At 60.1% G+C, this 54,564-nt stretch carries 49 protein-coding genes (1 of these 49 only partly in view); 19 read left to right on the top strand and 30 right to left on the bottom strand.

Annotated elements, in window-relative coordinates; genetic code table 11:
• The first annotated feature begins 269 nt into the window (after positions 1 to 269).
• On the top strand, positions 270 to 1,379 hold the full coding sequence (locus P3T40_RS17670) for an OpgC domain-containing protein (RefSeq protein WP_429269012.1): 1,110 nt from the start codon (positions 270 to 272) through the stop codon (positions 1,377 to 1,379).
• Positions 1,380 to 1,454: 75 nt separating this feature from the next.
• Positions 1,455 to 2,291 (top strand): alpha/beta hydrolase, encoded by an 837-nt coding sequence (locus P3T40_RS17665; protein ID WP_429269021.1) that lies wholly within the window; start codon positions 1,455 to 1,457, stop codon positions 2,289 to 2,291.
• Between the two features lie 37 nt (positions 2,292 to 2,328).
• Here P3T40_RS17665 and P3T40_RS17660 read toward each other — a convergent pair whose 3' ends face one another.
• Positions 2,329 to 3,408, bottom strand: a complete 1,080-nt coding sequence (locus P3T40_RS17660; protein ID WP_429269011.1) for an AI-2E family transporter — start codon at positions 3,406 to 3,408, stop codon at positions 2,329 to 2,331.
• 348 nt (positions 3,409 to 3,756) lie between these two features.
• On the opposite strand from P3T40_RS17660, the gene P3T40_RS17655 reads away from it, so the two are divergent.
• Positions 3,757 to 4,059, top strand: coding sequence for a DUF3331 domain-containing protein (locus P3T40_RS17655; RefSeq protein WP_429269010.1), 303 nt, complete (start codon positions 3,757 to 3,759; stop codon positions 4,057 to 4,059).
• A gap of 13 nt (positions 4,060 to 4,072) precedes the next feature.
• Here P3T40_RS17655 and P3T40_RS17650 read toward each other — a convergent pair whose 3' ends face one another.
• From P3T40_RS17650 to P3T40_RS17630, 5 genes are all read right to left on the bottom strand, one after another.
• Positions 4,073 to 5,038, bottom strand: a complete 966-nt coding sequence (locus P3T40_RS17650; RefSeq protein ID WP_429269009.1) for an alpha/beta hydrolase — start codon at positions 5,036 to 5,038, stop codon at positions 4,073 to 4,075.
• A 40-nt stretch (positions 5,039 to 5,078) separates the two neighbouring features.
• Positions 5,079 to 5,570, bottom strand: coding sequence for a thioesterase family protein (locus P3T40_RS17645; RefSeq protein ID WP_429269008.1), 492 nt, complete (start codon positions 5,568 to 5,570; stop codon positions 5,079 to 5,081).
• A 48-nt stretch (positions 5,571 to 5,618) separates the two neighbouring features.
• Positions 5,619 to 6,584 (bottom strand): L-carnitine dehydrogenase, encoded by a 966-nt coding sequence (locus tag P3T40_RS17640; RefSeq protein ID WP_429269007.1) that lies wholly within the window; start codon positions 6,582 to 6,584, stop codon positions 5,619 to 5,621.
• A gap of 40 nt (positions 6,585 to 6,624) precedes the next feature.
• A complete protein-coding gene (locus tag P3T40_RS17635) occupies positions 6,625 to 7,554 on the bottom strand; it encodes a 3-keto-5-aminohexanoate cleavage protein (RefSeq protein WP_429269006.1) in 930 nt (309 codons plus the stop codon).
• 100 nt (positions 7,555 to 7,654) lie between these two features.
• Complete coding sequence (locus P3T40_RS17630; RefSeq protein WP_429269005.1) at positions 7,655 to 8,623, bottom strand: choline ABC transporter substrate-binding protein; 969 nt, start codon at positions 8,621 to 8,623, stop codon at positions 7,655 to 7,657.
• Between the two features lie 334 nt (positions 8,624 to 8,957).
• Between P3T40_RS17630 and P3T40_RS17625 the strand changes: the two genes are divergently transcribed.
• Positions 8,958 to 9,956 carry a GlxA family transcriptional regulator gene (locus P3T40_RS17625; RefSeq protein WP_429269004.1) on the top strand — a complete coding sequence of 333 codons (999 nt, stop codon included), beginning with the start codon at positions 8,958 to 8,960 and terminating at the stop codon, positions 9,954 to 9,956.
• An 86-nt stretch (positions 9,957 to 10,042) separates the two neighbouring features.
• On the opposite strand, the gene P3T40_RS17620 is transcribed toward P3T40_RS17625, so the two are convergent.
• The 3 genes from P3T40_RS17620 to betC form a co-directional block, all read right to left on the bottom strand.
• Complete coding sequence (locus tag P3T40_RS17620) at positions 10,043 to 11,185, bottom strand: porin (RefSeq protein WP_429269003.1); 1,143 nt, start codon at positions 11,183 to 11,185, stop codon at positions 10,043 to 10,045.
• Between the two features lie 289 nt (positions 11,186 to 11,474).
• A complete protein-coding gene (locus P3T40_RS17615) occupies positions 11,475 to 12,431 on the bottom strand; it encodes a choline ABC transporter substrate-binding protein (RefSeq protein WP_429269002.1) in 957 nt (318 codons plus the stop codon).
• Positions 12,432 to 12,505: 74 nt separating this feature from the next.
• Positions 12,506 to 14,044, bottom strand: coding sequence for a choline-sulfatase (betC, locus tag P3T40_RS17610; protein WP_429269001.1), 1,539 nt, complete (start codon positions 14,042 to 14,044; stop codon positions 12,506 to 12,508).
• Between the two features lie 148 nt (positions 14,045 to 14,192).
• On the opposite strand from betC, the gene P3T40_RS17605 reads away from it, so the two are divergent.
• Together P3T40_RS17605 and purU are read left to right on the top strand one after the other, a co-directional pair.
• Entirely contained in the window at positions 14,193 to 15,095 is a 903-nt protein-coding gene (locus tag P3T40_RS17605) for a choline sulfate utilization transcriptional regulator (protein ID WP_429269000.1), read from the top strand.
• Between the two features lie 250 nt (positions 15,096 to 15,345).
• Positions 15,346 to 16,218, top strand: a complete 873-nt coding sequence (gene purU, locus P3T40_RS17600) for a formyltetrahydrofolate deformylase (protein WP_429268999.1) — start codon at positions 15,346 to 15,348, stop codon at positions 16,216 to 16,218.
• A 715-nt stretch (positions 16,219 to 16,933) separates the two neighbouring features.
• Here the strand turns inward: purU and P3T40_RS17595 are convergent.
• From P3T40_RS17595 to P3T40_RS17550, 10 genes are all read right to left on the bottom strand, one after another.
• Positions 16,934 to 17,752 carry a glycine betaine ABC transporter substrate-binding protein gene (locus P3T40_RS17595; RefSeq protein ID WP_429269020.1) on the bottom strand — a complete coding sequence of 273 codons (819 nt, stop codon included), beginning with the start codon at positions 17,750 to 17,752 and terminating at the stop codon, positions 16,934 to 16,936.
• A gap of 200 nt (positions 17,753 to 17,952) precedes the next feature.
• Positions 17,953 to 19,092, bottom strand: a complete 1,140-nt coding sequence (locus P3T40_RS17590) for an FAD-binding oxidoreductase (protein ID WP_429268998.1) — start codon at positions 19,090 to 19,092, stop codon at positions 17,953 to 17,955.
• A 44-nt stretch (positions 19,093 to 19,136) separates the two neighbouring features.
• Complete coding sequence (locus P3T40_RS17585) at positions 19,137 to 20,378, bottom strand: aromatic ring-hydroxylating oxygenase subunit alpha (RefSeq protein ID WP_429268997.1); 1,242 nt, start codon at positions 20,376 to 20,378, stop codon at positions 19,137 to 19,139.
• A 41-nt stretch (positions 20,379 to 20,419) separates the two neighbouring features.
• A complete protein-coding gene (locus P3T40_RS17580) occupies positions 20,420 to 21,199 on the bottom strand; it encodes an electron transfer flavoprotein subunit beta/FixA family protein (protein WP_429268996.1) in 780 nt (259 codons plus the stop codon).
• Positions 21,196 to 22,392, bottom strand: a complete 1,197-nt coding sequence (locus tag P3T40_RS17575) for an electron transfer flavoprotein subunit alpha/FixB family protein (RefSeq protein WP_429268995.1) — start codon at positions 22,390 to 22,392, stop codon at positions 21,196 to 21,198. The genes P3T40_RS17580 and P3T40_RS17575 overlap by 4 nt, the downstream gene beginning before the upstream one ends.
• Before the next feature lie 4 nt (positions 22,393 to 22,396).
• Positions 22,397 to 24,316, bottom strand: coding sequence for a (Fe-S)-binding protein (locus P3T40_RS17570; protein ID WP_429268994.1), 1,920 nt, complete (start codon positions 24,314 to 24,316; stop codon positions 22,397 to 22,399).
• A gap of 2 nt (positions 24,317 to 24,318) precedes the next feature.
• Positions 24,319 to 26,382 carry an FAD-dependent oxidoreductase gene (locus P3T40_RS17565; protein WP_429268993.1) on the bottom strand — a complete coding sequence of 688 codons (2,064 nt, stop codon included), beginning with the start codon at positions 26,380 to 26,382 and terminating at the stop codon, positions 24,319 to 24,321.
• A 51-nt stretch (positions 26,383 to 26,433) separates the two neighbouring features.
• Positions 26,434 to 26,967, bottom strand: a complete 534-nt coding sequence (locus P3T40_RS17560; RefSeq protein WP_429268992.1) for a DUF5943 domain-containing protein — start codon at positions 26,965 to 26,967, stop codon at positions 26,434 to 26,436.
• A gap of 118 nt (positions 26,968 to 27,085) precedes the next feature.
• Positions 27,086 to 28,057 (bottom strand): dipeptidase, encoded by a 972-nt coding sequence (locus P3T40_RS17555; RefSeq protein WP_429268991.1) that lies wholly within the window; start codon positions 28,055 to 28,057, stop codon positions 27,086 to 27,088.
• A gap of 65 nt (positions 28,058 to 28,122) precedes the next feature.
• Entirely contained in the window at positions 28,123 to 29,397 is a 1,275-nt protein-coding gene (locus P3T40_RS17550) for a serine hydroxymethyltransferase (RefSeq protein ID WP_429268990.1), read from the bottom strand.
• A 425-nt stretch (positions 29,398 to 29,822) separates the two neighbouring features.
• Here P3T40_RS17550 and P3T40_RS17545 point away from each other — a divergent pair, with 425 nt between their 5' ends.
• Positions 29,823 to 30,842 (top strand): GlxA family transcriptional regulator, encoded by a 1,020-nt coding sequence (locus tag P3T40_RS17545; RefSeq protein WP_429268989.1) that lies wholly within the window; start codon positions 29,823 to 29,825, stop codon positions 30,840 to 30,842.
• A gap of 240 nt (positions 30,843 to 31,082) precedes the next feature.
• Entirely contained in the window at positions 31,083 to 33,635 is a 2,553-nt protein-coding gene (locus P3T40_RS17540; RefSeq protein ID WP_429268988.1) for an adenosylcobalamin-dependent ribonucleoside-diphosphate reductase, read from the top strand.
• Positions 33,636 to 33,654: 19 nt separating this feature from the next.
• Here P3T40_RS17540 and fdhA read toward each other — a convergent pair whose 3' ends face one another.
• Positions 33,655 to 34,854, bottom strand: coding sequence for a formaldehyde dehydrogenase, glutathione-independent (gene fdhA, locus P3T40_RS17535; RefSeq protein ID WP_429268987.1), 1,200 nt, complete (start codon positions 34,852 to 34,854; stop codon positions 33,655 to 33,657).
• 254 nt (positions 34,855 to 35,108) lie between these two features.
• On the opposite strand from fdhA, the gene betI reads away from it, so the two are divergent.
• From betI to P3T40_RS17515, 4 genes are all read left to right on the top strand, one after another.
• Positions 35,109 to 35,696 carry a transcriptional regulator BetI gene (gene betI / locus P3T40_RS17530; protein ID WP_429268986.1) on the top strand — a complete coding sequence of 196 codons (588 nt, stop codon included), beginning with the start codon at positions 35,109 to 35,111 and terminating at the stop codon, positions 35,694 to 35,696.
• A gap of 48 nt (positions 35,697 to 35,744) precedes the next feature.
• Positions 35,745 to 37,214 carry a betaine-aldehyde dehydrogenase gene (gene betB / locus P3T40_RS17525; RefSeq protein ID WP_429268985.1) on the top strand — a complete coding sequence of 490 codons (1,470 nt, stop codon included), beginning with the start codon at positions 35,745 to 35,747 and terminating at the stop codon, positions 37,212 to 37,214.
• 11 nt (positions 37,215 to 37,225) lie between these two features.
• On the top strand, positions 37,226 to 38,944 hold the full coding sequence (gene betA / locus P3T40_RS17520) for a choline dehydrogenase (protein ID WP_429268984.1): 1,719 nt from the start codon (positions 37,226 to 37,228) through the stop codon (positions 38,942 to 38,944).
• Between the two features lie 286 nt (positions 38,945 to 39,230).
• Positions 39,231 to 40,490: a tyrosine-type recombinase/integrase gene (locus P3T40_RS17515; RefSeq protein ID WP_429268983.1), complete on the top strand. Its 1,260-nt coding sequence runs from the start codon at positions 39,231 to 39,233 to the stop codon at positions 40,488 to 40,490.
• Here P3T40_RS17515 and P3T40_RS17510 read toward each other — a convergent pair.
• From P3T40_RS17510 to P3T40_RS17465, 10 genes are all read right to left on the bottom strand, one after another.
• Entirely contained in the window at positions 40,482 to 40,712 is a 231-nt protein-coding gene (locus P3T40_RS17510; protein ID WP_429268982.1) for a helix-turn-helix transcriptional regulator, read from the bottom strand. The two genes, P3T40_RS17515 and P3T40_RS17510, sit on opposite strands and share 9 nt — an antisense overlap.
• 183 nt (positions 40,713 to 40,895) lie before the next feature.
• On the bottom strand, positions 40,896 to 41,282 hold the full coding sequence (locus P3T40_RS17505) for a trypco2 family protein (protein ID WP_429268981.1): 387 nt from the start codon (positions 41,280 to 41,282) through the stop codon (positions 40,896 to 40,898).
• A gap of 121 nt (positions 41,283 to 41,403) precedes the next feature.
• The gene (locus tag P3T40_RS17500) at positions 41,404 to 41,655 is read right to left on the bottom strand and encodes a hypothetical protein (RefSeq protein WP_429268980.1); all 252 of its coding nucleotides are present in this window, start codon (positions 41,653 to 41,655) and stop codon (positions 41,404 to 41,406) included.
• 151 nt (positions 41,656 to 41,806) lie between these two features.
• Positions 41,807 to 42,337, bottom strand: coding sequence for a hypothetical protein (locus P3T40_RS17495; RefSeq protein ID WP_429268979.1), 531 nt, complete (start codon positions 42,335 to 42,337; stop codon positions 41,807 to 41,809).
• Positions 42,338 to 42,402: 65 nt separating this feature from the next.
• Positions 42,403 to 43,095, bottom strand: a complete 693-nt coding sequence (locus P3T40_RS17490) for a hypothetical protein (protein WP_429268978.1) — start codon at positions 43,093 to 43,095, stop codon at positions 42,403 to 42,405.
• Positions 43,096 to 43,305: 210 nt separating this feature from the next.
• Positions 43,306 to 44,199, bottom strand: coding sequence for a baseplate hub protein (locus tag P3T40_RS17485; protein ID WP_429268977.1), 894 nt, complete (start codon positions 44,197 to 44,199; stop codon positions 43,306 to 43,308).
• 4 nt (positions 44,200 to 44,203) lie between these two features.
• Positions 44,204 to 46,327: a hypothetical protein gene (locus P3T40_RS17480; protein ID WP_429268976.1), complete on the bottom strand. Its 2,124-nt coding sequence runs from the start codon at positions 46,325 to 46,327 to the stop codon at positions 44,204 to 44,206.
• Positions 46,328 to 46,332: 5 nt separating this feature from the next.
• Complete coding sequence (locus tag P3T40_RS17475) at positions 46,333 to 46,755, bottom strand: hypothetical protein (protein ID WP_429268975.1); 423 nt, start codon at positions 46,753 to 46,755, stop codon at positions 46,333 to 46,335.
• Entirely contained in the window at positions 46,752 to 47,039 is a 288-nt protein-coding gene (locus tag P3T40_RS17470; RefSeq protein WP_429268974.1) for a hypothetical protein, read from the bottom strand. Before P3T40_RS17470 ends, P3T40_RS17475 begins: the two co-directional genes overlap by 4 nt.
• Positions 47,040 to 47,359: 320 nt before the next feature.
• Positions 47,360 to 47,854: a hypothetical protein gene (locus P3T40_RS17465; RefSeq protein ID WP_429268973.1), complete on the bottom strand. Its 495-nt coding sequence runs from the start codon at positions 47,852 to 47,854 to the stop codon at positions 47,360 to 47,362.
• 531 nt (positions 47,855 to 48,385) lie between these two features.
• Here P3T40_RS17465 and P3T40_RS17460 point away from each other — a divergent pair.
• From P3T40_RS17460 to P3T40_RS17430, 7 genes are all read left to right on the top strand, one after another.
• On the top strand, positions 48,386 to 48,673 hold the full coding sequence (locus P3T40_RS17460; RefSeq protein WP_429268972.1) for a hypothetical protein: 288 nt from the start codon (positions 48,386 to 48,388) through the stop codon (positions 48,671 to 48,673).
• Between the two features lie 47 nt (positions 48,674 to 48,720).
• Positions 48,721 to 49,218 (top strand): hypothetical protein, encoded by a 498-nt coding sequence (locus P3T40_RS17455; protein ID WP_429268971.1) that lies wholly within the window; start codon positions 48,721 to 48,723, stop codon positions 49,216 to 49,218.
• A 321-nt stretch (positions 49,219 to 49,539) separates the two neighbouring features.
• Positions 49,540 to 51,168 (top strand): VapE domain-containing protein, encoded by a 1,629-nt coding sequence (locus P3T40_RS17450; RefSeq protein ID WP_429268970.1) that lies wholly within the window; start codon positions 49,540 to 49,542, stop codon positions 51,166 to 51,168.
• A gap of 720 nt (positions 51,169 to 51,888) precedes the next feature.
• Positions 51,889 to 52,500 (top strand): hypothetical protein, encoded by a 612-nt coding sequence (locus P3T40_RS17445; RefSeq protein WP_429268969.1) that lies wholly within the window; start codon positions 51,889 to 51,891, stop codon positions 52,498 to 52,500.
• A complete protein-coding gene (locus P3T40_RS17440; RefSeq protein WP_429268968.1) occupies positions 52,497 to 53,126 on the top strand; it encodes a hypothetical protein in 630 nt (209 codons plus the stop codon). Before P3T40_RS17445 ends, P3T40_RS17440 begins: the two co-directional genes overlap by 4 nt.
• 88 nt (positions 53,127 to 53,214) lie before the next feature.
• Positions 53,215 to 53,514, top strand: coding sequence for a hypothetical protein (locus P3T40_RS17435; protein WP_429268967.1), 300 nt, complete (start codon positions 53,215 to 53,217; stop codon positions 53,512 to 53,514).
• 3 nt (positions 53,515 to 53,517) lie between these two features.
• On the top strand, positions 53,518 to 54,564 hold the 5' portion of the coding sequence (locus P3T40_RS17430) for a phage terminase large subunit (protein WP_429268966.1). The gene runs 507 nt beyond the window's last position; only the first 1,047 of its 1,554 coding nucleotides appear in the window; the start codon lies at positions 53,518 to 53,520; the stop codon falls past the right edge of the window.

The following is a 54,564-nucleotide window of genomic DNA, read 5'->3' as shown; positions in this document are numbered from 1 at the left end:
ACAGATCTACCCGTAGACAGAAACCGGAACCCCGAACTCAACCCGAGTGCATGTGGCACAAGGGCTAACTCGCCCAGTCGCCACTGGAACTTCGGGTTAGGGATTGGGGGTCGGCTTGCGGTGCTCCAACTGGATTCGGGCGAGCGGACCGGCTGCCACGCGGCCTATGCCAACCGGCCGAACGCGCTTGCGCACACTCAATCGTAAGACCATGAAATAATTACGTAAGCAATGGCTTCGGCCAACAGAACTCTCTTCGGTAATACGCAATGCAAAAGTCCCCCTCCCGTCTGCTCGAACTCGACTTCTTTCGCGGACTCGTCCTGCTGTTCATCGTGGTCGATCACATTGGCGGCAGCATTCTCTCGCGCGTCACGCTACACGCCTATGCGCTGTGCGATGCAGCCGAGGTGTTCGTGTTCCTTGGCGGCTTTGCCACCGCAACGGCCTACGCCAAGCTCGCCGAGCGCCGCACCGAGGCAGCCGCCCGGCATCGCTTCCTGCGCCGGTCGTTCGAGATTTATCGCGCGTTCCTCGTCACGGCCGGCCTGATGCTGCTGGTCAGTGCGGTCCTGATCGCCTTCAGCGTCGACGCACCGAATCTGACCATCACCGACCTCGACGATTTCATGGACGCGCCCCTCGCCGCGCTGCGCGATATCCTGCTGTTCCGGCGTCAGCCCTATCTGGCGTCGGTGCTGCCCATGTATGCGTTCTTCGCGCTGAGCGTGCCGCTCGTGCTGCCGCTCGCGCGCCGCCGGCCGTGGTGGCTGCTGGCCGGCAGCCTCGCGCTGTGGGCGGTGGCCCGCTCGTTAGGCGGGTATCTGCCCGCCGTCGAAGACACGCAATGGGACTTCAATCCGCTCGCCTGGCAACTGCTGTTTGTGCTTGGAATCCTGACGCGTTGCCAGCCGGTTTACCAGAAGATCAGCGCGCATCGGACAGGATGGTTCGTCAGCATGCTGGCGTTCGGCATTGTCGTGGCTGCTGCGTACTACAAACTGTTTGTTGAGCGCACCCCGCTCGACGGCAGTTTCAAGCAGAACCTCTCATGGCTGCGTGCAGGCAATTTTCTGGCGATTGCGTGGCTCGTCGCTAACCTTATCCGGCTCGGTTGGGCGAAGAAGCTGGCGCAATGGCTGCCGTGGGTGGGCATGATCGGCCGCAAGGGGTTGTTGTGCTTCGTGGCAGGCGCGGTGATCTCGCTGGTGGTCGATTCGCTGCTGTACACCGCCACCGACGGGTATCTCGACATACCGCTCGGGCTCGTCGCGGATGCCGTGGCGGTCGGCGCGCTGTTCGCGGTCGCATGGGCGTTCGAGCCACTTGCGCGAATGCTCACGTGGCGCGCCAGGGCAACGGGTGGCGTCTCCAGTTAAGGCCCCTCTTTCACCGCCATGTTCAGACTGTCACATTCCGCACTGCTTTCGCTCGCCCTCACCGCCGTTGCGGCGATGGCCTTAGCTGCCGCCAGCAGCACGTCCGCCTTCGCCAGCACGATCGTCAGCCGCAGTTTTCATGCAACCGCGCTCGAGCGCGACTGGGCCTACACGGTCTACCTGCCCACCGGCTATCGAATCAACGGCCCGCGCTACCCGGTGCTGTACCTTCTGCACGGCAACAACGGCAACGCCAACGACTGGATCTCACAGGGCCATCTGCAGAGCACTGCGGATACGCTGATCGAACGCAAGGAGATTCCGCCCGTTGTCATCGTGATGCCGCAAGGCGGCACGGACTGGTATGTGGATCGCAAGGAGCAAATGGAGACGGCGTTCTTCAGCGACCTGCTGCCCGAAATCGAAACGCAGTATGCGGTGGCGAATCAGCGCAACGGGCGGATGATCGGCGGAGTCTCGATGGGCGGCTTCGGCGCGCTGCGCTATGCGATGACGCAGCCGGAGCAGTTCTGCGGGGCCATGCTGCTGAGCCCAGCGATCTATCCAAACGAACCGCCGCCGACGTCAGCCGCACGCCGGGTCGGCGTGTTCGGCGAGCGCCAGTTCGATCTGCATGTGTGGCATGCGCTCAACTATCCGGCGCAATGGGACCGCTATATGAGCGGCCCATACCGGCTGCCGATATTCATCGGCGCCGGCGACGACGACCTGACGATCCAGGCCGACGCTTCCGTGCTCTATACCAACCTGCGGCTGGCGGGTAACCCGGCGGCGCTGCGCATCATCAACGGCGCTCACACGTGGGACGTCTGGAGCGCGTTGCTACCTGCCGCGTTGAAATACACCCTCGCCTGCGCCAAACCGGCAGCACAGCAGCCGCCGGACCATTAGTCCGGCAACGGCCGCCGCGCAAGCGCAAACCTGGGCGCTACCGCACCCAGTCTTTCCACAGCACCATCAGCACCGTCATCAGTGCGGGGCCGATGAAGAGGCCCAGCAGCCCGAAGGTCTCAGCGCCACCCAGAATCCCGAACAGCACCAACAGGAACGGCAAGCGGGTCGAGTTGCCGATGATCACCGGCCGCACGAAGTGTTCCGCGATGAACACGACCACGAAGCCGAACACAGCGAGGCCGACGGCCCACGCCATCATCCCCTGCGCGAAGAGCCACAGGGCCGCGCCGCAGAACACGATGGGCGCGCAGAACGGCAGCATGGCGGCGACCGCGGTCACGAACCCAAGGAGCGTGGCGTGCGGCACGCCGGCCACGCCATAAGCGATCCCGAGCAACGCGCCCTCACCGATCCCCACCACCACAAGCCCTGCCACCGTGCCGCGCACCGCGGCGGCCATCCGCTCGAGCAACTGCGCGCCGTTGCTACCGAAGGCGCGCCGCGCCCCTTTGAGCAATGCCCCCGAAAGGCGCGGTCCCGCCTGGAAAATAACAAATAGCGTAACCAGCATAAAACCGAACACCACCAGAATCCGGGCGGCGCGCGCGCCGAAGTGCCGGCCGAACGTGACGACGGCTTGACCGTGCAGCCCCTTCATGGCGGGTGACTCGCGCAGCGGCTGGGTGAGATTCGCTTGCCACCACGCGCTCACCTGCTGCGAGCCGAACGGCAAGCGCCGCACGGCGTCCGGCAGGGCGATGCCGTTTTCCTGCACGTCCTTGAACCAGGCCAGCATATCGTGCGCTTCATGGGTTGCCTGGCCGACGCCGATTGCAACCGGCAACACCACCAGCAAAGCAACGCCCAGCGTCAGGATGGTGGCGACCAGCGTGGTGCGTCCCGTGAACCAGTCGTGATCTTCGATTTTGCGGAGCAGCGGCCACAGCGCGATCGCGATCACACAGGCCCAGCCGACGGCCGGCAGAAAATCGCGGATGATCCACAAGGCCAGCAGCACTAGGCCGATGTACAGCGCCGCGGACGCCGCCTGCTGCATTTTCTGACGATTCGGTGGCTCAGATTTAGGCGACGCTGCGGGCGGGGGTATGACCATGTGACCTCTCTGAAATATGTGCACGAGCCGACCGGAAAATCGCAAACCAGCTACACTAGCCCCGGCTCGGCTCGTCAATGCTGATATCTTAAAGGAGTCAGCGCCTCACGCCCTCCGCCTCGCCAATTGCACGCCACCGCACGTCGCGCTGCAAACAACACTGCGTTGCAAAAATCCGCCCTATAAGAAAAAAGCGCACTGAGCGACCCGCAAACCCACGTCTTTTCGTATCTTCGCTGAAGTCAAGTGGCATTGTTGCTATTTCGAGAACAGTGTTTCAACTGGCACACAATGGCTCTCAGGCTCGCGCAGGAATACATTCGCCACACCACATATACGGAGCCGACGATGAAGACCATAGAGTCCTTCCCCCTTGACGGTGCCAATGGCGTACGTATCGAGATTCTGGAGCGCTCCGACACCACGCTGGTGATCCGCTGGGTCGAGCCTGGGCGCTGCCACTACGGCGAGCAGCGCTGGCGCCGCCGCTCCGCGCATACATCCGGCACGTGCGCGGTGTCGCGCCGCAAGATCCGTCGCGGCGATGCCGTGTTCAAGCCGGCCGAACGCCCCGCGCCCTCAAACGCCTCCGCGATGATTTCCGTAGAGACGCTGTGCAGCCTGGTTGGGGAATTGAAAGCCGCGGCGTAAGCAACGCGGAAAGTTAGTCGCGCCCCTGCGCGGTCTCGATCAGGAAGCGACAGACGGTGGCGTGCAGTTGTTGCACGGCTGGGCTTGTCGATAGCGCACGCCAGCAGCCGTGTACCAGTCCCGTGCCTGGCCACGCTTGAGCCTGGCCGCCCGCTGCACGGATTCGCTCTGCGAAGACGCGTGCGTCGTCGCGCAACGGGTCATGTTCGACACCAATCGCGAGAGTCCTGGGCAAGCCGTCGAAGCGGCCTGCATGAAGTGGTAGCGTCCATGCTAGCGCCGCCGTGTCATCGTGCCTTTCATCCCACCTGCCGCCCCAGTAAAGACGCCGGAAGGCGTAGACGTCGGCGAGACTCAGCATCGGCGCGTGCGCTTCAGTATCGCGGGCCGGCAACTGCGGTTCGGCGCCCAGCATCGGGTAAATCAGCGCCATGCCACGCACTCCGTCTATCCCGCGATCGCGCAACGCCATCGCCACACTCGCCGCCAGATTGCCGCCCGCGCTGTCACCGGCGAGCTGTAACGGCGCCGGCAACGATGCGAACGGCAAGCGGCCTTCGAGCGCCGCGAGGGTGACTTCAAGGCAGTCGTCATGCGCGGCGGGCGCGCGGTGTTCGGGCGCGAGACGGTAATCCACTGCGATCACACATAGGCCCGTATCGGCCGCGAGGCGCGCCGTCACGATCTCGTGACTGTCCAGCGAGCCGACCACAAAACCGCCGCCATGAAAGAACAGCAAGGTGCCCATTGGCTCTGGACCTTGCGCACTAGGGCGATACAAACGCAACCGGATTGAATGGCCCAATCGCGTCCGGAAACTGGCGTTCTCCACTTGCACGCCCGCAGGCAATGGCGGCGTAAAGGCGGCGGCGTAGCGATCGTAGATCGCGCGCTGCTGCACGGCCGGCAGTGTTGCGGTATTGGCGGGATAGATCGCGTAGGTTCGTTCGACGAACGCAGCGATTTCACGCTCGAGCATGGTCCCGCTCCTTTGCACTCCGGTGTTCTGTGCCCGCGAACTAGCCGCGCACTTTCGCCGGCAAGCCGATCACGCTCCGCGCGTAAGTCGGAGGAGGTAGCGCTGCATGCGCAGTCGCGAGTGCATGCACGTGCCCGGAGACATCGTCATCGAACGCCACTGACCGCGGGCCGCTGGTATCGACGTGCAACAGCATCTGTTCGCTCGCCGCTACCGGTTCCGCGCCACCATCGGCAAACATCTCGAGGTACAGATGCAGGCGCTTCGCGTCATGCGCAAGCAGCCGCATCTCGACGCTTACCTGAGCGCCCTCCTTGATCTCGTGCAGGTAATTGATATGCGCCTCGAGCGTGTAGATTGAACGGCCACGTGCACGGCGAACCGCATCGGGCAGACCAATCTGATCGATCAGCTCATCAGTTGCGAAGCTGAAAATCAGCATGTAGAACGCGTCGCGCAAGTGGCCGTTGTAGTCCACCCACTCCGCGCGCACGGTATTGCGGTATGTGGGTAGCGGTACGTTATTCGGCATCTTCAATGGTCTCCCTTGCTCGCACAATGACTCTCAAGGCTACCGCGGTCAGTCTTCCGGACGCAAGCCGTGACGCGCCTTGGTCTCGTCTATCGCCGCGAGTACGCTGGTGATGCAATCGTCACGATAACGCTCGAGTGCCTTTATCGAACGCGGCCCGACCTGTTCGGCGGTGCCGTCGACCACGCGGTCGATCAGTTCGTCCGTGAGCTTCGGCGCCACCAGTTTGGTCCACGGCAACTCCAGCGCCGGACCGAACTGCTGCATGAAATGGCGCATCCCCGCATCGCCGCCGGCGAGCGTGTAGGTCAGGAACGTGCCCATGAACGACCAGCGGATCCCCGCACCGAAGCGGATCGCATCGTCGATCTCGCCGGTCGTTGCCACGCCTTCGTTGACCAGATGCAGCGCTTCGCGCCATAACGCTTCGAGCAGACGGTCGGCGATGAAACCCGGTACTTCCTTGCGCACCCACAGCGGCCGCATGCCGAGCGAACGATAGATCCTGATGGCCGCTTCAATCGCAGCAGGCGCCGTGCGCTCGCCGCCCAGCACTTCCACGAGCGGCAGCAGATACACCGGATTGAACGGATGCCCGACCACACAACGCTCGGGATGAACGGCTCGCGCATAGAAGTCGCTTGGCAGCAGACCCGACGTGGACGACCCGATAATCGCGTCCGGTTTCGCGGCACGGCTGATCTGCTCGTGCAACGCGAGCTTGAGCTCTTCTCGTTCAGGTGCGCTTTCCTGAATGAAATCCGCCTGCGCCACGCATTCTTCAATTGTACTAACAAACCGCAAACGATCCTGCGACGCCCCCGGCGCCAACCCGACCCGCTCCAGCGCGGGCCACGCGTTCGCGACGTTGTCGCGCAACTGCTTCTCGGCACCGGGCGCCGGATCCCATGCCACCACATCGAGTCCATGAGCCAGCGCGCGTGCCACCCAGCCACTGCCGATTACGCCTGCCCCGATTGCTGCAAATGTCTTGATATCGACGATCACTGCCATTGCTGACGATCCTTTGCGAAGAGGTGTCGGTTGTGCATCTTCATGCGAATTGTTCGACCGCACGGCGTTCCAGTAGCCGCTCGCCGCGCGCCAGCAGACCGAGCTTCTTGCGCCCTTCCGCCGGAGTGAGCGCCCGTCCGCCAAGCCGCTCGATGATCTGGACCGCGCGCTGTACCAGCGTGCCATTGGTTGCGTGAACACCCTTGTCGAGCCAGATGTTGTCTTCGAGGCCGACGCGCACATGGCCGCCGAGCAGCATCGCCTGGGCCACCATCGGCATCTGCATGCGGCCGATGCCGAAGCCCGCCCAATGCGCGCCGGGCGGCAGATTGTCAGCCATGGCCTTCATCGTCGTCGTGTCAGCGGGCGCTCCCCACGGAATGCCGAGACAGATCTGGAACAGCGGCGGCGCATCAAGGAGTCCTTCCTTTAATAACTGTTTGGCAAACCACAGGTGCCCGGTATCGAAGATTTCCAGTTCCGGCTTCACGCCCAGTTCCTGGATGCGTTTTGCACCGGCACGCAGTTGCGCGGGTGTAGAAACGTAGATGTAATCGCCATCACCAAAATTGAGCGTGCCGCAATCGAGCGTGCAGATTTCCGGCAATAGTTCCTCGACATGGGCGAGACGCGTGAGACCGCCGACCAGATCGGTGCTCGCGCCAAAGCGCATCGGGTCCTCGCCGGGGCCGATCTCGAGATCGCCGCCCATGCCTGCCGTGAGGTTGATGATCACGTCGGTGCCCGACGATCGGATGCGGTCCACCACTTCCCGATACAGATTCGGGTCACGGCTGCCACGCCCCGTCTTTGGATCGCGCACATGGCAATGTGCGACGGTGGCGCCCGCTTTCGCGGCTTCGATCGCGGCCTCGGCGATCTGCTTCGGGGTCACCGGAATAGCCGGGTGTTTGCCGACGGTGTCGCCTGCGCCGGTGACCGCACAGGTCACGATTACTTCATGGTTCATGCGTGCCAAGTCCTGTTCGTTCGTTTGTTTGTTTGTTTGTTTGCAGATTCAGCTTGCTGCGGCAGTGTTTTGGACTTCTTCCTTTGCGTAAGTACGCCGGTCAAAGGCCGAGATAAGCCTTCACCGCCGGCAACCCATCCTTGCCGTCATAGGTCTTCACGCCCGCGAGCCACGCGTCAAGCACCTGCGGGTTCTTCTTCAGATAGTCTTTGGCGGCATCAGCGGGCTTTTCCTTGTTCATCACCGATTGCATGACAACGTTTTCAAGCTGGGTCGTGAAGTGCAGGTTGCTGACCAGCTTGCCCGCATTCGGGCAGCGGGCCAGAAAGTCCGTCGAGGTCAGCGTGTAGACGCGCGCATCGCCATCGTTGGGGCCGAACACGCCATCGCTGCCGCTCAGATACTTCATGTCAATGGTGATGTTCATCGGATGCGGTTCCCAGCCCAGGAACACCACCCATTTCTTGTCGCGCACGGCGCGATCGACCGTCACCAGCATGCCTGCCTCGCTCGACTCGATCAGCTTGAAACCGCCGAGGCCGAACTGGTTGGTCGCGATCATCTTCTGGATCGCCGCGTTCGCACTACTGCCGGGCTCAATGCCGTAGATCTTGCCGTCGAGTTCGGCGCGATGCTTTGCGATATCCGCGAAGGTCTTGAGGCCCGCATCGTATTCGTAGGTCGGCACCGCGAAGGTGGCCTTGGCGCCGGTCAGGTTAGGCGGTTGCAACACGTTGATCGCCTTCGCGTCGACGAACGGCGCAATGGCCTTTTCCTGCACCGGCCACCAGTAGCCGAGCGAAGCGTCGAGCTGCTTGGTCTTGAGCCCGGCGAACGAGATCGGCACCGAAGCCACGGTCGTCACCGGCTGATAGCCGAGCCCTTCGAATACGGTAGAAGCGAGTGCAGTGGTGGACGTAATGTCGGTCCAGCCGATATCGGCAAAGCGCACCGCGCGGCAGGACTCCGGATCCTGCGCGAAGGCCGGCTGCGCAAAAACGACCGCGGCGGCAAATGAGGCAACAGCGGCCGCAAGACAGACGGGCAAGGCTTTGACGCTCAACTTCATGACATTCCCCTTTCGGACACGTTTGATTGCGTGTTTCGAATCAGGCCGCACAGCGGGCGGCCAACCGGACATGCTGGACTGCGTGGTGTGACGTAAAGGTACAAGCTCATATTCTGCGCAAAGCGACCGTCAGCGACCCGTTCTTGCCTCGCCGCGACCATGAGGGAAAACCAGCATGGCGGCAGGTGCGGTGCAGCATCGGCCACACGGCACAATGAGGGGGCGTTTACAACGTCATGGCGGCGAATATTGACGAACCTTGCCGCCGCGTGCCCCGCTTGTTACGCTTTTGCCCGTTCCCCAAAACGCTTGCCCACGCCCGAGTCGCCGCACGATGCCCGAAGATATTTCGTTTCTGTTGCTGCCGGGCTTTTCGGCGATCGGCTTCATGTCAGCAGTCGAGCCGTTGCGGGTGGCGAACCGCTTCCGCGACAACCTGTACCGCTGGCATATCCTCAGCATCGATGGGGCGCCGGTGGCCGCAAGCAACGGTATTTCGCTGAGCGCCGAGGCGGCCTTCGACGCGGTCAAGCACGCGCAAACACTGTTCGTGGTGGCCGGGTTCGAGCCGCTCGCCTGCTATACGCGCGGGCTCGGTAGCTGGCTCAAACGGCTGGACCGTGAAGGCGCGACCTTGGGCGGAATCGACACTGGCAGTTTTATTCTCGCCGAAGCGGGCCTCTTCAGACCCGCAGACAGCCTGACCTTGCATTGGGAAGCGCTGTCGGCGTTTTCCGAGCGCTATCCGTCGCTTACGGCCAGTCAGGAACTGTTCGAGATCAGCGGGCACCGCATCACGTGTGCAGGCGGCACGGCGTCCATCGACATGATGCTCGACCTGATTGGCCGCAATCATGGCGCGGCGCTGGCGTCCGCTGTCTCGGAGCAGTTTGTGGTCAGCCGGATCCGGCAGCGCTCGGACCATCAGCGTATGGAAATCGCCGCACGTTACGGCGTGCACAACCGTAAGCTAATCCAGGTAATTGGCGTGATGGAACAGCATATGGAAGACCCGCTCGCACCGGACGAACTCGCGCAGGAGATAGGCGTGACGCGACGGCAACTGGAGCGGCTGTTTTCCGCTGCGCTCAAGGACACGCCGACGCATTTCTATCAGCAGCTACGGCTCAATCGTGCGCGTGAGTTACTGCAGCAGACTGACATGACGATCACGTCGATCTGCGTGGCATGTGGGTTCGAATCGCCGTCGCACTTTTCGCGCACCTACCGGGCACGGTTTGGGGCAAGTCCGCGCAGGGATCGTAGTCCGTTGGGGAATGCGGGGGTGGCAGATAAGACGGAGGCGCCGCCGCAGAACGTTACCGTGGACTGACCGGCGGAAACCCTCACTGCAAGGCGGCTGGGTAGCTTGGGCGCCCCGACGACAGTCCTGGCCAGCGGCGCTCTCGCAGATGCAATTTAGAACGAATGCCGCATGCCGATCCGCACGTCCGCCTGCGTGCTCGTCGTGGACGGCGTAAAGCTATACCCGATCACCGCATCCACGCCGCTCGATGCCTTCAGATAGTCGCCGGAGATATACACGTCCGTGCGCTTCGACAGCAGGTAATGCAGCCCGAGCGTGCCCTGATTCCAGTGGTGTCCCTCGAAGCTCGTGTACTGGTAGCCGCCAACCGCACTGAAAGACGGCGTGATCTGCCAGTTCGCGCCGCCTTCGCCGACCTGCATATGCGACGACTCGCCGTTGCCCTTGATCGTCGTGTACGTATAGTCCGCGTTCAACGTCACATTGCCGATTGCATAGCTGGTGCCGACGCCGAAAGTGCCCTGCTTGTCGACCGCAAACGAGGTGCTCGAATAGAGATCGGTAATCGCACCGGTGGTCGGATTAACGCTGATTGTCGGCCGACCGAGGAAGGTGCTCGTGCCGATCATCGCGTACGGATCGAATGCGTAGATGCCGAATGGATTGTTCAACTGCGTGTACGCCATCCCCATCGTGAACGGACCGTTCGCGTAGTGTGCGCCCAGGCTGTAAGCACTGTTCTGATGGAAGTCGCCCGCGACGCCACCGAACGAATACAAGCCGCCAAAGGTAAAGCCCGAGAAGTCATTCGAGAGGAACTTCACCGAGTTCGGCAGGCGGTCGCCGTTGAAGCGATCGAAGTCGCCTTGGTGGATCGCATAACCGCTGCCCCATGCCGAGATGTTGTAGATCGACACCATCTCATTGGTCAGGTCGAGCTGATTGCCGAACGACAGCGTGCCCCATTGGTTCTTCAGGCCGACATACGCCTGTCGGCCAAATTCAGCGCCGCCGAAGGCCAGATTTCCCGTGCCGAGGTGAAAGCCGCTTTCAAGGACGAACACCGCAGACAATCCACCACCCAGATCTTCGCTACCCTTGAAGCCAAAGCGATTGCCATACGCGATGCCATCGTCGAACTTCTCGACGTGCGAGCCCCCGGTATTGCTGACATAGGTGATGCCCGCATCCACAATCCCATACAGCGTGACGCTGCTTTGGGCCTGACTGACGGTGGGGACGCTGGCGAGCGCGAAGGCTACGCCGGACAGTGCTGCGGCACTCTTTCTTTTCATTGTGTCGTTCTCTCTTGCCTTTGTCGATGGGAAGAGCGTTCCGCGCAGAAAGCAGCGGAACGGCCCGAGCTTGCTGGAATGACGCGCCGTCTTTGGAGCGCTCGCCGCGTGTTTGCACGCAATCAAAGCGACGATGATGGGACAGTACAAGCCCATATTTCCGGCAACTCGACCACAGGCGACGCCGATTGGTCTGATTGCGACAACGAGGGAAAATGCTAAAGAAGTGCCGCGATGCAACGAGCATGACGCGCTTCTTCAGGAGCGCTTGTCATGCTGTTTGTTGACGCTAGTGCAGCCCTAACGACGCTTGAACCGCATGCAAACCATCTGCACCACTAATGGTCGTCACGCCTTTGAGCCACGTTGACAGCAACTCAGGATTGGCCTGCAACGCATGGAGCGCGGCCGTATTCACATCGACTTTGTTTTGCAGCACATTGGTAATGATCTGGTTTTCGAGGTCGACGTTGAACGTGACCTGCTGGAACAACTTCGCGAGGTTCGTACATTGTCCCGCGAAGCCCGCTCGCGTAACCGTGTTGACAGTGGCGCCACCGTAGTTCGGGCCGAAGTACGCATCGCCGCCCGAGAGATACGTGAGATGGAACTTGGTGTTCATCAGATGCGGTTCCCACGCGAGAAATACTATCCACTTTTTGTCCCGCACCGCCCGTTCCACCTGGGTCAGCATGCCCGTCTCGCTCGACTCGACCAGCTTCCAGTCACCGAGGCCAAACGCCTTGTCGGCAATCATTTTCTTGATGTTCTGGTTAGCCGGCGCGCCCGGTTCGATGCCGTAGATCTTGTCGTCGAACTGGTCCGCGTGCTTGACGAGGTCCGCGAACGAATGCACGCCCGCAGCGGCAACATAGTCCGGCACGGCGAGCGTGAACTTCGCATTGGTCAGGTTGGCGTGCAGTACGTCGACCGAATGTTCCTCGACGAAGGGCTTCACCAGCGGCCCCTGGGCAGGCATCCAGTTGCCGAGGAAAACGTCGATCTGCCCTTTCTTAAGGCCTTGATACGTGATCGGCACCGACAGGTTGGATACGTTCTGCTGATAGCCCAGTCCCTTCAACAGCAGACCGGTGACGGCATTGGTCGCGTCGATATCGGACCAGCCCGGATCGGCCATACGTACCTGCGTGCAGCTTTGCGGGTCCGCCGCAGTGGCCGCGACGCTCGCGAGGCCGAACAACGAGGCTAATAACGTGGAAAGCAATAAAGTCCAACGTCGTTTCATGGTGAGCTCCGGTACGGTCAGTTTGTTAAATTTCGCTCGACGCGCTTGATGCGTTCAATCGGTTCAGCTGCCGGCTATGGTGTCACGCGAGGGAAACGCGCCATCGCTTCGAGCGTGTCGAGTTCGATGTGATTGCGCATGTAGCGCTGGCTGGCGTCGTTGAACGGCTGCCAGTCCCATGACTGAATGCGGCCCTGCGTCGTGGCTTCGAAATGAAAGCGGCGCCGCCGCTGGCTCGCCAGCACTGCTTCGTGCAGCCTCGGCAGATCCCAGCGGCCTGCTGCTTCGGCTCGGAATGCTTCAAGCACGTCGGCAAATGCGGGACTCGTGGCGAGGTTGGTGAGCTCTTGCGGGTCATTGGCCAGGTGGTAGAGCTGGTCTGGATCGACCGGCGAATGAATGTACTTGAAGTCGCCGCGCCGGATCATGACGATCGGCGCCAGCGCGCCTTCAGCCAGGTATTCGCCGATCGCCTCGTCGTGACCGCCGTCGCCCTGCAGATGCGGCACGAGGCTGCGGCCGTCGACGGAGTCCGGCCACTCGGTGCGGCGCGCGCCGGTCGCGAGTTCGACGAGCGTCGGCAGCAGATCGAGGTGCGACACCGACGCGGACACGCGATGGGCGGCGAAGCGCTTCGGTGCATGCACGATCAGCGGCACGCGAATGCCACCTTCAAAACAGGTCATTTTGTACCAAAGGCCGCGCTCGCCCAACATCTCGCCGTGATCGGACGTGACGATCACGATGGTGTCGTCAGCGAGTCCCGTGGCATTGAGCGCATCGAGAATGGCGCCGAATTGACGATCGACGTACGAAAGCGCGCCGTAATAAGCGTGGCGGGCATTGCGCACCTGCTGCTCGGTGGGCGGCGTGCGGTCGGTTTCGCAGACGATGCGCAGGCGCCGCGAGTGCGGATCGCTTTGCTCGGCAGTGAGCGAAGTGCGTGGCAGGTCGATCTCGTTGTCACGGTACAAGTCCCAGTATTCCTGCGGAATCGCATACGGATCGTGCGGATGCGTGAGCGAGGCGACCAGACAGAATGGCCGTTGATCGCGCCCTGCCTGACGTTCGCGGGCGATGTCGAAGAGCTTCTGGCGAGCGGTAAAGGTAACCTCGTCGTCGAAATCAAGCTGGTTGGTGCGTACGCACGGGCCGGCGTCGAGCACCGAACTCATGTTGTGATACCAGCTTGGGCGCACTTCAGGCTGCGACCAGTCGGGCACCCAGCCGAAGTCAGCCGGATAGATGTCGGTTGTCAGCCGGTCCTCGAAGCCGTGCAACTGATCCGGACCGCAGAAATGCATCTTGCCCGACAGAATGGTGCGGTAACCGGCCGCCCGCAGATAGTGCGCGAAAGTCAGGGTTTGCGCCGGAAATTCGGCGGCGTTATCGTAGGCGCCTATGTTCGACGGTAATTTGCCGGCCAGCATCGAGAAGCGCGCCGGCGCGCACAGGGGACTCGCGCAATAAGCGGAATCGAATACGACCCCTTCGCGGGCCAAGGCATCGAGACGCGGCGTGCGCGAAATAGTATGACCGTAGGCCTGCAATGCGAATGGCGTCATCTGATCAGCCATCAGGATAAGGATATTCTGCTTTGTGTTAAGGCTCATGAGCGGGGTCGATTAGAATCTGAAGATTTCCACGCGATTGACGCGCGGCGCCGTGGAATGTATGCGTCATGCGCGAGTGTCTTCACTATTGCCGCTCACAAACGCGCTGTGAAGACGCTCAATGCTTATCGACCCATAAGGGGGACTTATGCCGAGACAGGATCGTTTGCCGCCGATGCAGACGTTGTCGGTGTTCGAATCGGCAGCGCGCCTTGCCAGCTTTACGGCGGCGGCGCGCGAGCTCGGCTCCACGCAGCCGGCAGTGAGCCAGCGCGTCGTGCAACTGGAGGAAGATCTCGGCACGCCGCTGTTCGCGCGCGGGCACCGCGGCGTTTCGCTCACTCCGGAAGGCGAACGGCTCTTCGAGGCGGTCCGCCAAAGCCTCGACACCATCCGTGTGGCCACGGCCGATATTCGTGCCCGCCGTGCGACTGGCGAATTGACGATCCTGACCGATTTCGGTTTTGCGACCTATTGGCTGATGCCACGGCTGACGCGCCTGAAGCAGTTGATGCCGGAAGTGAACGTAAAGATCATCACTTCGCAGGCGGCTTTCGATCCGCGCCACGACCATGCGGATATCGCCATTGCATTCGGCGACGGTGACTGGGCGCCGTGTACGTCGACGCGCCTGTTTACCGAGGAAGTCACGCCAGTTTGCTCGCCGGCGTTTCGCGACGCCCATCCTGAGGTCGCCCATCCGGCCGATCTCACAAGCTTGCCCTTACTGCATGTGCAGCCCACGGAACCGGAACGCTGGCTCGCATGGAGCGACTGGTTTGCCGCTCACGATCTCCACCCGCCCGCCGACCGGCACGGCATCACATTTAACAGCTACGCGCTGGTGATTCATGCGGTGCTGATGAACCAGGGCATCGCGCTGGGCTGGACTCCGCTGATCGACGAATTGCTCGCGACGGGGCAACTGGTGCGGCTGCTCGACCAGCCGGTGGTGACGTCGCGCGGCTATTTCCTCGTGTGTCCACAGGCGCGGCCCGAAGCGGCGGCGGTGCCCTTGTTCCGGCGCTGGTTATTCGACGAATGCGCGTGAGGCGCGACGCGCAGTGCGATCCTGCGTGCTGCCATATCCGGCGGCGGCCGTGCGCTCAGGTGGATCGGCGCGCCCATTGACTGCTTCGACGCATTGCAGCGCGTCGTGCTGACGCGCCGATACCAGCATCACGGCGTTTCGATTCTATTCGCGGGAAATCTGGCTTGGTTTACTTTGGCATTCCCGCGCGCGCAGTTGCGCCGTTCTGCATGCGATTGCGCAGGTATCCCTATCGAAGCCAAGGAACCGCATGCCCGCCACCGATCGCTCCCATCAGTTCGCCCTGACCCTGTCATGCCCGAGCGCGGCAGGCCAGGTTGCCGCCGTTGTTGGTTTTCTCGAGCGGCACCATTGTTATGTCGACGAGTTGACGGTCTTCGACGACGACATCAGCGCGAGGTTTTTTGTGCGCTGTGTGTTTCATGGAGTTAGTGCTGAAGCCTCGTTGCAGATTGACGTTTTGCGGCGTGAGTTTAGGCCTATTGCGTCAGACTTCGATATGACCTGGGCGATTCACGATGTCGCTGCGCGGCCGAAGGTTTTGATCATGGTGTCCAAGCTCGAGCATTGCCTCGCGGATTTGCTGTTCCGCTGGAAGATGGGGGAGCTCAGGATGGATATCGTTGGGATTGTTTCTAATCATCCTGATCTTGAGGGGCTCGCGGTGCAGCATGGATTGCCGTTTCGGCATCTGCCTGTTTCTGCTGAGACTCGTTCGTTGCAGGAGGCTCAGGTGCTCGAGTTGTTTGAGTCTAGTGGTGCTGAGTTGATAATTCTTGCCCGGTATATGCAGATTCTTTCAGACCAGACTAGTCGTGCGCTTGCCGGGCGGGCGATTAATATTCATCACTCGTTCTTGCCTGGATTTAAGGGGGCGAGGCCATATCATCAGGCGCACGCGCGTGGGGTTAAGTTGATTGGGGCTACTGCGCATTTTGTTACTGATGATCTGGATGAAGGGCCTATTATCGAGCAGGTTGTTGAGCGGGTGGATCATTCGTTTGGGCCTGAGCGGTTGCTGGCAGTCGGCCGTGATGTTGAATGTATTACGCTTGCCAGGGCCGTTAAGGCTTTCGTCGAGCGGCGCGTTTTTATTAATGGGGAGCGGACTGTGGTTTTGTGATTCTTCTCGCTGCGCGGCTGTTTGGTTGCGTTCCTACCGTGTTGGCCTTTCGTTGATTTCTTTGTGGTTTGCCCCGGGTTGTTCGCTTACGGCGTTGGCCTTTCCTTGCATTCTTAGTGGTCTATTAGCTTCGCCCCTATGCGGGGCGGCACCTACTTTCTTTGCCGCCGCAAAGAAAGTAGGCAAAGAAAGCGGGCTTCCAACCGCCAGCTCGTAGGTGTCCGCCTCGGAAGTCGTCAGTTAGTGGTCCGAAGACGAGACCGCCCCTCGCACCATCCACGTGAGTGGCACAGCGCTCATCCACCCCGCTCCGCACGCGTCGCGGATGGGTTTACCTGGGAAGACAACCGTGCCACAAAACACGCTCTACCCGACGGCGGGGCGCAGCGCAACGCTGGAACGGATGAATGCTTTGTCACTGGCGCGTGTGGTGCCGGGGCAGGTCTCGTATTGGGCCGTTCCCGGTCGAAGACCGAGATGGCTCACTACGGGCTGGCGGTTGCAGCCCGCTTTCTTTGCCTACTTTCTTTGCGGCGGCGGCAAAGAAAGTAGGTGCCGCCCCGCACAGGGGCGAACCTAATAGACCACTAAGAATGCAAGGAAAGGCCAACGCCGTAAGAAAACAACCAAAACCAAACCAGACCAATAACAAAGCAAGGAAAGGCCAACGCCTTAAGAAAACAACCCCGAAGCCGTCAGCCAGACAAACAAAAAATCACTGCGCTCCAGCCACCCAGCTATCCACACGGTCGCCATGAGCGGCAATCCACGCATCAGCTGCAGCGGCAGGCTTGGCACCGTTCTGCGTCGCCAGCATCACGCTGTCGATTTCGCCCGGCTTCCATTGAAATTTCTTTAGAAACGCAACCACGGGTGCTGCCTTTGTCTCAAGCCCGGGGTTGATCACATTGTCGACGTGTTCGGCGTCGCCGTAAACCTTCTTCGGATCGTCGAGGAACTTGAGCTTCCACTTCGCAAACATCCAGTGCGGTGCCCAGCCCGTAACGATCACAGGTTTATTGGCATGCATCGAGCGCGCAAGTTCCGCCGTCATTGCACTGCCCGAACTCGGCATCAACTGATAATCGAGGCTATAGGCCTTGATCGCGTCGTCCGTTTTCTTCATCACCCCAGCGCCCGCATCGATGCCGACGATGCGTCCGCCAAAGTCCGCCTTATGCGCTTCAAGATCCGCAATGCTCGCTTCCGGCACGTCAGCCGGCACGATCAAGCCAATCCTCGCGTCCGGGAAGTTGGTACCGAGGTCTGCCACCTTGGTTTTGAACTGATCCCAGTACGCGCCCTGCGTCACCGGTAGCCAGGCCGAGAGCGTCGCATCCAGATCGCCGCGCGCCACGCCCTGCCACATGATGCCGGCCGCTACCGGCACGAGCTGCACCGGATAGCCCAGACGTTTTTGGATCACCTCGGCCGCGACGTTCGACGTCGCCACGCTATCGTCCCAACCTTCCACGTAGCCGATCTTGATCGTCGGCTTCGTGTCGGCGGTCGCTGTGATGCTTGCGCCCATCATCGTGATCAGCGCAGCCCCCAAGGCACTGCAAAGCAGCTGCTTTTTCAAGCCTTTCATGGTCGATCTCCTTGTACCCGCCACACGCGGTGAGCCTTTAGAATCACCAGCCAGAAATCGCCACGAAGTAAGCTTTGCGACGTCTGCTTGTCTAAACGCGACGCGGTCCAAATACGACCTGCATACACGCCAAATTCAACAGACTATTTCTCTACCACGAGATCCGAGAGCGGCTTGCTGCAACACAGCAGCACCATGCCCTGGTCGATCTCGCGCTGACGGATGCCGCCGTTGTGTTTCATCTCCACCTGTCCCGACACCAGCTTGACCTTGCAGGTGCCGCACATGCCCTGTGTGCACGAGGAAGGCAAACGCACACCGGCCTGCCTGGCTGCATCCAGGACGTGCTGATCCGTGCCACAGCTAATTTCGCGGTTGCTGCGCGCGAAACTCACCGTAAAGGTGCTCGTGGTCGCGCCGTTCTCAGCCGGCGCAACTTCGGCAAGCAGTTCTGGCGCGTCTTCGATGAGCGTCTCGAACGAGAAGCTCTCCTCGTGATAGTGCTTACGATCGAAGCCGGCTTCTTCCAGCAGGTCGCGCACGGCCTTCATATAAGGCGCCGGCCCGCAAGTGAATACTTCGCGCTCCATAAAGTCCGGCGCGATCAGCTTGAGCAGCGGCAGCGTGAGGAACCCGGTGACGCCGGGCCAGTTCGTTCGTGAACCAAGCCGCTCGCACACAAACGACGTGCGGAAATTGCTCTGGTTCGACGCAATCAGATCGAGTTCGCGCGCGAAGATGATGTCGTCCGGTGTGCGGGCACTATGCACGAACACGATGTCGCGGTCTTCGCTTAATTCGTGATACGCGCGGCTCATCGACATCAGCGGCGTAATGCCCGAGCCCGCCGACAAGAACAGATACTTACGCGCCGGATGCCGCGCGCAGGTGAATTCTCCGGACGGTCCCAGCACGCGCACCTGCGCACCGGCTTGCAGGTTGTCGTGCAGCCAGTTCGACACCTTGCCGCCCGGCACCCGCTTCACCGTGATCGAGATCGTATGCGGACGCGTCGGCGACGACGAAATCGTGTAGCACCGGTTGATGGTCTCGCCATCGATCTCCAGTTCGAGCGTCACGAACTGGCCCGGCTCGAAACAAAAGCCATGCCCGCCCGGCGAGCGGAAGAAAAAGCTCTTTACGTCATGCGTTTCCTGACGCACCTGGCAGCAGACAAGCGTCTCTTCGACGTCGCTCGTCCAGCGCGCCGGCAGCGCGCCCCAGAATTGCGGCTTGGTCAGCCGGCTTTCAACGGGTTCGAAGGTTGCCGCATCCCGCATCATTGTTCGCTCCACCTGCCGCCAGGCATCCAGTTGTTAATCCGTCTTCACTCGTTGATTTTTGCTGCGAGGCGCTGGATATACCAGTCGCTGAACTTCTCGACGAGCCCTTCGGTGTACGGCGAGTACGGTCCCGGCTCGTACGCGCTGCTCGCTGCGCCGCGCTGCGAATATTCGACCAGCGCACGGTCCTGATCGTTGGTCGCATTCCAGACAGCGGTCAGGTTCTTCACGTCGTAGTCGATGCCTTCTTTCGCGTCCTTGTGCACAAGCCATTTCGTGCGCACCAGCGTTTCGCCGGTCGAAAGCGGAATCACGGAGAACGTCACGATGTGATCGCTCATGAAGTGGTGCCACGAGTTCGGCTGGGTCCAGAACGACAGACCGCCCAGATCGGCTTGCTTGAATTCACCGAGCAGTTTCTTCGACGCCACTTTCGCATCGAGCGTCTGCGATTCGCCGCTGCGATCGAGCGGCAAACGTTGCGTGCGAAAACCGGTCACGTCAGACAAACGGTCCACTTCGACAGACGGCAGATGCAGCGCTTCCCACTGCGCGGAACGTTCCACGCACTCGCGCTCGAAGGCCGCCATGCCGTCGGCATTGGCCGGCGACGGTTGATAGCCAAAACCGTATTCGTACAGCGAGATGGTCAGCTCGGGATGGTTCGCGACGCAGTGATAGCACTCGCGGTTGTTTTCCATCGTCAGCTTCCAGTTGCCTTTCTCGATGATGTCGACGGTCGCTGCGATCTTGCAGTTCGGCAGATCATGCGGCAGCAGATAAGGCTCCATGGCAGCGCGCATCACTTCGAAGTCAATCGGCGGTTCTTCTGCGAGGCAAATAAAAATCAACCCGGCGAGACTCTGAACGTGAACCGTTTTCAGACTGTGCTTGCAGCGGTCGAACTGTTCGCCCATGTGCTCGGCAAACATCAACTGGCCCGTCAGGTTGTACGTCCAGCTGTGATACGGGCAGACGATATTGCCCACCGAACCCTTGTCCTCGTTGCACAGCCGTGCGCCGCGATGACGGCAGACGTTGTGAAAAGCCCGCACCTGCATGTCGTCGTCACGCACGATCAGGATCGAATCGTTGCCGATTTGAACGGTCGTGTAGTCACCCGGCTCGGGAATATCCGGCTCGACAGCGACCTGTATCCAGTGCTTGCGAAAAATAGCTTCCATGTCGAGCGCAAAAATGTCGTCGCTCTGATAAAACGGCGCTTCGAGGCTGTAGCCCTTCTTGCGCCGGTCGACCAGCGCGTGAATGTCTGCCGATACTTTCATGTGTGCTCCGGAATTCCTCGCGGCCGTGGTGCGGCGCAAAATCAGTAATCGATGAGTTGATGCTCGCGCAAATAGCCGAGGATCACTTGTGCTTTTTCGACTGAAGTCCCTTCAATTACGACGCTGCCGCCGCGGCTTTCCGTGGTGGTCGCCGAAAGCATTCGCGCGTGGCCGGAACGCTTTTCCTGGGCGGTGAGGCGAACGGGCTTGCGCTGGGCGGCGGCCACCGTCCACTGGCCAGCCTCGGCGTTGGTGGGCGGGTTGACGTGCGAGACATCGATGGAGCCGGCCTGCTGGCGGGCGTACGCATAGCGCGGCGTGACGCTGGCAAGTGGATGCACGGCCACCACGGCAGGCAGCGCGGCCTCGACACGCCTACGAACACCTTTCGGCAAGAATTGCCGCACGGTAACGCGCCCTTCAGCGACAGAAGCTTCCACGGCCGCGCCGACCAGTGGATAGCCGAGCGCATCCGCCAGTTGATACGGCAGCATGCCGCTGTCGAATGCGCCCTCTGCGCAGGTGCCGGTCAAAACCAGGTCGTAGTCCTGCAACCGGACCGCCAACGCGGCAACCGCGTCGTCGTCCTCACCGCAGGCAAGCACCTCGACACGCTCCGCACCGAGCGCCAGATAGTCTTCCAGCGCGGGATTCAATGGGTCCCCAGCGTGCAGCGTATCGAGTCGCGCGCCGAGCTGACGCGACAGCGTACGCCCTATTTCCAGTGCGGCGGCATCGTTGCGGCTATAGCGCGCCACGCCGCTTACGGGGTGACGTCCTACCGAAACGAGCACCGCAATCCGTGTCAGCGTGCGGCTCATGCTGCGACTCCTTCGACAACCGCCACGGTGATTGGCGTGCTAACCGCCGCCCGTGACGAACGCGCCAGCGCGACGGCGTCCATCAACGACGCGATGGTGGCCTGCGTATCGCCGATGATGGTGAGGTTGGCCCGCTTGACAATGGGTGCGCTGCCGTCGAGATTGACGGCGATCACGTGGCGGCAATCCTTGATGCCTTGCAAATGCTGAACCGCGCCGGAGATGCCGAAGGCGATATACACGCTCGCCTCGACGGTCTTGCCGGTCGCACCGATCTGCTTGTCGCGCGTGAACATGCCGTTGTCGACCGCCACGCGGCTTGCGCCGATCGCCGCGCCGAATGCGCCTGCCAGCTTCTCGAAGGCGCCCACATCGGTTACGCCATTGCCCGCGGAGACGATGAAATCCGCTTCCTCGAGTGCAACCTGAGCGGCGTCGATTTCCTCGATGCCGAGGTCGCGATAGGCGCCGCCGACGGACTTGCTGCCTGCCGCGACAAAGGGAATCTCCAGCCGCTCGCCCGCGCCGACAAACGGCAAGCGCGGATCCACTGCGCCCGCGGCGAGCAAAACAATATCGGGCAGAGCGCGCGTCGCGAATGCTTTCTTCGCGTGGACATAGCTTCCGACGTGCGTCGCGGAGAGTTCGACCACATGCGTCGCGACGCTCGCCCGCGCATAAGCCGCGTAACGGCGGCCAAGGTCGCCGCCGCCCGTGGTGTTGTCGGGGATCAGGATGTGCGCGGGGGCAAGCTGTGCGACACAAGCCGCCAGCGCCTGCAACTCGCCTTCAGGCGCGAACGTCCTGCGGTCGAACGACGACACTTCGATCACCTTATCAGCGCCGAGCACAGCGGCATCGTCTTTCAGCTCGCCGAGCACCAGCAATGCAACTTGCGTTTGCGCATCGGCAATCAAAGCAGCAGCAGCGAGCGTTTGGCGAGCATGTTCATCCAGCGAGCCGCGGTCGCTATGGGCGACCACCAGCAGCGTGCGCCGCGCAGCTTGCGTCGTACGACGCGGCTTGGTGGCACCGCCATGCGTAGCGCCATGTTGATGGGCTTGTGCCGCACAAAGTGCGTCATCCTGCACCGCCCCTGCTTCCACCACCGCGCCAAGCGTAATGCGCCTGAGCCCTGCCGCCGTGATCGTGAATGGCCTGCGGGGATCGATACGTTTGAGGATCGTGTTCATCGCTTCACTCCAACGCCGCAGCAACGAGTTCGGCTACGTCGAGTACGTCCGGACGCGGACCGACGACACCTTCGAGCATCGCCGTGCAGTTCGGGCAACCCACCGCGACGACCTCGGCGCCAATCGCCCGTGCGTCGGCAATGCGGATATCCGGAATGCGTTGCTTGCCGGGGATGTCCGTCAAAGGCGCACCTCCGCCACCGCCGCAGCAACGCCCGCGTTTGCCGTTACGCTCCATCTCGACCACCTTGATGCCGATCGACCTGAGCAATTGACGCGGCGCCTCTGTTTCGCCGTTGTAGCGGCCCAGATAGCACGGATCGTGATACGTGATGCGTTTATCGGCCAACGCCGCAGCGGCCTTCGGCGACAGCTTGCCGGATGCCACCAGTCCTGCGATAAAGCTCGTGTGATGCAGCACTTCGAAACGCGTACCCAGTGCGCGGTATTCGTTGCGCAGGCTGTGCATGACGTGCGGGTCGGCGGTAACGATGCGCTTGAACGTCAGGTTGGCCAACGTGCCGGTCAATTGCTTCGCCATGCGCTGGAAGGTGGCTTCGTCGCCGAGACGGCGTGCCACGTCGCCAGTGTCGGTTTCGCCCCCGCCCAACACCGCGTAGTCGACGCCAGCCTTGTTCAACACCGTCACCAGCGCCCGCAGCGTGCGCTGATAGCGCATATCGAAGGCGCCTTCGCCGGCCACCAGCAGCACGTCGACCGCTTTGCCCGGTTGCGCAACTGGCGCATTCAGATCGACCGCCCAGTCGTAGCGCGCAGACTTGTCGTAGCCGCCTGCCGTGCCGGTCTCGCGCAGATTCGCCAGCACTTCGGGACCTTTGCCCGGCACGGTGCCATGCACCAGCGTCTGGTTGCGGCGCATGTCGACGATCGCGTCGACGTGCTCGATCAACATCGGGCATTCCTGCACACAGGCGCGGCAGGTGGTGCAGGACCACAGCGTGTCCGCTTCGATCAGGCTCGAGACGATCGCGCGATCCGGCTCGCCGGAATGCTGACCAACTGCGAGGCCAGGCGTCGGGCTGCCGGCATAGGCTGCGTCGGAGCCACCCACCATACCCGTGACCAGATCCTGAATCAGCTTCTTCGGATTGAGCGGCTGACCGGCAGCAAACGCAGGACAGGCCGCTTCGCACTTGCCGCACTGCACGCAGGCATCGAAACTCAATAACTGGTTCCAGCGGAATTCCACCGGCTTGCCGACGCCGTATTCGTTCTGCTCGAGCACGGGTGTTTTCAGCGCAGTAGGCGGCGTTGCGTCAGCACGCACGTCACCGTGACCGGCGAACCGCTCCTGACGCGGATGGAACGCGAGATGTAGCAAACCGGCCAACGCATGCTTCATCGGCCCGCCGTGAGCCGCCCCCATGGTCATCGCGAAGGCGCCCACTGCGATCAGCAGCGCGAAAATCACCGCAAGTCCACCGGACATCGTCGAGGCTGGCAGCAGCAGGAACAGCAACAGCCCGAGCGCGAACGAGCCGAGCAGCCAGGGCAAGGTATTCCACGGACCGCGCGACAGCCGTGTCGGCACTGCTTTCGCACCGCTGCGCCGGCGCCAGACGAACACCGCGCCCACCAGCATGATCAATGCGGCAAGAAAGATCAGCTTGTCGAGCCACGGCGAGTAAATCGCCAGACCGTAGTTGAAGAACACCAGCGCAAACGCGGCGATGGCGCCGCCCGCAGTGGCGACGTGCGTCTTCGCGATGTACGGATCGCGCGCCACCACATGGTGCAGATCGACAAAATAGCGCTTGGGGATCGTCAGCAGGTTGGTCCAGCCGAAGGCACCCGCCGCCGTCGCGCGTCCGAGCCGCCAGTAGGACGAACGCTTCGCGACCGCAAACGCGAGGCCGGCGACCGATACCCACAGCAATGCAGTGATGAGAAACGCCGGGCTCATCGTTAGAAGTCCTTGCAGAGACGCAGCGCGTCGTAGATCGCGCCGTGAATGTTGTGCATCGAGATGCAGTCGCCAACCCGGAACAGCAGGAAGCGGCCGTTGCCCAACTCTTCTGAAAGCGACGGCTGCGGTTCAGCGGCAAATAACTTGTGCACGTCGACCTGGCCGCGATTCACCGATTCCGGCTTCAGCTTCCAGTAGAGCTCGTCGTTAGGGGTGCTGCCGTTTTCGATCACCACCTGATCGACGGCACGCTCTTCCTGCTCCTCGGTGTACTCGTTGCGCAGCACGGCGATTTTCTTGCCGTCCTCTTCGTAGACGCGATCGAGCCAGTAGTTCGGCGTGTGGATCACGCCCTGTGCATAGAGTCGGCGATAGAAAATCGGGAAGGTCGTGCCACCGACGTCGTCCGCCACCTTCACGTCGGGCGTGACGATTTCGACTTTCGAACCGCGGCTGGAGATAAAGTCCGCGACGCCTGCACCCGCATGCGTGCTGACGCCGTCATAGACCAGCACGTTCTGCTTCGGCTCGACGCGGCCCGCGAGAATGTCCCACGAACTGACCGCGAGGCCTTCCTCAACGCCCCATGCCGGCACCTGCTGCGTAAAGCTCGAGCCGCCTGTGGCGAGCACGATGATGTCCGGCTTCTCGGCCAGAATCATCTTGTCGTCGGCAGCGACTCCGAGGCGCCGGTCCACGCCAAGGCGTTTCGTTTCCATGTCGAACCAGCGGACGATACCGGCCATCTGTTCGCGCTGCGGCGCCTTCGCAGCCAACATGATCTGGCCGCCAACGGCATCGCTCTTTTCGAACAATACGACGTCATGGCCACGCGACCGCGCGACGCGGGCCGCTTCGAGTCCCGCAGGACCCGCGCCGACCACCACCACCTTGCGACGGGGGCCACGGGACTTTTCGATCACATGCGGCATCGTCGCTTCGCGCGAGGTCGCGGCGTTTTGCACGCACAGCACGTCCAGACCGTTGTACTGGCGGTCGATACAATAATTCGCGCCCACGCACTGCTTGATCTCATCTTCGCGGCCATCGCGGATCTTGATGACCATATGCGGATCCGCGATCTGCGCGCGCGTCATGCCGACCAGATCGACCATGCCGTTGGCCAGCAGACGCTCTGCCTGGCCCGCATCGCGAATGCTCTGTGCGTGCATCACCGGCAGCTTCACAACCGACTTGATCCCCGCTGCCAGATGCACGAACGGCTCAGGCGGCAACGCCATCGGCGGCATGCAGTTGGCGAGCGTGTTGTGCGTATCCGCACCGGAGCCGATCACGCCGATATAGTCGATCAGGCCCGTCTCGGACATCGCCTGGGCAATCTCCTTCAACTGTTCGTGGTCTAGTCCATCTTCATGGAACTCGTCGCCGCACATGCGCAAGCCGACGCAGAAATCGCGCCCTACGGCTTCACGCACAGCGGTTAGCACTTCGACGCCGAAGCGCAGCCGGTTCTGCAAACTGCCGCCCCATTCATCGGTACGGAAGTTAGTGCGTGGGCTCCAGAACTGATCGATCAGATGCTGGTGGGCCGCGGAAATTTCGATGCCGTCCATGCCAGCCTGCTGCACACGCTTCGCGGCCGCTGCAAAATCCGCGATGATGCGGCGAATTTCCTCTTCTTCGATGATCTTGGCATTGCCACGGTGCACCGGCTCGCGCACGCCCGACGGCGTCATCAGATGCGGCCAATGCTCGCCATGAAATGCCGAACGACGTCCCATATGCGTCGCCTGAATCATGATCTTCGCGCCGTGGCGGTGCATCGCCTCGGCGAGACGCCCGAGCGGATCGACGATCTTGTCGGTCGAAAGATTGACCGACTTCCACCACCCTTGCGGGCTATCGATCGACACCGGACTCGAGCCGCCACACACAGCCAGCCCCACGCCGCCCTTGGCCTTTTCTTCGTAGTATCGGATGTAGCGGTCGCCGGGCAGACCGCCCGGTTCGGCATAGACCTCGGCGTGCGCCGTGCTGACAATGCGGTTACGCAGCGTCAACTGGTTCAGCGTCAAAGGTTTGAACAGATTCGGGTAACGCATCGCGGACGACCTCGGGCGGTGTTCGAATAAAACGAGTTTTTTACGAGTCTTCTAATTAGCCAGCGGCGACACTTCGAACACGCAATGCGCGTGGTGTTCAGCGGCGCACTGCACTTCTTTCGACTGCGAGCGCGGTGCATTCTTGCCCGCTTCGGTGGTGTCGTTGACCCAGTCCATCGCGCCGGCAAACCAGCCTGCGAACATGTAGCAGAGCTTGCCTTCCTTGCCCGGCTGCGCCAGCACGAACGACGAGTGGTGCAGTTCGATCCGTGCATGAGCGCTCGCCGGATCGGCTTCGACGATCTTGAAGATGCCCCAGCCGCGTTGCGACAGCCGGTTCAGGTAGTGCTCGAAGACAGCCATGCCGCTGATGCCGTGTTGCTTCGCTTCCTTGTCACACCAGTGATAAGCGGACTTGTAGCCCGCCTTGTAGAGGATCTCCGCGTAGGCGTCGCGACCCAGCGCTTCTTCGACTGCAGTGTGGTTGTTGGTGAAGAAATGGCGCGGCACGTACAGCATCGGCAGCGAGTCGGTGGTCCAGACGCCGGTATTCGGATCGACGTCGATCGGCAGTTGCGGTTGCATCGCGTGTAACTCCGTGGGGTAAGCGCTATCGATCGCGGGTGCTCTTCAAGGCACCCGTCGCCGGTTCAATGTATTGGATACGCAGTAAGAGCGGGATTGAATGGGCCTTGAGCGCCCCTTAGGCACCCCAGACGTCGCGGAACACGCGCACCCAGTTCTCGCCCATGATCTTGCGGATGCGCGTCTCGCTCCAGCCTGCCCGTTCCATCGCAGCAGTCAGGTTCGGGAATTCGCCAATCGTGCGGATGCCTTCCGGATTCACGACCTTGCCGAAGTTCGTCAGACGGCGATAACGGCCCTTGTCGTGCGTGATCCAGTCGAAGAAATCGACGGTATAGCCTTGCGTGAAATCGGAGCCAATCCCTACCGTGTCTTCGCCGATCAGGTTCACCACGTAGTCGATGGCTTCGACATAGTCCTCCACCGTCGCATCGATGCCGCGCTTGAGGAACGGCGCAAACATCGTCACGCCGACGAAACCGCCCGCATCGGCGATCTCTTTCAGTTGCTCGTCGGACTTGTTGCGCGGATGCTCCTTCAGACCCGAGGGCAGGCAGTGCGAGTAGCAAACCGGCTTCTTCGAGAAGGCAATCGCTTCCGACGAGGTATTGCCGCCAACGTGCGACAGATCGACCATGATGCCGACGCGGTTCATTTCGCTGATCACTTCGCGGCCGAAGCCGGATAGACCACCATCGCGCTCATAGCAGCCCGTGCCGACCAGATTCTGTGTGTTGTAGCAGAGCTGCACGACGCGCACGCCCATATCGGCGAAGGCTTCGATGTAGCCCAGGTTGTCCTCGAACGCATGGGCGTTCTGGAAGCCGAGAATCACGCCAGTGCGTTTTTCTTTCTTGGCACGCAGGATATCGTCGGTGGTGCGCACGAGCGTGAGCAACTCGCTGTTCTCGCGGATCTGCTGCTTCATCAACGCGATGTTGTCGACAGTCTTGGCAAAACTCTCCCAGACCGAGACCGTGCAGTTCGTGGCAGTGATGCCACCCTTTTGCATGTCCTCGAACACCGAACGGTCGAACCGCGAAATATTCAGACCGTCGATGATGATGCTGTTCTCGTGCAGAGTGCTCATTCTGTTTGCTCCATCTGGCTGGCGTGTGGGGCGCTGCGCTTAAAGTAAGTTGGCGTGACAGCGAATCAATAGATCGGGAAGCGCTCGCACAGCGCGAAGATCTCGCGGCGTACGCGCTGTTCGGTGGCCGCATCGCCTTCAGGCGAGACACGCAGCGCCTCGAACACTTCGAGAATCAGGCGGCCGATCTCACGGAACTCGCTGACACCGAAGCCGCGCGTCGTGCCGGCCGGCGTACCGAGGCGAATGCCGGAGGTGACCGTGGGCTTTTCCGTATCGAAGGGGATGCCGTTCTTGTTGCAGGTGATGCCCGCGCGCTCCAGGGCTTGTTCAACCTGGGTGCCTTTCAGGCCCTTGGGACGCAGGTCCACCAGCAGCAAGTGGTTATCGGTGCCGCCCGTGACCAGATCGACACCGCCTTCCTTCAGCGCCTCGCCCAGCGCCTTGGCGTTGGCCAGCACGCTGTCGATATACGACTTGAAGCCGTCCTGCAGCGCTTCGCCGAATGCCACTGCCTTGCCGGCGATCACATGCATCAGCGGGCCGCCCTGCAGGCCCGGGAAGACGGCGGAGTTGATCTTCTTGGCGATGTCTTCGTCATTGGTCAGCACGAAGCCGCCACGCGGGCCGCGCAGGGTCTTGTGAGTGGTCGAGGTCACAACATGTGCGTATTCAACCGGATTCGGATGACGACCCGCGGCAATCACGCCGGCGATATGCGCCATATCCACCATCAGCTTCGCGCCGACGCTATCGGCAATCGCGCGGAAGCGCGCAAAGTCGAGCACACGTGGATAAGCGGAGAAACCGGCAATGATCAGCGTGGGCTTATGTTCATGCGCCAGCGCTTCCACCTGGTCGTAATCGATCCGCAGCGTTTCGCGATCCACGCCGTATTGAACGGCGTTAAACCACTTGCCGGAGAGCGCGGGTTTCGCACCGTGGGTCAGGTGGCCGCCCGCATCGAGCGACATGCCGAGCACCGTGTCGCCCGGTTTGGTGAGCGCGAGCATCACGGCGCCATTGGCCTGCGCGCCCGAATGCGGCTGCACATTGGCGTAGCCCGCATTAAACAGCTGTTTGACGCGCTCGATCGCCAGCGCCTCGATCTGATCGGCGAATTCGCAACCGCCGTAGTAACGCTTGCCCGGATAACCTTCCGCATACTTGTTGGTCAGCACCGAGCCTTGCGCTTCGAGTACCGCGCGCGACACGATGTTTTCCGACGCGATCAGCTCGACTTGCGACTGTTGCCGCTCGAGCTCTTTAAGCACCGCGCTGCGCACCGGCGCATCGCGTTCGGCGAGAGTCTGCGAAAAGAAAGGGTTGACGTTCGACATGGGCGTTCCGTGAGTAATGGATTGCAGTGATGGAGGCAGTCCGCGAAACCCTGTGAATCCCTTGACTGGCCTGCTGCCACCGGCTACCGACGGCTCTATTCTTCTCTCTCATCGGAAACGTCAATTTACGATTTCAGACGCGTTCTTTGCCTTTTCCGCCATTCAAGTCCATTTTGGACAAGTGACCGGTCGTGCGAATCGTGCTTGTGGAACTCACACCCGCACTGCTTGCGTGCGCGAGCCGCCCGTGAACAGTGCCTGCGCCGCACATGCGCGGTGCGGCGGCGCCCCGCATTCTTTCATCCGGCTTGATGAAGCCAGGGTTTAGCCGTATGGCACGCTTGTTGCCCTCGAACCCAGAATGACGGAGCCGTCTCCCCCACGACGGCCGTAACACAATATAGAGCTGAAGGAACACCCGCACCATGTCGCCTGACCGCACCGCGTCGCTGTCCCACTTCGCTTTCATGCCGCTGCCGAACTTCACGATGATCGCGTTCACCAACGCAATCGAAGTCCTGCGGATGGCGAACTACCTGAGCGGACAACAACTCTACCGCTGGTCGATCATCAGCCCGGATGGCGGCCCGGTCTCGGCCAGCAACGGACTCGCGGTCGACACCGGCCCCGCCGAATGCGTAGGCAAGCCGGATATCGTGTTCGTGTGCGGCGGCATCGACGTGCAACGCGAAACCACCCCTGCCCATCTTTCAACGCTGCGCCGTTTTGCGCGCGCCGGCGTCGCGCTCGGCAGCCTGTGCACCGGGACTTATGCGCTTGCCAAGTCAGGACTGCTGGCCGGTTATGCGTGTGCGATCCATTGGGAGAACATGTCCGCGCTCAAGGAAGAGTTTCCGGATACGCGCTTCCTGAAAGAACTATTCGTGATCGACCGCGACCGCGTGACCTGCACCGGCGGCGTCGCACCGCTCGACATGATGCTGAACCTGATTGCGGCGCGCGTCGGCACCGCGCGCGTCACGCAGATCGCCGAGCAGTTTATCGTCGAACACGTGCGCGACACCAACGCGCAGCAACGCATGCCACTCGTTGCGCGGCTTGGCTCGGCGAACAAGTCGCTGTTCGAAGTGATCGCGCTGATGGAAAACAACATCGAGGAGCCGTTGTCGCGCGAGGAACTCGCGCGCCTTGCCAACATGTCGCAGCGGCAATTGCAGCGCCTGTTCCGCGAGCACCTCGGCATGACACCAACGCATTACTACCTGACCTTGCGTTTGCGGCGCGCTCGCGAACTTCTGCTGCAGACCGACATGTCCATCATGCACATCACGATGGCCTGCGGTTTCCAGTCTGCCTGCCACTTCAGCAAGAGCTATCGGGACGCGTTCGGCACTGCGCCTACGCGGGAACGGCGCAAGCAGGTTGCACCGTTGGCCCACACCATGCCCGCCGGAGCGCCACTCGGTATCGCCCTGCAGGTCTGAGCTCGGCCGGCCCATTTCGCCGGCCTCCATCACGTTCTATCGTGCCGCGCGTAGGTCCAGCGCGGCTATCTCACGCCTCGAGAATCCCTTCTGCTGGCATGCCTTGGATTGCGGCTAACAGCCGCGTAAGCTATGGTGAGTTCGTTGCGGCACGTCACAGCCCGGGCACCGGCAGCCCGCTAGAGTGGCCGCTTTCCACCATTGCGCCGCGCGATCCGCGGCGCCGTTAAAGGCTGGACCATGGCAGACGACAGCATTGAAACCCGTCCCACTCCCTCCGCAACACGCCTCCTGGTTGCGCCGCAACAATTCTCTCTCGACGTCCTGCTGGAAAAGTACGCCAAAGGCGACGAGCAAACCGCCGACGACGTCTACCGGCGTGTCGCCCGCGGCGTCGCCATGGCCGAACCCAAGGCCCTGCGCGAAACCATCGAAGCCCGTTTTGTAGAAAATCTGCGCCATGGCGCGCTAGGTGCAGGCCGCATCATGAGCGCGGCTGGCACAGGCATCGCCGCGACGTTAATCAACTGTTTCGTGCAACCGGTGGGCGACGCCATCCAGGGTGTCGACGAGCAAGGCTTGCCGGGCATCTACGTCGCGCTGCTGCAGGCGGCCGAGACAATGCGCCGCGGCGGCGGGGTCGGTTACAACTTTTCGGCGATCCGCCCGAAAGGTGCGCGCGTTCACACCACCAGTTCCTCGGCCTCCGGTCCGTGCAGTTACATGGACGTGTTCGATGCGTCGTGCCGCACGGTGGAAAGCGCGGGCTCGCGACGCGGCGCGCAGATGGCCGTGCTCGATTGCAACCACCCTGACCTGCTCGAATTCATCGAGGCCAAGCATTCGAAGGGCCGCTGGAACAATTTCAACGTGTCAGTCGCCATTACGGATGAATTCATGCGCGCGGTCGAACAGAATCAACCGTGGCAACTCGTGCATCGTGCCGAACCTTCGCCGGCGTTGCGCGCCGCTAATGACATGCAGCAGCGCGAAGACGGCCTGTGGATTTACAGCGAGAAACCGGCCCGCGCGATCTGGGACCGCATCATGCGCTCCACTTATGACGTGGCCGAGCCGGGCGTGGTGTTCATCTCGCGGATGAACGAGGACAACAACCTGCGCGCAGTCGAAACGATTCGCGCAACCAATCCCTGCGGCGAACAACCGCTGCCACCCTATGGCTGCTGCAATCTCGGGCCGCTCAATCTGACGCGCTTCGTACGCGACCCGTTTGCTCAGAGCAAAGGCGGCACACCTTCTTTCGACTGGGATGCGCTGGCGCAAAGCACCCGCACCCAGGTGCGTTTTCTCGATGATGTGCTTGATGTGACGCTGTGGCCATTGCCCGAGCAGTACGATGAGTCGCGCGCCAAGCGGCGCATCGGCGTTGGCTTTACAGGCCTCGGCGATACGCTCGTGATGCTCGGCCTGCGCTACAACTCGCCTGAGGGCCGCGACCTTGCGGTGCGCATCGCCCGGCTGATGCGCGATGAGGCGTACCGTGCTTCCGTCGAACTCGCTCGCGAGCGCGGCGCGTTTCCGTTATTCGACGCGAAACGCTACCTGGAAGACGGCACATTCGCTTCGCGCCTGCCCGACGACATCAAGGATGCAATTCGCCGCGATGGCATTCGCAACAGCCACCTGTTGTCCATCGCGCCAACCGGCACGGTAAGCCTCGCGTTTGCCGACAACGCCTCGAACGGCATCGAACCCGCCTTCTCGTGGACGTACACGCGCATGAAGGTGATGGCCGATGGCAGCCGCGAATCGTTCGCTGTCGAAGACTATGCGTATCGCCTGTACCGCGAACTGGGCGGCGATGTCGCGGAGCTGCCAGACTACTTCATCAGCGCACTGGAAATGTCGGCGCGCGACCATCTCGACATGATGGCGGCCGTGCAGCCTTACGTGGACACGTCGATCTCGAAGACCGTTAACGTGCCTGCCGATTACCCGTTTGAAGCATTCGAGAGCCTCTACTTCGATGCCTGGAAGGGCGGCCTCAAAGGACTCGCTACGTACCGGCCCAACGAAACGCTCGGTGCGGTTCTGAGCGTGACGCCCCAGCAACCGGATGATTCGCTTACCGAAGCAGATCTCGACCCGCTGCGTATCGCCATCGACCATCGCCCCAAGGGCGAACTCCCAGCAATTATCGAAAAGGTCGAGTACCTGACCCAGGCCGGCAAGAAATCGCTCTATGTCGCGGTGTCGTTCATGGAAGTCACAGGACGCCTTGCAGGTGAAGACGTGACGATCGAGCGGCCCATCGATTTCTTCATTCCGGTCGGCCAGCGCGACGAATCGCAGCAGTGGATCACCGCGCAGATGCGCTCGCTGTCGCTCGCCGCGCGCGGCGGCTTCGTGGCGCGCAATCTGCAGGATCTGCGCAAGGTCTCGTGGGACCGCGGCCAGGTGCGGCTGGGTGAAGTGCAACGGCTCGACGGCCATCGCTCGCCGCTCTGGCACGATTCCGAAGTCGCGGCGCTGGCTTACGCGATCCAGCAGATCCTGCACCGGCGCGGCTTTCTCGATGCCGAAGGCAATCAGGTTCCTTCACGCGTGCTAGCCCGGCTCGGGCGCGAGCAAGCCATTGCAACACCTGCACCGACGCCCGCTCTCGCCAATGCGACGAGCAGCGACCATGACGCGTCGTCCGAAACTGAAGGCATCAACCAGTTGCGCACGATGCTAGGCCGCAAATGCGGCACCTGCGGGGCCAATGCGGTGATCCGCAAGGACGGTTGCGACTTTTGTACGGCCTGCGGAGAAGTGGGCGCGTGCGGATAAACACGCGCCCGTCGCTCGATCAAGCCGCCTTCAGCAACCCATGCGGATCGATCACGAACTTGCGCGGTGCACCGCCGTCGAACTTGCGATAGCCCTCCGGCGCTTCATCGAGCGACACCACCGTCACATTGACTATATCCGCAATCGGCAGACGGTCCCACAGAATCGCCTGCATCAGATTACGGTTGTATTTCATGACCGGCGTCTGCCCGGTATGGAACGAGTGTGACTTCGCCCAGCCGAGGCCGAAGCGAATGCTCAGGCTGCCCTTGCGCGCAGCCGCGTCCGCTGCGCCTGGATCGTCGGTCACATAGAGGCCCGGAATGCCGATGGCGCCGGCCACCCGCGTAATGTCCATCAGCGAATTCAGCACGGTGGCGGGTGCTTCTTCGTGATGTCCGTGGCTGCCATGGCCGTGGGCCTCGAAGCCAACGCAGTCAACCGCGCAATCCACTTCCGGTTTGCCGAGAATCTGTGCGATCTGCTCGCCAAGCGTCGCATCGAGCGACAGGTCGACGGTTTCGAAACCCACTGCGCGCGCGTGCGCGAGCCGTTCCGCGTTCATGTCGCCAACGATCGTGCATGCGGCACCCAACAGCCGTGCGGAAGCGGCAGCCGCCATGCCGACCGGACCCGCCCCGGCGATATACACCGTCGCGCCCGGTTTCACACCCGCCATCACCGCACCGTGATAACCGGTCGGCAAGATATCGGACAGGCAGGTCAAATCGCGGATTTTCTCCATCGCGCGGTCGCGATCCGGAAACTTCAGCAAATTGAAATCCGCATACGGCACCAGCACGTATTCGGCCTGACCGCCGATCCAGCCGCCCATATCCACGTAGCCATACGCTCCGCCTGCGCGCGACGGGTTCACGTTCAGGCACACGCCGGTATGCTGTTCCTTGCAGGTCTGACAGCGTCCGCAAGCCACGTTGAACGGCACCGAGACCAGATCGCCGATCTTCAGTGTCTCGACATCGCGGCCCAGTTCAACCACCTCGCCGGTGATTTCATGGCCCAGCACCAGCCCGACCTCGGCCGTCGTACGGCCGCGCACCATATGCTGGTCCGAGCCGCAGATGTTGGTCGACACCACCTTCAGAATCACGCCGTGGCCGATTGCCCGGCCATTCGGATCGACCATCTTCGGATAGTCGATGGGCCGCACTTCCACCTTGCCCTCACCCAGATACACCACACCGCGATTGCTGCTCATTGTCTCGTCTCCATGTTCGTCTAGCTGCTCGATTAACTGCCGGACTGGTTGCCCAATTGACAGCGCTGTTCGCCACGGCACCCGGCAAACGCCGCTGATTCGAGCGTATTCCCTGAGGCCCTGCGACAAGTGTGCAAAACCCGACATGAGCTTTCCCCAAACCGACAAACCAACCCGTCACGCACTTTTTGTTGATTGAACGATCAATAAAAAACCGCTAGAGTGAGGTCTTTCGACGCTAGAACCTGAGAGACATGCCAAAAGTCGGAATGCGCGAAGTGCGTCGCGCGCAATTGATCGACGCCACCCTTTTAACCATCGACGAGGCCGGCCTTGCAGGTACCACGCTGGCCTCGGTGGCGCAGCGCGCCAACATTTCAACCGGTATCGTCAGCCACTATTTCGGCGATAAGGACGGCCTGCTCGAAGCCACGATGCGGCATATCCTGCGCGATTTGTGGGCCGCCACCACACGCCGGCGCATCGCGGCGAAACCGCAACCGCGCGCGCGCCTGCGCGCCATCGTGGCAGCCAATTTCGACGTGAGCCAGCTGAGCGGCCCGGTGATGAAAACGTGGCTCGTGTTCTGGACGCAGAGCATGCATGAGCCGCAGTTACGGCGCTTGCAACGCGTCAACACGCGCAGGCTGTTTTCGAACCTGTGCGCCGAATTTGCCAAGGTATTGCCGCGCGCCAACGCGCGGCGCGCAGCGAGCGGCCTGGCTGCAATGATCGACGGACTGTGGTTGCGTGGTGCGCTCTCCGGCGATCCGTTCGACACCAAAGCGGCCCTCAGGCTCGCCAACGACTACATCGACATGTTGCTTGCGCCCGAGGCCTGAGGCCTCACATAAAGCGAAGCACGTACCAAGCCTTCAAGGAGAAACCTGATGCCCTCTTTCGGCCTGCAACGTCTCTACATCGGCGGTGAATATGTCGATGCCAGCAGCGGCACCACCTTCGACACCTTCAATCCGGCCACCGGCGAGAAACTCGCGACCGTGCAGCAGGCGAGTGCCGCGGACATCGACCGGGCCGTGCAATCCGCACGAGAAGGTCAGCGCAAATGGGCAGCGCTGACCGCGATGCAACGCTCGCGCATTCTGCGCCGCGCGGTGGAACTGCTACGCGAGCGCAACGACGAACTCGCCCAGCTTGAAATGCTCGATACGGGCAAGCCGATTGCCGAAACGCGCGCAGTGGATATCGTGACCGGCGCCGACGTCATCGAGTATTACGCGGGCCTCGCTACCGCGATTGAAGGCCAGCAGATTCCGCTGCGCGCCGAATCGTTCGTCTACACGCGCCGCGAACCGCTGGGCGTCACAGCCGGCATCGGCGCATGGAACTATCCGATCCAGATTGCCTGCTGGAAATCGGCACCGGCGCTGGCCGCCGGCAACGCCATGATCTTCAAGCCGAGCGAAGTCACGCCGCTGTCCGCTTCGAAGCTGGCGGAAATCTACCTGGAAGCCGGCGTACCGGCGGGCGTATTCAACGTCGTGCAGGGCGACGGCAAAGTGGGCGCCTTGCTCGCCGGGCATGAGGGCATCGCCAAGATCTCGTTCACCGGCGGTGTCGAAACGGGCAAGAAGGTGATGTCGCTAGCGGGCGCTTCGTCGCTGAAGGAAGTGACGATGGAACTCGGTGGCAAGTCGCCGCTGATCGTCTTCGACGACGCCGACCTCGACCGCGCCGCGGACATCGCCGTCACCGCGAATTTCTTCAGCGCCGGCCAGGTCTGCACGAACGGCACGCGCGTATTCGTTCACCACAAGGTACAGCAGGCGTTCGAAGCGAAGATAGTCGAACGGGTGAAGCGCATCCGCATCGGCAAGCCCTCCGACCCGACGACCAACTTTGGCCCGCTGGCGAGCGCGCTTCAACTCGATAAAGTGCTGGGCTACATCGAAAGCGGCAAGCGCGAAGGCGCGCGTCTGGTGGCGGGCGGTGCGCGCCTCGTCGAAGGCGACTACGCCCGCGGCCAGTATGTGCAACCCACTGTTTTCGCCGACTGCAGCGACGAGATGAAGATCGTGCGCGAAGAAATCTTCGGCCCGGTGATGAGCCTCTTGACCTTCTGCGATGAAGACGAAGTAATCGCCCGCGCCAACCACACGATCTACGGCCTCGCTGCAGGTGTCGTCACCGAAAACCTCTCGCGTGCACACCGCGTCATTCACCGCCTCGAAGCCGGCATCTGCTGGATCAACACATGGGGCGAATCGCCGGCGGAAATGCCGGTGGGCGGCTACAAGCAGTCGGGCGTGGGCCGCGAGAACGGCATCACGACGCTCGAACATTACACGCGCATCAAGTCCATCCAGGTCGAACTGGGCAAGTACCAGCCGGTGTTTTGAGGGGGTGCAGCATGGCAGCGAAAGAATACGACTACATCGTGATTGGCGCGGGCTCGGCGGGCAATGTGCTCGCCACGCGCCTGACCGAAGATCCGGACGTCAGCGTGCTGCTGCTCGAAGCGGGCGGCCCCGACTACCGCTTCGATTTCCGCACGCAGATGCCTGCTGCACTTGCCTATCCGCTGCAAGGACGGCGCTACAACTGGGCCTACGAAACCGAACCCGAACCGCACATGAACAACCGCCGCATGGAATGCGGGCGCGGCAAAGGGCTCGGCGGCTCGTCGCTGATCAACGGCATGTGTTACATCCGCGGTAACGCACTTGATTACGACGGTTGGGCCGAACGCAAAGGCCTCGAAAACTGGAGCTACCTCGACTGCCTGCCATACTTCAGGAAGGCGGAAACGCGCGATATCGGCCCGAACGCGTATCACGGTGGCGATGGCCCGGTTCACGTGACGACCAGCAAGCCCGGTGCGAATCCGCTATTCGGCGCGATGATCGAAGCGGGTGTGCAGGCTGGCTATCCGCGCACCGACGATCTGAACGGCTATCAGCAGGAAGGCTTCGGCCCGATGGACCGTACCGTGACCGCCAACGGCCGGCGCGCCAGCACGGCGCGCGGCTATCTGGATCAGGCGCGGCAGCGGCCGAACCTGACCATCGTCACGCACGCCACCACCGATCGCATCCTCTTTATGGGCAAGCGCGCCAACGGTGTCGCTTATCTGCATGGCGGAGCAAGTGTCGCCGCCTACGCACGCCGCGAAGTGCTGCTATGCGGCGGCGCGATCGCCTCGCCGCAAATTCTGCAGCGCTCGGGCGTGGGCCCCGCGGCGTGGCTGCGCGAACTCGATATTCCGCTTGTGCTCGATCTACCGGGCGTGGGTCAGAATCTGCAGGACCACCTCGAGATGTACATGCAGTACGAGTGCAAGGAACCCGTCTCGCTCTATCCTGCGCTGCTGCTGCGCAATCAGCCGGCCATCGGGCTGGAATGGATGCTCAAGGGCACCGGCATCGGCGCGAGCAACCACTTCGAGGCTGGCGGCTTTATCCGCACCCGCGATGACGATCCGTGGCCGAACATCCAGTATCACTTCTTGCCGGTGGCGATCAACTACAACGGCACCAACGCAATCAAGATGCACGGCTTCCAGGCGCACGTCGGCTCCATGCGCTCGCCTAGCCGGGGGCACGTCAAGCTGCGCTCGCGTGATCCGCGTGAGCATCCGTCGATTCTCTTCAACTACATGGCCGAAGCGCTCGACTGGCGCGAGTTCCGGGACGCTATCCGCATTACGCGCGAGATCATCCGCCAGCCGGCGCTCGATCGTTTCCGTGGCCGCGAGCTGAGCCCCGGCGCGGAACTGCAAAGCGACGCGGAAATCGACGCCTTCGTGCGTGCGCGCGCCGAAACGGCGTATCACCCGTCGTGTTCGTGCGCGATGGGCTATGACGAGATGGCGGTGGTCGACAATGAAGGCCGCGTGCACGGTCTGGAGGGCCTGCGGGTGGTGGATGCGTCGATCATGCCGCGTATCACTACCGGCAACCTGAACGCGCCGACTATCATGCTCGCCGAAAAGATCGCCGACCGCATTCGCGGCCGCGCTGCACTGGCGCGGGTCGATACGCCCTACTTCGTGGCCGGCGGTGCACCGGCACGCGGCACGTCTGCACGTTCGACGAGCCTCACGCAGGAAGCCGCCGCGCACGCGGATTGAGCACAAAGGGCGCGCCGCGCTTTAACGACGCAACATGGCGCGCCCGTTCCATCCGAATGCCGATTTCGTTCTATGTCGGCCTTTAATGGTCAAGTCTACTGAAAGGATTTATAGGGAATTTTCGCCGAGGCCCGCCAGCATTGGGCTTGAGACCGCATAACCCAATACTGGCGGGCGTTGCAAGGCTTCGGCCGATCATTTACGGCAACCAAAACGCACCAAAACGAACCACTACGTTTTGACGTCTGGTGTAGTATTTCGCCCGTCACCAACGGGAAACTACACCATGAAATTCGACGCCAGGAAAATACGACTACTCGCGGCCGGCGCGATGGTATCGATTGACGATCACCCCGGTTTGCGGATTCACGTAAGCGGCGACGTCACGAAGCGCTACACCTGGATCTATCGCTACCGGTCACCGGAAGACGGCAAGCTGCGGCAAATCAAACTAGGCGAATGGAATTCGCTCACCTATCCGCAGGCGATCACCGCATGGGATGCCGCCAGAACCGCTCGCGACAGTGGCGTAGACGTTGCCAAGGAAAAGAAGAAGCAGCGGCAAGGCGCCACGTCAGAATCAGCCGGCGAGGCGTCCGCGTACACCGTGAGCATGTTGCGATACGACTACCTTGAATCGATCGGGAAGAAACGGAGCGCGGCCGGTCTGCGGTCTGTGTCGAACATGCTGCGGCGCCTGCTCGAACCGCTCGACACTCGCGCGGCCGGAACAATCACGCGCGCGGACGCCTACAGCTTGATCGAAAAGGTTGCGGACGAGACACCGTCGCTCGCGATCAAGCTTAAGTCCGAACTCGCGCAGGCGTGGGACTTCGGCATAGATTCGGGCAAGCTTCCCGAAGAGACGGCTAACCACTGGCGCAACGTTTTTCGCGGCAAGCTGCGCTCGAAAGGTCGCATGCGCGACGGCGAGCGGACGACCGAAAAGCGGGTTCTGACAGCCGCCGAAGTGGGCGCCCTACTCGGATGGTTGCCGCGCGCGTCGAACCTGCTAGCGGACGTCCTGACGCTGTATCTGTGGACTGGTGCGCGTGGTGGCGAACTGGTGCAAATGGAAGGTAGCGAGGTGCGCGAAGAAGACGGCGTGCTGTGGTGGACGTGTCCGAAGCGCAAGACCAAAAACGCCAAGCGGGCGTTAGCGACGGATTATCGGGTTCCGCTGTTCGGTCGCGCTGCGGCGATCGTCACCGCCCGCAAGCAGGCGCATGGAAAGGGGTATCTGTTTCCGTCGGAAGACGGCGCCGGCTTCACGCAGCAAGGCACGATCAGCGAAGCCGCGTACAAGCATCAGCCGTACAGCCGGAACCCGATTCAATCGGGCCTGACTGTCACGCATTGGAGCCCGCACGATCTGCGGCGCACGGCGCGGACCATGCTCGCGGAAATGAAGTGTCCGCACGAAATAGGCGAAGCGGTCCTAGGGCATATCATGCCAGGCGTCGCGGGCGTTTATAACCGCTACTCGTATGGCGAAGAGAAGCTGTTCTGGCTCGCCAAACTCGACGCCTACCTCGAATCACTCTGAACAGCCAACAGGAAGCATATCCGCGACGGGTAGCGCTTCCGACCACGCGTCGAGTTCGCGTACCAGCCAGCCAACTCGACGCTGTGACAATGCGCGCGGCTTCGGAAACTCGCCGGCCGCGATCAGTCGACGGATCCCCATAGGCGAAAGTGCAACATAGGCGGCCGTGCCGTCGATATCGAGCAAAGCGGGCTTGTGTAATCGGGAAGACTGTTTGTGCATGGATACGAGTTCCGTGTGTGGATGGAACCCGCACGCTTTCTAGGCGGGGTTACTTCTATTTCTTGTTCGCTTACCGTCTGCGGCAAGCTGCGGCCAAAGGGTCCGGCTTTGGGTAGCGTCAGCGGGTCGGCCCGTGACGTGATGCGCTTACGTTATGTTCGATTTAACCTTTGGCCGACAGGGTCACTTCGCTTTTTCTTCATTTCTCTTCTGAATTTCCTCAAACCACGACCTTTGACTTTCGGGCAGCAGTATAGGAATCGCGAATTGAACTCGACTTACGCTCGTATCTTTCGCAGATAGATCACCCTTAGCTTTCGCCCCTACGCCCCAAACCTTAATTTCCGCGCCGCCTCCCGCGCTCTTAGACTCCTCAACGGTCAGCGCTATGTCGAAATCAACGACGGTCGATTTGAGACTTGCATTCGACGAAAACCGATCGTTTCGTGCGTACTGGTGGCCGCCATCGAAGCCCGGAACGACAAAGGCTCCGTCCTTACCTTGTTGAGCAGCAACAACCCCGGCGACAATCTCAGTAAGAACTTCTTTTACGAATTCACTTAAATTCATTTTATCCTCAGCAACGTTTTGCGACCGTGACGGACGAATGCCCGGGAAATCTTCCACCACCCGCAACAATACACCGCCGCCGCTAACTATGACAGGTCATGGCGAAAAGACGGAAGCCGAATTAGCGACGCCCGCGCTCGACAGCGTCCGCATGCATCGCGGCTAGCTCCGATAATTCGGCTTCCGTAGCAACAATTTTCGACAGGCTGTATCGCGCGCCGGCACCATTGCCGCCGAATGCTTTCAAGGCTCGGAGTGCAGCGACCCGCAAAGCTTGATTCGGCGCATCGCCTTCGCAGATCGAGCGCAGCGAAAACAGCACGTGCGGCAACATTTCAGCCTTGTCTTTGTCGTTCCGTTCAGTGTGAGTCATTTCGTTTTCCTCTTAAATTTCTCTTTAAGGTGTTTGAACAGGGCTTTACTCGCGGCCCACGTCCTGAACATCGCATATGCAAGCATTATGGTGTGCAGTGCATCGGCAATGAAAGTACTAGGCAGTTGCGGTCCTGTGCCTTGATCGTTGTTCACGCGGTCACCCGTCCGATAGCGCACTCTACGTCTTCGATCGCGCGCTCAATCACGTCAGGCGGTAGATTCGATGCACGAAGGTGAGCGGCCGCCCAATCGCAGTAACCGTCTATGATTTCTTCGCATCCAGGAAACTCGCGAGCCCGCGCTGTGTCCAGGGTTGCTTCAATCGACTTATCGATAGTCGCGTCGCTGATCAGGTCGCGCGAATGCAGATACATCAGGCCAGCGAGCATAATCCGTATTAGTTTGTGCGGCCCCATTTTGACCCCTACACACATTCTCGAAAGGGCGTTTGAAATCGGCACCCCAAACGGACCTGCAACGAATGCGAGCATATGTGGGTTTTTAACAATGCCGTCCCTTGTGAAATGTGCGGAAAACTGGCGAACTCCGCGACCGTCTTTCATGACGTGATAAAAAGCTTCGACGTTCTCAAGTGATACAGTCGAATCGGCGCACGAAGTGAGAACGTAGAGAACGGCGTCTCGACGATTCATCTTGCCAACTAGCTGAGTTTTACACATGATAAGGATTCCAGATTTAATGTTGAAGATTGAAGGCGGCCCGTTCTGGCGCCGCGAGTACTCGATTACTTGCCGGCGTTTAACACGGCTTTATATGCTTCATCATCCTTCAGGTTGACCGCCGGGAGACCCCATACGCGACGTACGGCGTTCTGGTTCCCCGCTTCTGCAATCGCTGCATCGATTACGGCGCGTTTCTTTTCCAGTGCCTTAGCAAGCGTCGCGGCGTCCAACGATCGCGGCACTTCGCCGCTGTTCGTTTCAACAACGCCTTCCGCGTCAGGTTGACCGACTGTATCGGCCTGCGCTGCGGCTTCCTCGTTGATCTCGCCAACCAAGCCGGAAAATTGCGCCAAAACATTCTGTACGGCCTCGACGGCCGCTTGCCAGCATTTTTCGGTCAGGATATCAAGATCCGCTGTTACTTCCTGGCCGGCATCCTTTGCCGTGGTAATCACTTCGCGCGCGTCGCGGGACTTCTTATAGACGCTCGCGGTCGCGTGGAGCGTATTCGCGAAGTCGAGCATTTTGGCCGCCAGCTTTCCGCTCATTTTGAACGTGCCGGCGGCCTTAGTTTCACCCGGACCCGCGCGTTGCGAGGATCCGTTGTTGCGGTAACCCGGTTCGACGCTACGCGCGCCATCCGGCTTCACTCGCGGCGTGGTGCGAACGCCAACGTCAAAACCGGCATTCACGACAGCAGGGGCGCCCTTGTTCGCGGCATTCCATTCAGCGCGGGTCATGTGTTCTTTGCTCATTTCAAGTACTCCTTAGAGTGTGTTTGTGCGGCCTGTTAGAGCCGCGATCTGTTGACTAGATTGTGTCATTAAAAATGACGTTTTAAACCCTTAAAAAGAGACCATTAAAGGCGTTCTTTCTTTTAAGCCGCGCCGCGTAAGCGTTAGAGCATATCCGTGGTACGCCCCAAAATTCCTTATAGATTCCATGGCGCGGGTCGATTCTCCGTTTTACGCTGGTGGCGCCGCCTGAATTCTCATATCGAACGCATCCTGTCGTGACGTCAGGTCGTATTCGATCATTGTGACGACGTACCCGACATTGTTTAGACTGGGGTTCATTGTCGACTTCAAAATGCATGCAGAACCAACGAAAATGCTAGGATTGAACAGACAACCGAAAGTTACGCCGTAGTCGGTCCAGACTGGAAAGCCATTAACAAATTCGTTTACCGCTACGGTTCCGTTTTGAGCTACAACCTTGTTTGCGTCCGATACGTAGAGCGTATTGTTATCAATCCACGCTACTACGTTGGGATAGTAGAACCGCTGCAACTCGGGAAGCAGTTGCCCCATTGACTGATTCGCCGCGCCGGGATTGGTTACTTTCTGACCGGCTTTAGACGTGTTGAGATAAAGGGAAAGGCCCAACTGATCGGCCACCCATTGACAGTAACCGCCAAACGTCGCAGACCCCGGCGGTTGTGTCATGAATTGCGTTTTGATTAGTTGCTGCGAATAGCAAGTGAGCTTCATAGCCAGGTTTGGAAGCTCGCCGACGGGATCGCATCGAACAATCTGGCCGGTAAAAATGGTAGTTGTTAGCATTTGCGGAGGCGTACCGGGTTGAATGTACCCGGCCGTGACCGAGACCGAAGCGTAAAGGCCGGCCGTAACAACTCCCGTTTCAACGTTGCGCCTGTTGAACGCTGTTATCTGACTAAGAAGCGACTCACGAAGCGACGCAGACAGGTTCGTAACGACAATCTCGCAAATCTGCTGATTCATGAAGACCGCTTTACTTAGCTTGACCTTGATATCAAGGCTTTGGTCGAGCGTGATTGAAGATCCCGCTGCGTTGGGAAGAGTAATATCGGCCCGCAAAACGCGCTGTTTTAATGGCATGGTGTTATCCCGAGATCCCGTTCGTGATCGAATTGAGTGCGTTCGAAAGATGAGTATTCAACTGTGCGTCGATTCGCCTGGCCAGTTCTGCTGCGTCAATCTCTCCCGCGCCGGCTACGTTGATCGTGCTGTTAATGGTGATCGGCACGCCAGCACCCGCACCCGGCCGCTGCGCTGCAAAGCTTGAATTTCCTGACGCTGCGGCGAGCATGGCGGTACGGTTGCTTTCCATTGCGGCGATCAGTTGTTGCGCATTGCGGATCTGATCGTTGAACTGGCCGCGTTGAACGTTGGTCATTACGCTCCCGCTGGCAAGGTGTTGCCTTGCGATCTGTTCCGAGTTGAGTGCGCCGCGCTCTGCGTTGTCAAGACCGAATTCAGTATCAGACCGGCTAATACCCCCTGTGCGCAACTGCACAGGATCGACACCAAGAATTTGCGCGACCGCGTTATACGCAATGCTTGTTCCCACTGTGCCACCGGCACCCGGCGACTGGCCGATACCCTTGCGCCCGTATCCGGACTCGTATTGCATTTGCGCGGCATTAAAGCCAGCCTTGTCCGTGATCACTTTGTCTGGATCGAAGCCGCGCGACTTCAGAAACGACAAGTACGCGCCTTGATCGTTCTCTTTTGCCGGCGCGTACTTGTCGATGATCTTGCGCGGCGTGTCGAGCCCCTGCGAGTAATAGCCGCTATCGAGTAGTGCTGCGTGTGCAGCAACACCCGCTTCCATTGACGGGAAGATTGCAAAGCGGCCGTCAGTGCCAGTCGCGCCGTGCGCCTTCGCAAACGGGGTGTATTCGAGATTTCCGGGGTTGTTATTCTTCAGGCCGCGCGAACCGCTAGCCGTACCGCTCGCACCCTTAACGCCGCCCTGTTGGCCGACGTTGCCCGCCCATGCGGCGATTGCCTGAGCCTGGCTTACGGCGCCTGAAAACGTGCCGACTGCCGAAGAGAATGCTGCGATTGCAAGGGCCTGCTGATTAGCTAGTTGCGCGGCACTCTTCTGATCAGCGTCGAGGTTATCAGCGAAATTATTCTTTGCTTCGTTTTCCTTTTTAGTTGCCTCGGCACTCTTGGCGGTCTGTGCAGCGATCTGAGCCGGCGTCAAAGGGTCGGGAAGGTTTACTCGGCGTCCGTTCCGAATCTCATACAAACCCTTATTGTATGTGCGCACGGTCGGATCGGCTTCGGGCGCATCCGGCACAAAGTGACCGTTAACAATCTTCCCCTTGGCCGGCGCGTTGGGCGAAGTGAGCTTGTTCATTGCATCGACGATCGCCGCGATCGCGCCGACAAACTTGTCAGCGGCCGGCAACAGTTTTTCGCCGAGAGAAATTTCTAGCTCGTTGATATCGGCCTTGAACTGGCCGAGTTCGGTATTGAACTTTGCGAGGCTGTCTTCAGACTGTTGACGAAGTGTGATTTCGGCTTGCGTCATCTGGTTCATATCGCCGATCGCCGGCCCGATCTTCTGAAGCGTCAAAGCAAAGTCTTTCGACACCCCCATTACAGATGCGCTAGACTCCACTTCCGCGCCGCTTTTCCCCTGAAGAAACGTCGCGTACTGTTTCAGTTCGTCATTGATACCCGTCGGGTTGGCGAACGATCCGACGTCTACGCCACCGTACTTCATTGCCTTCATACGGCCGGCGCCCGACAGGTCTTTAAACGCATCGTTCGCGTTACTGGAAAATCCCTGAATGTTTTCCAGCGCGGCTTCACGCGATACCCGGCCGCCCGAACCCTTGGCGAACGCGCGTTGATAGTCTTCGACGCGTACACCGGACACGCCCAGTTGCATACCCACTTGCCGCTGCTGATTGAACTGCGATTGCAAATCCATTACGCTTTTGATGCCAACGCCAAGCGCAGCGACAGCACTCGCGGCGATGGCGAACTCACCACCTAGACCGCTTACCGCGCTAGTCAGTTTCGAGATACCCGGCACCATGCGATCAAGTTCGCCGGCCGCGCCGCTCGCAAAGTCCTTAACGCCGGTCGACGCTTTGCCGCTCGTCTTTTCGGTCTTGTCCATCGCCGTCTGAAGCTTTTCCAGGCGTTTGATAGAGTCCTTTAGCTCTACGGAATATTGCAAAACGAACTTGTCGAGATCGTCACTCATGATATTTAAATCCCTTGTGTGAAGGTGAAAGAGAATTCGTAGTCGTCTGCGTGGCGTACCGTGCGCACCAGAACACCAGAAGACAGGATGATTTCGAGTTCTTTGCTGAAGTTGATTTCTAGCTCGACCCACTCGACAAATTTGTGACTGTGGCCGGCGAAAATTGGTGTTGGCGTGATCGCGATCAGGTTTTTACAGGCTTCAGTTTCAGGCCGCACGTGCAAAGTGATATCGCACGCCTCGACTGTCTTCGACGTACCGTTGACAAGCATCGTTGCATCATAGAATTTCACTTCGCGCGCACACGGCCCGTCTACCAGGTCCGTAGGCATTACGAAGAAAGACTTTCGAAACGCAATGCTCGACGTGACTTCGATCGATGCGCCGGCCGCGTCTGCGAAAATGTGTGTCTCGATACGCTGGCTCATTTGTGCGCCTCACGAAGTGCAGTCCCTTCCTGGCCAAGCGCAACCAAAGTAGCCTTGAAGGCGTCAAACGTGCATGCAATTCGCCGCTCCGTTCCGACACGTGCATCAGTAAAGCCGAGTTCGGCGCGCAACTGTGCGAACAGTTCACGCTTCGACGGTAGTTTGATTCCGAACGGTTTCGCCGAAGCTTCGAACGCCTCATACGAGTACATAAAAAGTTTGTCGTGAGTCATACCGGCCGGGGTAGCCGTAGACACCGTTAGCTTCAGTTCAAGCGCGTCCATGGCTTAAGACCCCTCTTTTGTTTCGGCAAGTTCGAACGGTGCGTGATCGCTCATGATGATCGCTTTGTGCGCGCGGCCCATTACGATCACACGCGACCCTGCGAATCCGCCGGCAAAGCGCGCGGATCCGGGTAGCAGTCGCCGCAAGTGTGCGTCGAGCACGTGAACAGCAGGGATAACGGATCCCTTTAACGATCCTTCCAGCGCAACACGACTGCACGACCTTTCGCCCGAAATCTCGTTGCGCCACTTCGTTTTGCGAAGCCCCGCCAGCAAGACGGAATCGGTAAGGTCGACAAGTTTCGATTTGTTCGACACAATCAGTACCCCGTCGACCGGCCGATACCCGGATACGCAATCCGGTTGCCGTCAGTGCGTTTCGACTCAACCAGCGCGTCGAAACGGGCCTTTGCACGCTCTGCGCGATGCTTAGGAAACGGATCGCACGTGATCGAGTCGAGACGGAAAGCTAACGCGCTGTCGTTAGCTGCTACACCGGCCGCATGTTGCAGTCGCTTCCATTCCAAACGAACAACCTGCGGCGGAAGCTTTGTGTGTGCATGGTCGACCAGCGCGGCGAACTGTTCCGCTTGATCCTTCTCAAAGAAGGCGCCAACGGCCCCGAGCGCTTCGGGTGACCCCTCGATACCATCGAACGCCGCGCAGGCCGCTGCGACCGTGTCGTGACCGCACAGGCGCAATGCTGCGTAGGTGAGAAGGTCACGACGAGAAATAGCGTGTTCGAGAACGGTCGACACTTCGGCCGGCGTATATTCAGTCGAGCCCGTCGCCGAGATCAGAATTTTGTTAAACATTGTAGGAGTCCTATGTGTGGTGGGGGTTGATCGTCACTTAAAATGACGCAGTGGGGCCATTAAACCCTACGCATCACCCATAATCAATACGTTGCAAAGTCGAAAAATAAATATAATTATCCAACTTTGCAACTTTGATTTAACGCGGGATCTTTGGGGAACGATAAGGCAATAGCGGACGGGTCGCGAACCTAGGCGCGACAGGTGCTTTGCGGGAAGTAGACAACTCGCGTGAGGATACATTGCGTTGCGTTTAACTTTCTAACCGATATACTCGCTCGCAAGCGGTCGACGAAAATCGACGGCACAAACGGCGAAGGGCCAGCATCCCGGAAAAGATATCTGGCCCTTCTGTTGAAACCCCGCATCCATGGCACGGCTTCACATGAGATTGTATCGCGACCGCGCCATGGGTTCAATATGGACTACTAACGTGATCGAGACCGCCTCTCACCTTATCTGCGTTGGCTTCTGTGCGTATGACGTACTGGAGTTCGCGCGTTGGCTACTCAACCGCAAAGGCTAACCATCATGGCAAAGACGAAATCCAAAGCGCTCACGGAATACGTGACGTCTATTACCGAAGGCAGCGCGGCCGGCGGCAAACGAACCTTTGTTGGCGCGTCCGTATCGCCTGAACTGCACGCGGCGTTCGTCAAATCAATCTTTCGGATCGGCATTGGCGCGAGCCCGCTTATCCGTCTGTTTATGGAACACGTCGTTGCGCACGGCGAAGTGCCGTTCAAAATTCCGGAGCGCTTCATTCATCCGGCCAATCGCGAAGCCTACGCGGCGAAACTGAAAGGGGAAGAGAAATGAGTAAGCCGAGACTAAGCGCGCGGGCGATCGCTCAATATACGCACGAATTGCAGATCAACAACGCGCCGTATATTCGCGAACTGATCAACGCGATTGAAGAGGGTTACGGATATTTGGCTTTCGGTGGCGCGGCGATTCCTCATTTTTACCGCAATATCGGGAAATACACAGACAGGAAGACGGGCGAAGTCAGCGACGCGGTAAACATCAAAAAGTCGAAAGGCAAGCATGTCGAAGCAATCGAAGACCTTTCCCGAGATATCGCGCGGGAAGTGATCGCCAGCAGTCACGGGGTATATGGTTCGTGTCTTTCAGCCGAAGATCACGCAATGGTGTTTCTGCACGCACTTCGAAAGAAAGGAATGTCGGACCTGGTATTGGAAGACGTCACAGAATCAAAGCTCGAACTGTTCAAGATTGCCGCGTTCTGCTTTTCCAATGCGTTCGACGAACTTGAGCGGGACGCAACCAATGAGCTAGACAAGGCGCGCGGCGATATCCGGCTTATGTTCGACATGTATCGCAAAATGACTAGAGGAAACTGAACACCGTTCAGTAAATGAACGATTTACACGTCTTGCAATAAGGGTAAACACCTAGTACGCTGTTGGCGTCGGTCCTTGGACCCTCAAGAATTGCCGCTTGCCAGAAATGCTTGTTTCGCAGAAAGACAGTGACCAGATCCGGTCACGACTGCGCGGCGAGATCGTCAGCAGCAGGCAAAAAAATACCCGCTTAGAGCACGAACTCTGTAGGCGGGTATAAACGACTTGAGGGTTTAATGGTACATCTTTACCCGCGCATTTGCACGCGCAAAATCAAGAATTTAGCCGCACTCCTGAACATTTTTTCGGGGGTCGCACATCATGGCTAAGAAGTTCAATCCCCCGACTAAAGACGAAGTGAACTCGGAAGAGTTTCAGCTTGAAATGCAGGCGCTCGGCGATGAGGCGCAAAACATTGCGGACGTCAATCGCGCCGGCCGCGACCTGGCTGAAATAGAGCGCGAAAAGATCATTGAAACGGCCATGCAGATCGTCGACATTGCCGAGCGCGCCAAAGAGCTAGAATACGTTATCCAGTTCGCCCATGTGAAGAAGGTCCGGATGGGCGATATGTTCATTGCCGTGCCTGAGCCGACGGATACGAACAAACGGGTTGTGCTCGACTATCTGTTCAAGGGCGCGGAAGCAAAGCCGCACTTCGACGAGTTTCGCGGCCGCATCGTCGACCATGCCGGCGTCATCATGGATGATTTCTATGATGGTACGGCGTATCTCGACGCGTTCGAAGCAATTGGGTTAAAAAAGCTCAAGCTTAAGGAAGTAATCGACGCGGTTCGGGCATATGCCCTGCGGCAACGTCAGAACGATCTTTGCGTGAGGGTCGAAAAGCGCATTCCCGAGTGGGATGGCGAGACGCGCATGAAATACGCGTTCGAAAAAATGTTCGGATGCGAGAAGACCGAAATGAACCGCGAGATATCGCACTACTTCTTTCTGTCACTGTTCGGCCGCGTAATGTATCCGGGTGAAGAGGCGCCGATTGTCGTTACCCTTATCGGCGCGCAGGGTTGCGGAAAGTCCTATTTCGGCAAGCTGCTAACCCGGATGATCACGGGCGACAAAGAAGCCGACAGCGTGCAGCTTGATCTAGGTGCCGGCAAAATCGACTTCCTGCGTGAAATCACAGGTAACTCAGTGGTCGCATCCGTCGGCGAAATGACCGGATTCGGTCGCGGCGACCTGAACAAGATCAAAGACTTCATTACGCGCACACACGACAAGTTCCACCATAAGTTCGAAGGCGTAGTGCATCAGGGGCGCCAGTGGGTCACGGTCATGGATGCGAACCGCTATGAAGGTCTGCTTCGTGATGAGACTGGCTCGCGCCGCTTCTTCCCGATATTCTGCGGCCAGTTGCCTGACGTCGCCGGCAAACAGCAATGGAAAGCGGATTTCATGTGCAATTTCGCCCTGATCCGCGAAAACCTGTGGCAATTGCTCGCGGAAGCAAAGGTATGGTTTGAAATCAACGGCGCCGACGATTACCGGCACTACGTTCGACAGGTGTCGAAGATGGTTTTCGAGTGGAGCGTGTCCGAGATGGCGCAGGATCGCGGCACGATCGCCGACGACGTTTTTGATACTCACCTAGTCGACGTGTTGAAGCGCTGCCCGAAAAAGGCCGTGTGTAAATTCAAGATCGGCGGGAAAGAAGCTGTACGGATCGGCACGACCGATCTAAAGATTTTCTTTCATGACCAGTTGCCAACCCTTAAGCCGAACTGGCGACACCTGAAAAACAAAATGAACGCGCTAGGCGGCGAAGAACATACGGACTCCAAAGGATATCTAGGTTATGTGTTCAAGGCCTTTCCGACCATTGACGACTTCAATTCGCGGTTAGGCGATCGGGAGTATGAGTCAGACGGCGAGATTGTCGACACAGGTCCCGGAAGCGGAAAGGCAGCGACGCGGGCCGCAGGGTTCTAGGATGATCAACAAGGGAGCTTTCGGGCTCCTTTCTTGTTTCTTGCCGCGAGCTTGGGTGGTTTAACGCGACGCGTTAAGACTGAGCAAACTGAGCAAACTGAGGAAGCGATTTCTCAGTTTTGGAGACGCCACCAGTAAGGGTTTCCGGGCGAAAACTGAGAACTGAGCAAACTGAGACGATATTGACTAGAGCATATACATACGTTTTCTTTTATATAAATATATTCTCTCTCTCAGTTACTCAGTTACTCAGTTATCAGTCTGTACTCCTTTGCTGGCGCGGCTTTCTGAAAACTGACTAGCTCTGCGGCGATACTCAGTTTTCCGGTTTGCTCAGTTTTTACCTTTCACGGCGTAATCTAAACACTTGGCTTTGCAGTATCAGAACCTGCGCGGCCCGCACCGCTGCATTAACCAACGCTCGCGGCTCACCACACGCCCGCCACGCCGTTCAAACACTCGCGGCAATGCCAGCGTACCGACCAACCCGCGCGAGCCCGTCTAACGCCCACCTATCGATCCGCCGTCGACGCCTCAAAACGGTCGTTCCGGTGTAGTTCAGTGTAGTTTCCATACCAACCCCTTTAAGAACGGTCAATCGCATTCCTTAGTGAGGATTCCACCAAAAGATCATATACGGGTTAACACTTATATAATTCACCTTGACATTTCAATTTCTGCTAAAATCGCGCGCATATACCACCACAAGCGGACCCGATCATGGGAACGACAGCCAAACCGAAGACGACAGCCCCGCCGATCGACCGCGAGACCGCGCGCCAGTATCTCGACGCACGCGCCAGCGGCTTGACCGATATCAAGGTGGCTCAGGCGTGCGGCGTCCCGACTCAAAGCCTTGTGCAATGGATCAAGGCTATGGAAACGTCCGAGTTCGTGCGCGCGTTCAGGGAAAAGGCAGCAGCGGAGATCGAGCACGGCGCCACACTCGACTACACGTTGCGCTATGACGCGTACGCATCGCGCCTCGTCCTAGGTATCGACGCGTACACCGCTGCACGGCGCGCGGGCGTGAAGGCTGAAGACGTCGAAGAGTTCATTGCACACGCGGACGCGGATCCGGCTTTTGAGTCGATCCTTGACGCAGCGCGCGCGCAACGAGACGCCAACCTGACGTCGACATTCACGGCCGGCGGATACGTCGAGGCATTGCTTCGGATCGCCAACAATCCGCGCTCGCGATCGTCCGACGTGATGAGTGCAGCCAACACGCTCGCGGCCTTGTTCGATATCAAGATCAACGGCAAGTCAGCGAGCACGACCGCGCAGCAGTTCCGAGACATGGCGAAGAAACTCCTGGGTGATGCGCCGTGATCGACTTCACGCCCGAAGACGTCGCGCTGATCAAATCGACCAAAGAGCGCGCAGGCCGGTTTGCAGCGCGTCGCCTCATGTCCGCATTGGCACTTGGCTACGATGACGCTGTAGAGCTTGACGGCGCTTCCTTCGCCGAGGAATACGCACCGCTCGACGTCGACCCATCGCCGAAAGAGCTAGACCGCCTGGGTTTGCATACGGCGCTTACCGATCCGCATGCAGTGCGCAAGTTCGCCATTGAAGTATCGCGCGACAGTGACCGCGTCGACGCATTGGTTGCAGAGCTTGCGACACTCACGCCGCAGCAGCGAATGACCCTTGGCATGTGTCTCGCCGATCGCGATTCGTTCAAGGCCGCACCACCCGCCCTGAAGCAATGGCTCAAGGCACAAGACGACAAGGGCGTAGTGATCCTGTGGATTCTGCTGTTTGCGGAGTTGCCGCTACCCTGCCGGCCGTCCAGTAGCGGAATTCTCGACGGCATGCGAAACGACTACGCGCCGAGTCTCGAACCGAATGCAGCGGAAGCCGTCGCGCGGATTCTCGGACTGGCGGACGACGGCGAGACGGTCGATTTCACGTCGGAGCGTTGGCGCGCGATGGCAAGCGAAGGCGAAGATTGACGCGTAATCCTACAGTGGGATTGCGCACACCATACCCGGCTTGATTCGCGGCCAAAACTACACTACAGAGTTACACAGGATCACGAAAATGAGCATGTTTGACGATATCGACGAAGACGAAACCACACCGGCCGGCGCGGCGAATGTCGAGCCCGAAGCCGTCGAGCAAGTCGCACCGTTACCGGGTAACGAGACTGTCGCGCAAGTCGCGCAAGTCGCGCAAGTCGCGGCCGTAGTCGAGACAACGAACGAACCCGCGCCGGCCGAATCCGACCAGGCAAAAGCCAGGCGCATTCACGGCAACCATGCGCAGTACTTTGAGCCGACACGGCCAGCGCCTCACGTCGAGCCGCCCTTACGCGCGAGCCGGATTCGCGTCCACGGATAAATCATGCACGCGCTCAGAGCAATCATCCCTGACGTACTCGCGGCGACGCGCCCCACAACACCGGCCGCGCTAATCGAACGCCTTGAAATCAGCGAGAAGATCAACGCCGGTTTGTGGAGTGGTGAGCCGGCAAACGACAGCGCTTTTACGATCAGCCCGCACTTGCTCGACGTCTTTCTGTCGACGGGCTCGCGTTACATCGTGCTACCCGGCGGGCGCGGATCCGGCAAGTCACGTTTTGCGGCCCAGGCATTGGCGATTCTTGCGCGCTCGTATCACCTTGGCGTCGTGCTCTGCTGTCGCACGTATGAGAACAAGCTATCGTCGAGCGTGAAGCCGCTGCTCGAACTGGTGATCGAACAGGCCGGTTGGTCGGATGAGTTCGACATTCAGGTAACGCTGATTCGCCACAAGACGACCGGCACGACGTTTCGTTTCTTCGGCATTGCGCACGATATCTCTCAGGTCAAATCGATGGAAGGTGTATCGATCGTCTTCCTGGAAGAAACGGAAGACATTTCCGAAGAGCAGTTGCAAACGATCGAAGCAACAATCCGGAAGGCCGGCGCGCGCATTGTCGCCTGCTATAACCCCGATCAGTTTTTGTCGTTCGCACACCAGCATTTGACCGTCGGAGCGCTTCAAGACCGCTGTCTGAAGTTTATCAATTTCAACCAGAATCTATACCTGAACCGTGAGTTTCTGAAGGCGACTTACGCCTTTTACGGTCGTGATCCGTCGCAGGCGTTGCACGTCTTCGGCGGCCAGGCATTGACGTCAGGTAGCGCGGCCTGTATCCCACTGAAACACGCGCTCGCAACGATCGACGCACACATTGCACTGGGATGGTCGAAAGAAGAGGCGTTTGGCGTGAATGCGTCGACGGCCGCTGTCGGACTCGACCTGAACAATGGCGGCGCGGACAAATGCGCGACAGTGACCCGCATCGGCCGCGTGATCAACGGCGCCGACGAGTGGCCCACGTCAACCGGCGAAATGCGCGGCTCACTTGAAAAGGCATTCACGACGGCCGCGCGGGTCGGGAATGGT

Origin of the sequence: Paraburkholderia sp. EB58, from assembly GCF_050436665.1 — a bacterium.
Taxonomy (GTDB): domain Bacteria; phylum Pseudomonadota; class Gammaproteobacteria; order Burkholderiales; family Burkholderiaceae; genus Paraburkholderia.
The sequence above is the reverse complement of the archived record's forward strand: the minus strand, read 5'-3'. Positions and strand labels throughout refer to the sequence as shown.

Excerpts from the sequence above, each read along its gene's own strand:
- P3T40_RS17495 (WP_429268979.1), bottom strand. The coding sequence starts at position 42,337 with ATGTGTAAAACTCAGCTAGTTGGCAAGATGAATCGTCGAGACGCCGTT.
- P3T40_RS17505 (WP_429268981.1), bottom strand. The coding sequence starts at position 41,282 with ATGAATTTAAGTGAATTCGTAAAAGAAGTTCTTACTGAGATTGTCGCC.
- P3T40_RS17565 (WP_429268993.1), bottom strand. The coding sequence starts at position 26,382 with ATGCGTTACCCGAATCTGTTCAAACCTTTGACGCTGAACCAGTTGACG.
- P3T40_RS17445 (WP_429268969.1), top strand. The coding sequence starts at position 51,889 with ATGGGAACGACAGCCAAACCGAAGACGACAGCCCCGCCGATCGACCGC.
- P3T40_RS17475 (WP_429268975.1), bottom strand. The coding sequence starts at position 46,755 with ATGAGCCAGCGTATCGAGACACACATTTTCGCAGACGCGGCCGGCGCA.
- betI (WP_429268986.1), top strand. The coding sequence starts at position 35,109 with ATGCCAAAAGTCGGAATGCGCGAAGTGCGTCGCGCGCAATTGATCGAC.
- P3T40_RS17615 (WP_429269002.1), bottom strand. The coding sequence starts at position 12,431 with ATGAAACGACGTTGGACTTTATTGCTTTCCACGTTATTAGCCTCGTTG.
- P3T40_RS17625 (WP_429269004.1), top strand. The coding sequence starts at position 8,958 with ATGCCCGAAGATATTTCGTTTCTGTTGCTGCCGGGCTTTTCGGCGATC.
- P3T40_RS17450 (WP_429268970.1), top strand. The coding sequence starts at position 49,540 with ATGGCTAAGAAGTTCAATCCCCCGACTAAAGACGAAGTGAACTCGGAA.
- P3T40_RS17510 (WP_429268982.1), bottom strand. The coding sequence starts at position 40,712 with ATGCACAAACAGTCTTCCCGATTACACAAGCCCGCTTTGCTCGATATC.
- P3T40_RS17655 (WP_429269010.1), top strand. The coding sequence starts at position 3,757 with ATGAAGACCATAGAGTCCTTCCCCCTTGACGGTGCCAATGGCGTACGT.
- P3T40_RS17585 (WP_429268997.1), bottom strand. The coding sequence starts at position 20,378 with ATGAAAGTATCGGCAGACATTCACGCGCTGGTCGACCGGCGCAAGAAG.
- P3T40_RS17545 (WP_429268989.1), top strand. The coding sequence starts at position 29,823 with ATGTCGCCTGACCGCACCGCGTCGCTGTCCCACTTCGCTTTCATGCCG.
- P3T40_RS17435 (WP_429268967.1), top strand. The coding sequence starts at position 53,215 with ATGAGCATGTTTGACGATATCGACGAAGACGAAACCACACCGGCCGGC.
- P3T40_RS17590 (WP_429268998.1), bottom strand. The coding sequence starts at position 19,092 with ATGATGCGGGATGCGGCAACCTTCGAACCCGTTGAAAGCCGGCTGACC.
- P3T40_RS17480 (WP_429268976.1), bottom strand. The coding sequence starts at position 46,327 with ATGAGTGACGATCTCGACAAGTTCGTTTTGCAATATTCCGTAGAGCTA.
- P3T40_RS17605 (WP_429269000.1), top strand. The coding sequence starts at position 14,193 with ATGCCGAGACAGGATCGTTTGCCGCCGATGCAGACGTTGTCGGTGTTC.
- P3T40_RS17645 (WP_429269008.1), bottom strand. The coding sequence starts at position 5,570 with ATGCCGAATAACGTACCGCTACCCACATACCGCAATACCGTGCGCGCG.
- P3T40_RS17580 (WP_429268996.1), bottom strand. The coding sequence starts at position 21,199 with ATGAGCCGCACGCTGACACGGATTGCGGTGCTCGTTTCGGTAGGACGT.
- purU (WP_429268999.1), top strand. The coding sequence starts at position 15,346 with ATGCCCGCCACCGATCGCTCCCATCAGTTCGCCCTGACCCTGTCATGC.
- P3T40_RS17470 (WP_429268974.1), bottom strand. The coding sequence starts at position 47,039 with ATGGACGCGCTTGAACTGAAGCTAACGGTGTCTACGGCTACCCCGGCC.
- P3T40_RS17665 (WP_429269021.1), top strand. The coding sequence starts at position 1,455 with ATGGCCTTAGCTGCCGCCAGCAGCACGTCCGCCTTCGCCAGCACGATC.
- P3T40_RS17620 (WP_429269003.1), bottom strand. The coding sequence starts at position 11,185 with ATGAAAAGAAAGAGTGCCGCAGCACTGTCCGGCGTAGCCTTCGCGCTC.
- P3T40_RS17515 (WP_429268983.1), top strand. The coding sequence starts at position 39,231 with ATGAAATTCGACGCCAGGAAAATACGACTACTCGCGGCCGGCGCGATG.
- betB (WP_429268985.1), top strand. The coding sequence starts at position 35,745 with ATGCCCTCTTTCGGCCTGCAACGTCTCTACATCGGCGGTGAATATGTC.
- P3T40_RS17485 (WP_429268977.1), bottom strand. The coding sequence starts at position 44,199 with ATGCCATTAAAACAGCGCGTTTTGCGGGCCGATATTACTCTTCCCAAC.
- P3T40_RS17660 (WP_429269011.1), bottom strand. The coding sequence starts at position 3,408 with ATGGTCATACCCCCGCCCGCAGCGTCGCCTAAATCTGAGCCACCGAAT.
- P3T40_RS17540 (WP_429268988.1), top strand. The coding sequence starts at position 31,083 with ATGGCAGACGACAGCATTGAAACCCGTCCCACTCCCTCCGCAACACGC.
- P3T40_RS17670 (WP_429269012.1), top strand. The coding sequence starts at position 270 with ATGCAAAAGTCCCCCTCCCGTCTGCTCGAACTCGACTTCTTTCGCGGA.
- P3T40_RS17560 (WP_429268992.1), bottom strand. The coding sequence starts at position 26,967 with ATGCAACCGCAACTGCCGATCGACGTCGATCCGAATACCGGCGTCTGG.
- P3T40_RS17490 (WP_429268978.1), bottom strand. The coding sequence starts at position 43,095 with ATGAGCAAAGAACACATGACCCGCGCTGAATGGAATGCCGCGAACAAG.
- P3T40_RS17630 (WP_429269005.1), bottom strand. The coding sequence starts at position 8,623 with ATGAAGTTGAGCGTCAAAGCCTTGCCCGTCTGTCTTGCGGCCGCTGTT.
- P3T40_RS17500 (WP_429268980.1), bottom strand. The coding sequence starts at position 41,655 with ATGACTCACACTGAACGGAACGACAAAGACAAGGCTGAAATGTTGCCG.
- P3T40_RS17640 (WP_429269007.1), bottom strand. The coding sequence starts at position 6,584 with ATGGCAGTGATCGTCGATATCAAGACATTTGCAGCAATCGGGGCAGGC.
- P3T40_RS17650 (WP_429269009.1), bottom strand. The coding sequence starts at position 5,038 with ATGCTCGAGCGTGAAATCGCTGCGTTCGTCGAACGAACCTACGCGATC.
- P3T40_RS17555 (WP_429268991.1), bottom strand. The coding sequence starts at position 28,057 with ATGAGCACTCTGCACGAGAACAGCATCATCATCGACGGTCTGAATATT.
- betA (WP_429268984.1), top strand. The coding sequence starts at position 37,226 with ATGGCAGCGAAAGAATACGACTACATCGTGATTGGCGCGGGCTCGGCG.
- P3T40_RS17575 (WP_429268995.1), bottom strand. The coding sequence starts at position 22,392 with ATGAACACGATCCTCAAACGTATCGATCCCCGCAGGCCATTCACGATC.
- P3T40_RS17465 (WP_429268973.1), bottom strand. The coding sequence starts at position 47,854 with ATGTTTAACAAAATTCTGATCTCGGCGACGGGCTCGACTGAATATACG.
- P3T40_RS17570 (WP_429268994.1), bottom strand. The coding sequence starts at position 24,316 with ATGAGCCCGGCGTTTCTCATCACTGCATTGCTGTGGGTATCGGTCGCC.
- betC (WP_429269001.1), bottom strand. The coding sequence starts at position 14,044 with ATGAGCCTTAACACAAAGCAGAATATCCTTATCCTGATGGCTGATCAG.
- P3T40_RS17635 (WP_429269006.1), bottom strand. The coding sequence starts at position 7,554 with ATGAACCATGAAGTAATCGTGACCTGTGCGGTCACCGGCGCAGGCGAC.
- P3T40_RS17595 (WP_429269020.1), bottom strand. The coding sequence starts at position 17,752 with ATGATGGGCGCAAGCATCACAGCGACCGCCGACACGAAGCCGACGATC.
- fdhA (WP_429268987.1), bottom strand. The coding sequence starts at position 34,854 with ATGAGCAGCAATCGCGGTGTGGTGTATCTGGGTGAGGGCAAGGTGGAA.
- P3T40_RS17460 (WP_429268972.1), top strand. The coding sequence starts at position 48,386 with ATGGCAAAGACGAAATCCAAAGCGCTCACGGAATACGTGACGTCTATT.
- P3T40_RS17550 (WP_429268990.1), bottom strand. The coding sequence starts at position 29,397 with ATGTCGAACGTCAACCCTTTCTTTTCGCAGACTCTCGCCGAACGCGAT.